Annotated in this window: 17 protein-coding genes (2 of these 17 cut by a window edge); all 17 read right to left on the reverse strand. The window is 67.1% G+C overall.

What is annotated here, in order from left to right; genetic code table 11:
* Positions 1 to 1,911, reverse strand: partial view of a YhgE/Pip domain-containing protein gene (locus C811_RS07760; protein WP_016308992.1) — the 5' portion only. 282 nt of this gene lie to the left of the window's left edge; 1,911 of the gene's 2,193 nt are visible here — the first part of the coding sequence; the start codon lies at positions 1,909 to 1,911; its stop codon lies off the left edge, out of view.
* Positions 1,904 to 4,519 (reverse strand): YhgE/Pip domain-containing protein, encoded by a 2,616-nt coding sequence (locus C811_RS07765; protein WP_016308993.1) that lies wholly within the window; start codon positions 4,517 to 4,519, stop codon positions 1,904 to 1,906. Before C811_RS07765 ends, C811_RS07760 begins: the two co-directional genes overlap by 8 nt.
* A gap of 194 nt (positions 4,520 to 4,713) precedes the next feature.
* Complete coding sequence (locus tag C811_RS07770) at positions 4,714 to 5,400, reverse strand: cytochrome b/b6 domain-containing protein (RefSeq protein WP_016308994.1); 687 nt, start codon at positions 5,398 to 5,400, stop codon at positions 4,714 to 4,716.
* A gap of 1 nt (position 5,401) precedes the next feature.
* Positions 5,402 to 7,075: a nickel-dependent hydrogenase large subunit gene (locus tag C811_RS07775; RefSeq protein ID WP_016308995.1), complete on the reverse strand. Its 1,674-nt coding sequence runs from the start codon at positions 7,073 to 7,075 to the stop codon at positions 5,402 to 5,404.
* Between the two features lie 16 nt (positions 7,076 to 7,091).
* Positions 7,092 to 8,369, reverse strand: coding sequence for a hydrogenase small subunit (locus C811_RS07780; RefSeq protein WP_016308996.1), 1,278 nt, complete (start codon positions 8,367 to 8,369; stop codon positions 7,092 to 7,094).
* Positions 8,370 to 8,641: 272 nt separating this feature from the next.
* Positions 8,642 to 9,529: a prephenate dehydratase gene (pheA, locus tag C811_RS0103100; protein WP_022926446.1), complete on the reverse strand. Its 888-nt coding sequence runs from the start codon at positions 9,527 to 9,529 to the stop codon at positions 8,642 to 8,644.
* Positions 9,530 to 10,424: 895 nt separating this feature from the next.
* Positions 10,425 to 10,832, reverse strand: coding sequence for a hypothetical protein (locus C811_RS16510; protein ID WP_156997063.1), 408 nt, complete (start codon positions 10,830 to 10,832; stop codon positions 10,425 to 10,427).
* 1,418 nt (positions 10,833 to 12,250) lie between these two features.
* Positions 12,251 to 13,459 (reverse strand): IS3 family transposase, encoded by a 1,209-nt coding sequence (locus tag C811_RS07790; RefSeq protein ID WP_016308366.1) that lies wholly within the window; start codon positions 13,457 to 13,459, stop codon positions 12,251 to 12,253.
* A 510-nt stretch (positions 13,460 to 13,969) separates the two neighbouring features.
* Positions 13,970 to 14,614, reverse strand: coding sequence for a manganese efflux pump MntP (locus tag C811_RS07800; protein ID WP_016309001.1), 645 nt, complete (start codon positions 14,612 to 14,614; stop codon positions 13,970 to 13,972).
* Positions 14,615 to 14,800: 186 nt separating this feature from the next.
* Positions 14,801 to 15,685 (reverse strand): HhH-GPD family protein, encoded by an 885-nt coding sequence (locus C811_RS07805; RefSeq protein WP_016309002.1) that lies wholly within the window; start codon positions 15,683 to 15,685, stop codon positions 14,801 to 14,803.
* A gap of 23 nt (positions 15,686 to 15,708) precedes the next feature.
* Positions 15,709 to 17,145, reverse strand: coding sequence for a hypothetical protein (locus C811_RS07810; RefSeq protein WP_016309003.1), 1,437 nt, complete (start codon positions 17,143 to 17,145; stop codon positions 15,709 to 15,711).
* Positions 17,146 to 17,235: 90 nt separating this feature from the next.
* On the reverse strand, positions 17,236 to 18,054 hold the full coding sequence (locus tag C811_RS07815; protein WP_084811583.1) for an HAD family hydrolase: 819 nt from the start codon (positions 18,052 to 18,054) through the stop codon (positions 17,236 to 17,238).
* A gap of 253 nt (positions 18,055 to 18,307) precedes the next feature.
* Entirely contained in the window at positions 18,308 to 20,176 is a 1,869-nt protein-coding gene (locus tag C811_RS07820) for an ABC transporter ATP-binding protein (RefSeq protein WP_244874335.1), read from the reverse strand.
* Positions 20,177 to 20,307: 131 nt separating this feature from the next.
* A complete protein-coding gene (locus tag C811_RS0103115; RefSeq protein ID WP_016309006.1) occupies positions 20,308 to 22,404 on the reverse strand; it encodes an ABC transporter ATP-binding protein in 2,097 nt (698 codons plus the stop codon).
* Between the two features lie 105 nt (positions 22,405 to 22,509).
* The gene (locus C811_RS07825) at positions 22,510 to 22,839 is read right to left on the reverse strand and encodes an AzlD domain-containing protein (RefSeq protein WP_016309007.1); all 330 of its coding nucleotides are present in this window, start codon (positions 22,837 to 22,839) and stop codon (positions 22,510 to 22,512) included.
* Positions 22,836 to 23,642 (reverse strand): AzlC family ABC transporter permease, encoded by an 807-nt coding sequence (locus C811_RS0103120; RefSeq protein ID WP_022926449.1) that lies wholly within the window; start codon positions 23,640 to 23,642, stop codon positions 22,836 to 22,838. Before C811_RS0103120 ends, C811_RS07825 begins: the two co-directional genes overlap by 4 nt.
* A gap of 355 nt (positions 23,643 to 23,997) precedes the next feature.
* A protein-coding gene (locus C811_RS07830; protein WP_022926450.1) for a PASTA domain-containing protein crosses the window boundary here: on the reverse strand, positions 23,998 to 57,671 show its final stretch. Its footprint extends 41,059 nt past the window's final position; only the last 33,674 of its 74,733 coding nucleotides appear in the window; the start codon falls outside the window, past its right edge; it ends in the stop codon at positions 23,998 to 24,000.

A 57,671-nucleotide genomic window follows, 5' to 3' on the forward strand; every position in this document is an offset into this window, starting at 1 on the left:
CAGCACCGCGATGGCCTTCCCCAGATTGGCGAACGAGAACACGAGCGCGTAGATGAGGAAGGTGAACACGAGCCCCGCCAGCCAGAAGCACAGGAAGAACTCGAGTGGGGAGGTAACCTGCACCTTGAGGAAGAACATGTTGCCCGCGGCCATGAGCGTTGACTGGGCCAGCGAGATGAGCGCCATCACGCCGAATCGGCCGCAGAACAGCTGACGCGGCTTGGCCGCCACCAGGTTCGCGTCGCGCACCTCGCGCCGGGACACCGTGGGCTTGACCACCACGAGGATGAGCAGCGAGCCGATGAACAGGGCGAGCGTGGTGTACAGGGGCGCCATGGCGCTGCCGAAGTTCTCCACGGGAAAGACCGGGATGCGCTCGAGTCCCACCGGCGCGGCGATGGCCCGCGACAGCAGCGACACGTCGGCCGACAGCACGTCGGACAGGGCGCTGCGATCCCCCGAGGCCAGCGCGGCATCGATCTGCTCGGCCATGGAGGTGAGCCCGTCCGAGACGCTCTTGAGCTTGGCGGTGGCCTCGTCGATCTTCCCGGCCGTAGATCCCATCACCTCGCCGGCCGAGGTGGCCGATCCGGAAAGCTCCGAGCCGATGTCTCGCAGCGTGCCCGACAGCGACCCGGCGCGGCTCGCCACGTCCGCCGCCTCGTCCACGAGCTTCTCAAGGCCCGGTTTCACGTTGTCCTCGTAGTCATTGCGGATCGTCTGGATGGCGGCCTGAGCCTCCGCGGCGCGCTTGTCGGCCTCCTTGCGGTCGGAACTGATATCGGCATCGCCCGCATCCAGCTTGTCGGCGGCCGAGCGCAAATTGCCCGCCATGCCGTCCAGCAGATCGGCCGTGGAGTTCATCTGCTTGACGAGCGCCGTGACGTTCGGCCGCACGAGCTCGGGCATCGCGGCGGCCAGCGCCTCCACGCTCTTCGCCAGATCGCGATAGCGGGTGCCGTGCTTCGCGAGGGCGTCGGCCTGGGTGCGCAGGTCGGAGGTGGTGGCGGCCACATCGGAGGAGGCGGTGTCGAACAGCGCGTCCATCTTCTCGGCCACCTTGTCGAAGCCCTCCGCCGAGGTCTTCAGCGCATCGGTAAGCCCCGCTCGCGCATCCTTCAGCGCGCTTACCGTGGCAGGCACCGCGCCGGCGTCCTTTGTGGCCGCATCGAGCGTGCCGTCGGCCGCCGAGACGGCCTTGGCAGTGAGCGCCGCGGAGTCATCGGCCAGGTTCTCGCAGGCGCGGGCGAGCGAGGCGTACAGCCCGAGCACTGAGGTGGCCTCTTCCACCGAGGAGGCCATGTCGCGCACATGGTCGGCCAGAAGCGCGATGCGGCCGTCCCAGTCGCTGTCCTCGGCATAGGACGACAGCGCCTCGGCCAGCGACAGCGACACCTCCGAGAGCGTTTCGGCGAACACCGAGTTCACCTGGTAGGATACCGAATCGGCTCCCTTGTCGGTGATCTTGGGGGCGATGGCGCTCTTCTTCTCGTTGGTGTAGTAGATGATATCGGCGTGCTCCATGTCCTTCGAGTAGAACGTGAGCATGTCGCGACTGAAGTCCTTCGGGATGACCACGGCGGCGTAGTAACGGCCCGAGCGCGCGCCGTCCACCGCGTCCTCCTCGTCGGTGAACACCCAGTCAATCTGGTCGTTGGCCCGCAGCGCGCTGATCACCTGGTCGCCCACGTTCACGCGCAGGGGCACCAGATCGCTCTGGTAGCCCTCGTCGGTGTTGGCCACGGCCACCTTCAAATTGCCGGTGTTGTCGAACACGCTCCAGCACGCGATGATGTTGTACCAGGCGAAGATGGACGGCATGACCACGAGGCCCACCGTGATGATAATGCTCATGACGTTGGCGACGAGCCGGCGCACATCGACGCGGAAGAGCTTGGCGATATTACCCATGGTCATAGTACCTCGCAGCCGCCCGGTCGGCCTCGTCCCCGGCTCCCTCGCCCTCCCCCGCCACCGCGGCCTGCACCGTGCGCGTGGCCTCGGCGAGCTTCATGAGGTGCGCATCCGACATATCCCCCAGCTTCAGCTGGCGCTCGAAGCTGTAGCGCAGGCTCTCCACCACCACAAGCGCCACGAAGACGAGGATGAGCCACAGAAGGGCGCCAGTTAAGACCCACACCTTCTCGGCCGGCGTGAGCGCGAACACCACGGCCAGCGCCACCGGCACCACCACCCCCAGCACGATGGCGCCGCGCATGATACGCGGGTACCAGCGGCTGAAACGGGCGTAGCGGCGGGCCAGGTCGGTCTCATAGGAGCTCTTGTCCGACAGCACCCGCATGATCTGCGAGAGGCGGTAGGGCCGCATGGGTACCTCCACGTTCTCGCCGTTGAACAGGCCGCCCTCGCGCACCTGGCGCGCCACCATGCGGTTCACGTTCGCCATGAGCGGCCGCACGAGCAGCCCGAAGGCCATGCCGATGACGAAGAACAGCCCGAGGGTGGCAAGGGCCGTCTCGTACTGGGTGCCGTAGAAGCCGCAGATGGCCTCGCGCATGGCGCCGATGCCGTAGGTGAAGGGGAACAGCGGGTAGATGGCCTGGAAGAAACCCGAGGTCATCTCGATGGGGTACAGGCCCGTGGCCCCGGGAATCTGGGCGAACACGAGCACGATGCAGATGCCCTTGCCGATGTGCTGCAAGACCACCGAAAGCGAGAAGATGATGCTGAGGTAGGCCAGCGACGCGCAGGCCGCGGCGATGAAGAGGGCCGGCGCGCTCGCCGTCTGCACGCCGATGGCCAGAACGCCGGCGCAGCAGATGAGCGCCTGGGCCACGGCCAGCACCCCGAGGAACAGAAAGCGCCCCCAGTAGCGCTGCCCCAAGGTGAGGTTCGGGATGCCCTCGTCGTCCACCTCCTGGCGCAGGATGACCACGAGCATGAAGGCGCCGATCCAGAAGGTGAGATTCATGAACAGCGGCGCCATGGCACTGCCGTAGGCGTTCAGGGGGTAGAGCTGCTCGGTGACCACCTCGGTGGGCGAGGCCATGAACGCGGCGATCTTGTCGGCGTCGAGCGAGCTGTTCAGCAGCTTGCCGAGCACGCCGGACTGGCCGAACACGAGCACGTCGTCGTGAACGCGGCCGAGCTCCTCCTCCAGGCCGGCGAACAGGTCATCAGTCTGGGCCACGGTCTCCTTGGCGGTGGACAAGGTGGCGTCCAGCTGGTCGATGATGAGCGAGGTCTGGTCGACGAGGAGCTTCTGGGTATCGAGTGTGCCCTCAAGCGCCGTGGCCGTGGAGGCCAGCGTGCCGAGCGCCTCGTTCAGCGTCGGGATGGTGGTGCCGTACAAGGTGGTGGACCACTCGGATGCCGAGCCCGTGGCGGCCTGGACGGCCTCGTCGAGGGTCGTGGCGGCGTCGCCCACCTGGTTGACCGTGGCCACGGTGCGGTCGTTGGCGCCCGAGAGCGCGTCCAAGGTGGCCTGGGCGGCCTGGGTCCGCTCCTCGGCGGTGGCCGCGGCGTCCTCGATGCCCTTGCGCACCTCGCTGCCCTCGGGCAACTGGGCGGCCAGGGCGCGCAGCGACGACGCGGTGGCCGCGCCCTCGTTCACCGCCGCCTGGCCCTGGCTGAGCGCCGCCTGGATGGCACCCTGGGCCTGGCCCGTCGTGCGAATGAGGCCCGCGGCGGCCTGGGCGGCCTTGGCCGACGAGTCGTTCACCGCCTGCAGGCTCGTGTTCATCAGGGGCATGGTGAGCGCCGAGAACTGGTTAAGCGACGACTGCATGGCCTCGCTCTGGTCCGCCACCTCGGTCAGGCCCTTCTGGGCCGCGTCCACGCCGCTTCTAGCCTTGGCCAGCGACTCGCGCGCCTCACGCGACTTGGCGGCGGCCGCGTCCGTCCCCTCGTCGAGCTTCCCAAGCGACGAGCGCACCTCTCCGAGGGTGGAAAGCGCCCCGGCGATCTTCTCGGCGGCAGCGGAGCGCGTGTCAGTCAGCGCCTCCTTTGAATCGCCGAGGGCCTCGTCGATGGCCTTCACCGCCACGTCGCTTACGGTGGACACGAAGGTGGAGTTGATGGTCTCGTCCAGCGTGGAGGCGCCCGTGTCGGTGATCTTCGGCGAGACGGGACCGGCCTTCTCGTTCACATAGTACTGCAGCTTCGGCTGGGTGAAGTCGCCGGTGGTCAGGGTGAGCAGATCGGCGGTGAAGTTCTCGGGGATCACGAACGCCGCGTAGGCAGTGCCCGTATGCACCTGCTCCATGGCGCTGTCGTAGTCGGTGAACTCCCATTTCAGCTGGGTGTTCTCATGGAGCTGGTCCACGATGCGGTCGCCGACGTTCAGCTCGCCGGTCAGCTCGGAGGAGCCGCCCGCATCCTGGTTCACCACGCAGACGGTGAGGTTGCCGGTGTTGTCGTAGGGGTTCCAAAAGCCGATGACGTTGTACCAGGTGTACACCGACGGCAGCACCATAAGCGCCACGATGACCACGAGCGCCGGCGGCGTCTTCAGCAGGCGCAGTAGATCGCGCCTCAGTATCTTCAACACGTTCCGCACGGAAACGGGTCCTTTCCGCTTTCATCGACCGAGCACAGAGATTCAGATCATCATAGCGCAACCCTGACGAGTTTGCCCATCCTTGTTGACGGATCGGAACCATCAGTCAACTAACGCGCGCCCCTCGACTCCGGCAACGAAAAGGGCGACCTCCGCAGAGATCGCCCTTGCCAAGCGCGTTTGTGTCCGACACCTTAGTGCAGGTCGTTGTCCTCGCCAACGATGTTGTGCAGGTCGGGGTCGTACACCAGGCCGCCATGTTCCTTGTGGATGAACATGAGCTTGGTCGGCGCGAAGCCCTCCACGTTCGCCAGGTACACATGGATGAACATGAAGATGATGAACACGTACATGCCGAAGTAGTGGATGATGCGCATGGACATGAGACCGCCCACGAGGTTCGTCGTCGCGGCGAACACGGGCACGTTCATGGTCACGCCCCACAGGCAGAGCCCGGTCCAGAACATCAGCAGGATGAGGATCGGGATCAACAGGTAGCTGATCTTCTGCGGCACGCCGAGCTTGGCGCCCAGGGGATGGTCCTTCTTCAGGAACAGGTAGTACTTGATCCACTCCAGGGCCTGATGGCGGTTGTCCTTCTGGGGCAGCCAGGTCTTGAAGTCGGTCACCTGCTGGCGGGTGCCGCCGGTGGGCGAGGTCTTCACGAAGAAGGCCATGATCACGCGGGCCACGCAGTTGATGAACAGCACGAAGCCGAAGAAGAGGTGGCAGCCGCGGGAGATGCCCGTGAGGTAGGGCAGCACCGGGAAGTGAATGATGATGCCCGACAGGATGAGCATGATCATGGCGATCAGGTTGATCCAGTGAGTCACCACGAACACGAGCGGATGGGCCTCTTTGTAGTGTGCGAGATGAGCCATCTTACTTCACCCCCCAAGGGCTGGTGACGGTCTCGAAGGACTTGCCGGTCGCGCGATCGGTCACATGCACGGCGCAGGCGGTGCAGGGATCGAAGGAGTGGACCGTGCGCAGGGCGTTGATCGGCTTCTCGATGTCGGCCACCGGCACGCCGATGAGCGCCTGCTCGAGCGGGCCGTGCTCGCCCTCGGAGTTGATGGGAGCGAGGTTCCACGTGGACGGGATGATGATCTGGTAGCCCTCGATCTTGCCGTCCTTGACCTTCTCGGAGTGGTAGAGCGCGCCGCGCGGGGCCTCCCAGAAGCCGGAGCCCTCGCCGGTGGTGCGCTCGGGAGCGCGGAAGTACTCGGAGTCGCCGCCCTTGATGGCCTCCATGAGCTCGTTGACCCACTCCACCATGAGGTCGGCCACGTACATGGTCTCGACCTGGCGGATAGCGGTACGGCCGAGCGTGGACTGGAAGGCCGACAGGTCGCCGGGCTGGGCGCCCAGGATGCCGAGCACCGCGTCGACGTTCTCTTTGATGAAGGGCACGCCGCGCACGTAGGCCGCGAAGATACGGGACATGGAGCCCGCCTCCATCGGCTTGCCGTCGTAGGTGGGGCACTTCACCCAGGTGTAGCGGTCGTCCACGTTGTAGTCGGTGTAGTCCGGATCGGTGGTGAAGTAGGGCGAGGTGTAGGTGTCGTCGCCCTTGTACCAGGAGTGACCCATGTACTCCTGGATCTTGCTCTCCTCCACGTCGGTGACGCCGAAGTTCTCGTCCAGCACGCCCATGGGCAGGTAGCGGTTCTTCATCTGCTCGATGTAGTTGTCGCCGTAGGGCCAGCCATTGCCCTCGAACACGCCCCAGGCGATGTAGCGGCCGCAGCCTTTGCCGAAGGTCAGCGCCTCGGCGTAGGGGCCCGCCAGCGCCACGGTGTCGGCGAGCACGGTGTCGTTCACCCAGTCGCGCACCTCGATGGCCATGGCCAGAAGGTCGTCCAGCTTGGACTCGGTGGGCACCCACATGTTGCCGCCGGGGATGGAGGTCATCACGTGGGGCATCTTGCCGCCGAGCAGCGCCGCCATCTCGGAGGCGCGGGCCTGCATCTTCAAGGCCTCCAGGTAGTGGGAGGTGAGGATGAGGTCCAGCTCGGGGGTGAGCTTGTAGGCCTCGCCATTGTCGGCGTCGAACCAGTTGCCCGAGAAGATGGACAGCTGGCCGTTGGCCGCGAAGGCGCCCAGCTTATCGTAGAGCTGGTTCAGGTCGGAGTGCAGCGCCAGGCCGTTCTCCAGGGCCACCGCGTAGGCGTTGTCGACGTTGGCCTGCAGCGCGTTCAGCGGGTTCACGTAGTCGAGAGCCGCCAGGTTGTACAGCCACAGGATGTGGCTGTGAAGGAACTGCGCGCCCTCCAGCAGGTTGCGGATGATGCGGGCGTTGTTCGAGATCGTGATGCCGTAGGCCTTGTCGCCGGCGATGGACGACGCATGGGCGTGGGACACGGGGCACACGCCGCAGATGCGCTCGACGATCTGGGCGGCGTCCTCGGGAGTACGGTTCTGCACGACGAGCTCCATGCCGCGGAAGCAACCGCCGGAAACCCACGCGTCGGCAACGACGCCGTTCTCCACTTCCATCTCGACGCGGAGATGGCCCTCGATACGGGTAATCGGATCAATAACGGAACGTGTCAAGTCAGCTCACCTCCTTCTAGTCGTTGTTGCGGGGATCGGCGTTCTTGTGGACGAGCTCCTCGTCGAGAACCGGGCCGCCGGTGACCGGGTCGGCGTAGGTGCCGACCTCCTGGTCGGGATGCTTGGCGTCCCACTTGCGGATCTTCTCGAAGGGCGCGCCGCCGTCCATGCGGCCGGAGGCCTTCATGCCGAAGCCGTGCACCACGAGAGCGGCTGCCACCAGACCCGTGACGGCCACGCCGATGGTGGTCGGCTGCAGGTTCAGCGGGCCCACGCGCAGATCGCGCATGCGCTTGTAGAACGGGGTGTTCACCTCCACCCAGTTGTCGCCGGGGTTCATCGGGTTGGACTCGCAGCAACCCACGCAGGGGGCACCGGCCTGGACGCACCAGCTGCGGCGGTTGTTCCACAGGGTGACACCGCACAGGGCGCGGGTCTGCGGGCCCTTGCAGCCCACGGGATACAGGCAATAGCCGAGCGCTTCCTCTTCGGAACCGAACTCGTAGACGAACTCGCCGTTCTCGAAGTGGCCGCGACGCTCGCAATTGTCATGGATGGTCTGGTTGAACAAGTCGCCCGGCATGTTGAAATCGTTCAGGCGATTGAGCAGCAGATCCATGTCCTTCATGACCACGACGTCCACGAGCACCGACATGACCCACTCGGGGTTCACCGGGCAGCCGGGCACGTTCACGACCGGGGTTGCCACGCCGACCTTCTCCAGGTACTGCTGGACACCCAGGGCCTGGGCCGGGTTGGGGGCCGCGGCCATCCAGCCGCCGTTGACGGCGCAGGAGCCCACAGCCACGACGGCATTGGCGCTCTCGGCGGCCTCCACCAGCGCGGTGATGCCCGTCTCGCCGGCCACGCGCAGGGCGTTGCCGTCGAAGGCCTCCAGCACGGCACCCTCGTAGATGAGGATGTAGTTGCCTGCCGCGATGGTCTGGGCCTTGGCCTCCTCCACGGAATGGCCCGCAGCGGCCGACAGGGTCTCCGAGTAGTTCAGGGAGATCAAGTCGAGCACCACGGAAGCCACATCCGGAGTCTCCACCTGGGCGAAGGACTCCGTGCAGCCCGTGCAGGACGCGCCCTCGATCCAGATGACCGGATACAGGTCACCGGACGTTGCGCCGATAACAGACTCCTCGAGCGCACTTGCCACGCGCGGGACCGCGAGCTGGGACAAACCGGCTGCGGCGGCGATGCCGGCGCACAGCTTCATGAAGCTGCGGCGGGACACACCACGCGAGGCAAGGATGCTGTCGAACTCTGACATCGTTGCCTGATTTTCCATGCGTACACCTCCTTATAGGTGTTCTCGTCTCGCTTACATGCAGTGGTAGAGTATCCTTATTGGCATCACATTTGCTCCATGGAATATGGATAGATGCGAAAACAATCTACCAACGGCCTGAAAATGTTACGCAGCATCACGCGGGTAACAAAGGAGGCAAAAGCCCATGCCGCTCGCAGATTTTTCCGACCGCTTCTGATAACGGGATTCAGCTATTTGTGCAGCGACGAAGCCAAGGTGCCGACGGTGAACAAGCGGGGCGACCCGCTTCCCTACTCCACCGGATAGCTGCCGAGCACCTTCACCTCGCGCAGCTTCAGACGCAGGCAGTCGAGGGCCGTCTGCACGTCGAAATCGTGGATGGAGCCGTCCAGCTCCACGAAGAACATGTAGTCGCCGAGCTGCTTTTTGGTCGGACGCGACTGCAGCATGGTGAGGTTGATGTCGGCATAGGTGAACTCCGACAGGATCATCTGGAGCGCACCGGGCTTGTCGGCCCGCAAAAACAGCGCAAGCGAGGTCTTGTGGCGGTCGCCGGAGATGAGCTCGGCATCGGGCAGGCGTCCCACGAGGGCGAACGCCGTTTGGTTTTCGGGGTTGTCCTGGATGTTCCGACACAGCACCTTCGCGCCGTGCAGCTCGGCGGCAAGCGCGTTGGAGATGCCGGCGCAGGTGGGATCGGCCGCAGCCAAACGCGCGCTTTCCGCCGTGGAGGACACGGCCAGCGTGGTGCGTCCGGGCAGCTCGGTGGCCAGGAAGCGCCGGCACTGGGCAATGCCCTGGGGATGCGATGCCACGCGCACGATGGTGTCCAGCTCGGCGTCGGGGTGCGCCACCAAACAGTGGCTCACGTTGATGACCTCCTCGGCCAAAATGACGGCATCGGTGCGGAAGGCGAAGTTGTCCAAGGTGGCCGTGACCGGCCCCTCGAGCGAGTTCTCCTTGCCCACCACGCCGAAGCGGGTAACGCCGTCATCCACGCAGTCGAACACCTCGTCGAAGGAGGTGCACTCCACCAACCGGGGCTCCTCGATGCCGAGCCGCGCCGCGAAGCGCAGGGCGGCCTCGTTGGAATAGGTGCCGGCCGGGCCGAGGAAGGCGATGGAGTTATCGTAGCTCATGGGATGCCAATCTGTCGCGCCGAATCTGTCGTCGATCATGATAAACGTTTTGACAGCAGACGCCAGCGCCGTCCGGGACGGATGGAGCAGACGCCCCGGGCGGAGGAAGCGAGCCGACGAGCGCGCCAAGCCGACGGCAACAGGGAGCGCGGCATGTTTAGAAGCAGCCTCCCAGAGGCCGAGGCGGCTCACCTCCGCAGCCGCCACCCATGCAGCAACACCATGCAGCAACACCATGCAGCAACACCATGCAGCAACACCTTGTACATATCGACGCATTTCGAGCATCAATGCATCCTTTTGCCTGATATGTATAGATCTCACCCCTTGTGAACGCGAGAAACTATGCATATCGGTCGCTTTCAGGCACCTAACCTATGCATATCGTGCAAATTTCAGCAGAACAGCCAACAAGCTCATAGAGGCCCAGTTGTCAGGGAGCCAGCAACGCGCATCGCACGGGGCAATGCCCCGGACAGCAAGCCGAAAGCGCCGGAGCAAAGGCGCTGGACAAGAGGCGTTAGGGCCGGAGAGCCAAGTGGTCGGACAAGAGGCGTTAGGGCCACCGCGGTATCGAGTCCAAAGGAGCCAGATCCGAAGGAGTGCCAGGATCCGAGAGCGCCGGATCCTCGCACCGCCACGATGTCGACTCCGAGAGCGCCGGATCCTCGCGCCGCCACGGTGTCGACTCCGAGAGCGAGGGGCCGCCGAGCGGCCGCAGCGACGGATCCGGGGGGCCGGGGCCGCCGTTGCCTCCGCAGCGCCGGGCCCGAAAGTGCCGGGGTATCGAGCCCACACGACGAGTGATGCAGAGCAGACGGACGTAGTGGCAGCCCGCATCTCCCCGCATCCAGTCGCAAGGCGCGCCTAAACCACCCCTTTTTCGCACGGGAACCGCCCCAGATTCCCACTTGCTTCCCACGTTTCATAATGCCTACATGAACAGGTAATTCTTGAAAAATTTTCCTTCCATTTCATCCTGCGCCATGTTACTTTCATCGCCATGACGCTGTGTCTCGCAAAATACTCCGCACTGGAATCGCTCGCCGCGGCAGCGCAGCCAGCTCATGGGCTTTTGGCGCTCCCGCGAACCGAACCGTTCGATTACGATGCCCCCAGCAGCAAAGCTGTAGCCGACGCTCAGAGGAGCCTCCCGTTTCTCACGCAGCCCGCAACCTTCGTGTTGCCCGATGCAAGCTATCGCCGAAATTTGCGCGGCGCCTCCTTTCTCATTTGCAAGCACGCCGCCGTTCCAGGTGCCCTTTGGAATCTGCGCGCTCCGGCAGACAAGCCGAGACAGCGGAACCGCAACCCGATTCCAGCGGCATCCGAAGCCGTGCAAGGGCTACCAGGCACCTCGTCGCCGGCGTTTTGCCTAGCACAGCTGGGCGTCGAGCTCCCCCTCGTTCAACTTGCGGAGCTCGCCTGTTCCCTGACCGGCCTGTATCGATTTGCGCCATCGCGTACCGGCTCTATCCTCGATGCCGTCCCTATCGCAACCCTTTCGGAGATGCGAGGATTTCTCGAGCGCCACAGCAGCATCGCCGGCAGCAGGAACGCTCGACGGGCGCTGGGCCACGCAATCGAACGGCTCGGCTCTCCCGCCGAGACCGCTCTGTGTTTGATGCTATGCCTACCACGAAGGATGGGCGGCTTCGGATTTCCCCACCCCGTTGCGAACGGAACGATCACTCCGTCGTCCTCTCGGCGGGCGCGCGTATCGCAGAGCGAATTTCACCCCGACCTCCTCTGGCCCAAAGCGCGACTGATCCTGGAATATGACAGCGACGAGCACCATCGCTTGCCCCAGCAGGCCGCCCGAGACGCAAAGCGCCGAAACGATTTGGAGATTCTCGGGTTCGATGTCATTGTGGCTACAAGAGCTATTCTGCGAAACGTCAGCCTGTTCGACAAGATGGCCGACCAGATACGACTTCGCTTAGGACTTCGCGCGACAATCCGCACGGAGAAATGGTTGCAACAGCGCGCCGAACTACGACAGCTACTGCTAAGCCCCTCGCCGAACAGCCATTACTGGCGCTAAGGCAAAACAGGGGCAATCTGGGAACCTGCGGCGACCGCCTGAGCGGATAGCGTCTCATCGTTTCCTTGTGACGTTGTGCGCAGAAGGCCCGGGCAGTCGCCGTGCAATCAGCATGCTAGCCAGATCCCCGGCGTATCCTGCCCGCCGTAGCCACTCCCAACCCTGCTTCCCGCTCCTTCCGCTGACATTATAGGACACCCCATTGCCGCCCGTAATCCCCGCACCCCGCGGCCGCCCGCGGCCCCACGTTTTCGCGTCCGTCTGCGGCCACGCGCTTTCGCGGCCGTCTGCGGCTCCGCGCTTTCGCGACCGCCCGCGGCCCCGCGCTTTCGTGGCCGCCCGTGGCGCTATGCTCTCGCAGCCGTCTGCGATCCTCCATGCCCGTACCCATCCGCAACCTCAAGCTCCTGCAACCGCCCGCGTTCCTCCGCTCCCTCGCGGCCGCCCGCAGCTCCGCGCTCTCGCAGCTGTCTGCAACCCCGTGCTTTCGAGGCTGCCTGCTGCCTCGCGGTCCGACAAACGCTCGCAGCCCCCCGGGGGGCCTCCTGCACCGTACCCTGAGGCCGTTGCCCCTTCGTCGCTTCTTGGCAGAATCGCCGCCCTATCGCCGTCTCCTCGCAGAACCCCTCCCATCCTCCCCTCGCAGCGTTTCGGACAAACTGCATCTTTTTGCGAGATATGCATAGATTGGGGGTGCGGACGTTTTTCCGTACCGCCTAGGCGGCGTACCCAAGCGAGGCGCGGTACTCGTCGGGGCTCAGCCACCCCAGCGAGCGCTTGATGCGCCCCGAGCAATAGTAGCGCAGGTAGGCGTCCAGACGCCCGGAGAACTCCGCCAGGGAGACGCCCTCCCAGTCCCTGTAGTGGAAGAACTCGTTCTTGAGCCGGCCGAAGAACCCCTCGCACGCCGCGTTGTCCGGGCTGCACCCCTTGGCCGACATGGAGCGGACCAGGCCGGCCCCCTCGCACAGGGCGATCCAGCCGGGCCAGCGGTAGTGGCCGCCGCGGTCGCTGTGCACCACGGTGCGCGCCCCCGGGCGCCTGCCGGCGAGCGCGTCCTCGAGCGACCCGTTGGCCAGGTCGGCCGTGGGCGACGCCCCTATCCTCCAGCCGGCGGGGCGCCCGTCGAAGCAGTCCACCACGGCGCTCAGGTAGGCCTTGCCGGCCGGGATGCGGAACTCGGTTATGTCGGTGACCCACAGCTCGTCCGGGGCGGCCGCCGAGAAGTCCCTGGCGACCAGGTTGGGCGGGGCGGCGGACACCTCGCCCTCGTAGGAGCTCCACCCCCTGCGCCGGCGCCTGTTGTAGGCCGCGGACAGGCCCTCCTCCCGCATCAGCCGGCGCACCACCTTCTCCGACACGCGCACGTCCTCGCGGCGCAGGCGGGCCCATATGGTGCGGTAGCCCCACGCGCGGGAGCCCTCGTCGAACAGCTCGCGCACGCGCGCCCGCAGCCCGGCGTACTTGTCGGGCCGCCCCAGGCGCGCCCGGTGGTACTCATAGGAGCTCCTCGAGATCCTCAAGAAAGCGGTGATCTCTCGGAGGGGCAGGCCTGTCGCCGCGCGCAATCTCTCGCCCAGCTCGCACTTTCTCCTGTTCGATATCGAACCCGGGTGCGAGCCTGCCCCTTTTAGGTCGTCCAACACCGCCCTGAGCAGCATGTTCTCGTTCATGGCGGCCTCGTAGGCCGCCCTCTCCGCCTCGTTCAACGGGTCCTCCTCCGCATCGGGAGGGGCCATCCTAGCAGCTCCCCGTGGAGGTCTTGCGGCGGAGCCGGACGCCCGCCATCGCGCGTGGGGCAGCAGGCCCCGCCCCCAGCGCTGGACCGCGCCCCTGGACGCGCCGCAGAGCTCGGCGGCCTCCACCTGGGTCATCCCCTCCTCCAGCGCGAGCAGCGCCAGCTCGATCGTGTCCCTGTCGTACATGCGGACTCCTTCCCGGACCGACGCCGGTCCAAGTTTTTGTCCGCACCTCCATTTGAATCCCGCTCCTAAGCAAATCTATGCATATCGATCGAAAATGCGCAGCTAATCTATGCAAATCGAGACTTTTTGCACAACGATGCACATTTTTTACTGATTTGCACAGCTCGTTGAACGGAAAGAGCGAGGAAGCTCGAAGGGGCTGAGGGGGGCCGAAGGGCTGAAAGAGAAAGGGATCGGTTGGCCCTGGCGGCAGTGCGAAGGGGCCGAGGGGCCGAGGGGCCGAGGGGTCGAGGGGATCGAAGGGGCGAGGGGGCCGAGGGGCCGAGGGAATCAAAGGGGCCGAGGGGCTGAAAGAGAAAAGGGTCGGTTGGCCCTGGCGGCAGTGCGAAGGGGCAGGAAGTAGCTGGGATGGCGGCAGCGATGCGGACATGGCGGCGGGGCGGAGGCAAACCGCCGGAGGCGGAGAAGCTCCCGGCGGCCGTCGGACGGAGGGCGCCGAAAAGGCTCTGACTAGCCGCAGAGGTGCTCGATGAGGATCTTCACGCCCAGGAAGATAAGGACGACGCCTCCGGCAATGGTGGCGGGCCTCTCGAAGCGGGCGCCGAAATGGTTGCCGACAGCCACGCCGACGAACGACAGCGCAAAGGTGGTGACGCCGATGACCGCCGCGGCAAGCCAGATGTTCACCCCCAAGAAGGCGAAGGTGACGCCGACCGCCAGGGCGTCGATACTCGTGGCCACGGCGAGCATGACAAGCTCGCGATAGTCGAGGGCCTCCCGCGCCTGAGGGACAGCCGCATCGGGGCGCTCGCAGGCCGATGTGCGGTACTTGGGACAACTCGCGCAGTTGCGGCCGCAAGCGCACACGTCTCCCTCGGCGTCCTCGTGGAAGGCATCCCACAGCATCTTGCCGCCGATGAAGACGAGCAGCCCGAAGGCGATCCAATGGTCCACTGCAGCGATAGAGGAGGCGAACAAGCTGCCGACCGTCCATCCGATCAGCGGCATGAGCGCCTGGAAGCCGCCGAAGAACAGCGCGATGACGAGGACATGGCGCCAGTTCACATGCCGCATGCCCAGGCCTTTGCACACAGCCACGGCGAACGCGTCCATGGAAAGCCCCGCGCCGATGAGGAACAGCTCGATGACGCCCACAACAACTCCCTTCGACCGTAAAAAAGCGCCGGCTTCGCGCCGACGCTGAAAACGGTGCGGCGCGAAAGCTGCACCGCACGTCTTGCCATTGAAGATCGCGCCAGCCCTTGCGGGCAGTCTGTTGACGCGGCCACGCCCCGTAAGACGCCGGCTACTCCCCTGCGGATACCGCCTAGTGTAGCACAGCTAGGGAACGAGCAGAGCGCCCTCGCGGCGAAAGAAGCCCTCGCCGACAAGGTCCCCCGCAATGGACTCGAACAGATCGGCCCCCACCGCCTCCCGCCCCGCCGCGACCTCGGCGGCGGACAGCTCGCGGGCCACCACGGCGGCCTCCACCCCCTCGGGGGCGGCCAGCACGCGACGCACGATCCAAGCGCGCTTCTGACGACGCGATCCCTCGAAGGCGGACTGGCGGCTGTAGGAGGCACTACGCCGGGTGGGATTCACGCCCGTAGCCTTCAGATGCGCACCGTAGTCGAGCAGCCCGTAGTACCACCGGCGCGGGTCGGCGGCAGCCGACGGGTGGAAGGCCGCGGCGGCCACTGCGGGCTCGAGTTCGCGATCGGGCACGCCCTCCCGCCCGGGAAACAGCTCGTGCAGGAAGACGGCCCGAACATTGGTCTCGACATACACGGCTGGCTTCTGGTAGGCAAACGCCATGACCCCGGCCGCCGTGGCCGGGCCGATGCCCGGAAGGGCGAGCAGTCCCTCGTAGCTGCCGGGCAGACGCCCTTCCCCCGCAACCGCGCATTCGTCGGCCGTGCGCTTCAGCGCCAGAGCGCGCCGGTTATAGCCGAGCCCCTGCCAGAGCTCCAGCACATCGGGAACGGCCGCCGCCGCAAGCGCATCTAAGGTGGGAAAAGCCGCGAGGAACCGTTCCCAGAAACGCCCGACGCGCGCCACCTGGGTCTGCTGCAGCATGATCTCGGAGACGAGCACCGCATAGGGGTCGTCCACGTGGCGCCAAGGCAGCTCGCGGTAAAGCCCGTCGCCCACCTCGAGCATGCGCGCCGTAAACTCGTCCAAAGGCGCAGCTCCTCGCGGCCAGGCCGGCTCGATTCTCTTTCCCATACTACGCTCTCCTGCCGCAATCGCTACAGGAGGCTCTCCAGATCGTCCAGGCCGGCGGCGAAATCGGAGATGACGGCGTTTTCCAGCGCAGCGTACTCGGCCGAGTCGAGCGGCTGGTAGGCGGCCAGCTTGTCGAAGAGGTTCTCGCGCGTGACCGGCTGGTAGCGCCGCTCAACCAAGCCCTGCTTATAGGCCTCTTCGAGCGCCTCGCGCACGGCCATGTACAAATCGTAGCGCGGCATGTTGGCCGACAGGCGCACCAGCTCCTCGCGGTTGAGCGCGCGCAGCGACGGGTGGGCGCGGGCCAGGTCCATCCAGATGTCGTCGCGCTCGGCGGCCGTGGGATAGTCGATGTCGATGCAGGTCATGGGATAGAGCAGCTCGCCGAAGAACGGGTCGACGGCATCGAGGGCCGACGCCGAGGCGAGTACGTACACATCGGGGTTCTCCACAGCCTGGCGGATAAGGCCCACGGCCTCGCGCGCGCCCCGAGACAGGGCGGCCATGAAGAAACCCGCCATATCGTCGGCGGCATCGATCATGGGAGCGCCCCACAAATCGATATCCTCCAGCACGAGCACCCCTCCGCCCTCGAAGCCGCGGCGCAGCGCCGCCAGGTGCTCCGAGTCGGAGGCCTGAGCGCTCACCGACAGCATGGGCACGCCCTGGAAGCTCTCCTCCATGCGCATGCGCACAGCCGGCAGCCCCAGCTCGCCCACGGTAGCCATCATGAAGCGGCTCGCATCCTCGCGGGCATCGGAGCAGAACAGCAGGCAGTCGACCATCGGCATGGCGTCGAAGCCGTGGCGGGTGTTCAGCATGGACACGAACGACTCGAAATCGGGATCGCCCGCCATGCCGATGCCGAGGGAGCGCATACGCTCGATAACCGTGCCGTAGCCCGGCGCGGTGTCGTAGGTGAAGATATCGACCGGCTGGGGCGCAGGGCCGGCATCCGGCTCTGGCGACGGACCGGAAGCTGCCGGAGCCTCCAGGGACGCGGCGGAGGCGGCCGGCTGCGGCGCGTTCACCACCAGGGGCGGTGCCATGAGCATGTCCATCGCTCCCTGGCCGAGAGCCTCGGACATCTCCTCCAAGTCGTCGCGGGAGAAGCCGAACTCAGCCAGGCGGTCGAACGCGAGCCCCTGCAGCTGGGCCGTGCAGGCCTCCACCTCGTCGCGGGACAGGTAGGGCTCCAGCCGCTCGAAGATATACTCGGCCAGGGAGCGCTCCTTAATGGAGCATGCCACCCGCCAAGCCTGCTTGAGCCCCATGATGGCGTCTTCCGAGGGCACCTCGCTCGCCTCGACGGCCTGCTCGAACGCAGCCAGGTACAGGTGCAGCCCGAGCTTCGCGTCACCCGCCTCGCAGGCGGCCGTGGCGCGGGCCAGGTAATCGTTGGTCAGACCGGATGGGTTGTCATCGCGGGCAGGCTTGCCGGCGTCGTTTCTCTCAAACATGGCGCTACCTCTCATAAGCTGCGGGCCCCGGGCCCGTTTCGTGTGTCGATGCCATTTTATCGAACAAAAGTGCGCTTGTACAGATGGAAATTACCATTCCAGAATATCGTAGCCCTCGGCGTTGGCCGTGCGGGCAAGCGGACGGTCGGGTGTGACCGCGCACGGGTGGGCGGCGGCGGCCAAGAGGGCGCGGTCAGAATGATGATCGCCGTAGGCCCAGGCCAGTTCCCACGCTCCCGCGCCGAACCGCTCATCGCAGAACCGGGTGAGCGCCTCCACCTTCTCGGGACCCTCGATGGGCAGCCCCTCCACCCTGTCGGTGTAGTTGCCCTGGAAGTCCGCCTTCATGCGCGTGGCGATGGCGTACTGAATGGGGCGACGCTCCATAGCGGCGGCCACGATGGGCTCGAAGGTGGCCGACACGCACACCACCGCATGGCCCGCTTCCTCGTGGGCGCGCATGGCCGCCTCAGCGTCGGGTCGGAAGCGCTCGTCGATGAAGCGATCGTAGAAATCGCGCAGGAACTCGTTCGTCTCGCCGACCGAACGGCCCGCGAAAGCGCGGAATACCAGCCCGCGCACCCAGCTCTCGTTCTGGGGAAGGCGCGCCTTGTAGCAGGCCGCCCAGCCCAGAATGCGCGCCACCACCGACGGCTTCAGCATGCGGCGCCGGGCCAGATGGCGCACGAGCAGCACCGGGGAGTTGCCGCGGATGCAGGTGCCGTCGAAATCGAAGGCCGCCACCTGCACCTTCCCCGCCTCGTTGCGCGCGGGCTCGGGCGGAATGAGCCGCTCGGCGCCGAGAGCCGCAGGAGCGACACGGCACACGCCCTCGGGCAGATGGGCGAACGGGCCGCAGCCGCATTCCCCATCGGGCACGAGCACGGAGGGTTTCGACGCTATGGGCATGATCACTCGGCGATCCTTCGGTCTGTCGGCGCCAACAACGGGCGATCGGCCCGCCGTGTGCCGCCGACGAGAATACATGAGACCCTATCATAGCCCAACGCTGGCGCCGACGCCGCCGCGGGATGTCCAACAACAGAGAACCTTTACCAACCTGATGCCTTCGCAAGAAACGGGAGTGGCACGCCCGCCGCACCCGAGCGCGGCTGCTGCGGAGCCGCACCCGAGCGCGGCCGCCGCGGAATCGAGCCGCCCCCTACTCGCCGAACCGGTCGTTGCAGGCGGCGAACTGGGAGGCGTGCAGCTCGGCGTAGAAACCGCTGGCGGCAATCAGCTCGTTGTGGGTTCCCTGCTCCACGATATCGCCGTCGCGCAGCACCAAGATAAGGTCGGCGCGGCGGATGGTGGACAGCCGATGCGCGATGACGAAGGAGGTGCGGCCCTCCATGAGGCGATCCATGGCCTGCTGGATGCGCAGCTCGGTGCGCGTGTCCACCGAGGAGGTGGCCTCGTCCAAAATGAGCATGGGCCGGTCGGCCAGAAGGGCGCGGGCGATGGTGATGAGCTGGCGCTGACCGGCCGAGATGTTCGTGCCGTCCTCGTTGATCGCGAAATCATAGCCGCCGGGCAGCGTGGCGATGAAGTGGTCGGCGCAGGCCTCGCGGGCGGCGGCCCGAACCTCGGCGTCGGTAGCGTCAAGGCGCCCGTAGCGGATGTTGTCGCGGATGGTGCCCGCGAACAACCACGTGTCCTGCAGCACCATGGCGAACTGCTCGCGCACCGCAGCACGCGGCATGTCGCGGATGTCGGTGCCGCCGATGCGGATGGCGCCGGCGTCCACGTCGTAGAAGCGCATGAGCAGCTTCACGAGGGTGGTCTTGCCCGCGCCCGTGGGTCCCACGATGGCCACGGTGCGCCCGGCGGCGGCCCGTGCCGAGAAATCGCGGATGACCGGCGCATCGGGGGTGTAGCCGAAGCGCACGTGATCGAAGACGACATCGCCGGCCTCGGCGCCCCCACTGGCCGCGGCTCCCTCCGCGCCCTCGGCGTCCCCGGCGGCCGCGGCGCCACCCGCGCCTTCGCCGGCCTCGGCGGCCCCGGAAGCCTCCTCCATCTCGGGCAGATCGAGGAAGGCGAAGATGCGCTCGGCTGCCGCGGCCAGCGACTGGAGCACGTTGGAAACCTGGGCCAGCTGGGTGATGGGCTGGGTGAAGTTCTTCACATACTGGATGAAGGCCTGGATGTCGCCGACGGTGATGGCCCCGGTCACGGCGAAGAACGCCCCCGACACCGCCACGGCCACGTACCCCAGATTCCCCACGAAGCCGAGCACCGGCATCATGAGGCCGGAGAGGAACTGCGCCTTCCAGCCGGCGGCGTACAGCGCCTCGTTGTCGCGCTCGTAGGCCTCCGCCGTGGCGCCTTCGCGTCCGAAGGCGCGCACCACCGCGTGGCCCGAGCACGTCTCCTCCACCTGACCGTTCAGCGCGCCGAGCAGGCGCTGCTGGGCCACGAAGTGCTTCTGGGACAGGCGCACCACCACCATGACGAGGGCCATGGACACCGGGATCATCACGAGGGCCACCAGCGTCATGACGGCGTTGATGGACAGCATCATGGCGAGCACGCCCACCACGGTGACCGTCGAGGTGATCATCTGGGTGACGCCCTGGTTCAGACTCTGGCCGAGGGTGTCCACGTCGTTGGTGATGCGCGAGAGCGTGTCGCCGGTGGAGTTCCTCTCAAAATATCCGAAGGGCACGCGCTCGATCTTGCGAGCGATGGCGTCGCGCAGACGGTAGCAGGTCTGCTGGGAGATATAGCTCATCACCCACGACTGCACCCACGAGCACGCCGCCGAGGCCAGATACAGCGCCAGCGTGGCGAGCAGAATACGCCCGATGGCGTCGAAATCGATGGAACCGGCGCCCGCCGCCTGGGCCACGGCGCCGTCGAAAAGCACGGTGGTGGCCTCGGAGAGCACCTTCGGGCCCACCACGGAGAAGACCGTGGAGCCGATGGCGAAGATGAGCACGAGGGCGAGCCGGCCCTTGAACTGCCCCATGAAGGACAGCATGCGGCGCATGGTGGGACCGAAGGCCAGCGGCTTCTCGCCGCCCATCATGCGGCCGGCAGGCCCGTGGCCGTGGGCGCCTCCCGGGCCGCGGCGCGGGCCGCCCGGCCCGACGGAGGCTCCGTGGGGGCCATGGGGGCCGGCGGCTGCGGGGCCTTTGGGAATGAAGGAGGGGTGTCCGCTCATCGCGCACCCCCTTCCCCGCCCTCGGCAGCGGCAGCCGCTTCGGTCGCGTCGGAACCGGTCCCAGCAGTGGCAGCCATCTCAGCAGATGCGACCGTCTCGGTAGCGGCAGCCGCTCCGGCGTCGGCCGCGGTCGCGCTCGCGCAACCGGCGGCGAGCTCCTCCTCGGAAAGCTGCGACAGGGCGATCTCGCGGTAGGCCGCGCAGCCCGCCATAAGCTCGCCGTGGGTGCCGACCCCGGCCACCCGGCCCTCGTCGAGCACGACGATGCGGTCGGCGGAAAGCACCGTGGAGATGCGCTGGGCCACAATGATCTGGGTAGCGTCGGCCGCATAGGAGGCAAGGGCCGCGCGCACCCGGGCGTCGGTGGCGTAATCGAGGGCCGAGAAGGAATCGTCGAACAGGTACGCCCGCGGCCGCCGCACGAGGGCGCGGGCCATGGCCAGACGCTGGCGCTGGCCGCCCGAGACGTTGGCGCCGCCTTGGGAGATGGGAGCATCGAGCCCCTCGTCGCGCTCTTCCACGAAGGAAAGCGCCTCGGCGGCCGCCAGCGCCGCGCGGACGGCCTCCTCGCCGGCGGCCTCGTCGCCGTAGGCGATGTTGCTTCTCACGGTGCCCGAGAAGAGGAAGGCCTTCTGGGGCACGTAGCCGAAGTTCGCACGCAAATCGGCCTGGCGCCAGGCGCGCACGTCCACCCCGTCTACCAGCACGGCGCCCTCGCACACGTCGTAGAAGCGCTCGGCGAGCTTCACCACCGTGGACTTGCCCGACCCGGTGGAGCCCACGATGGCCACCACCTGGCCCGGCTCGGCGGTAAACGACACGTCGTGCAGCACGTCGGCCGTGTCATCCTCGTAGCGGAACGACACGTGCCGAAACTCGATGCGAGCGCCGCCCGTCCCTCCGGCGTCGGGGTGCGGGGCACCCACGTGCTCAGGCAAGTCCTCGCTCGGCGGAACAGCCCACCGGGCTGTTCCGTTCGCTGCGGAATCTGCGCGCGAGGGCACCCCGCACCCCGGCGCCTGCCTGTCGGAGTTTGCAGCCCCTTTCGCAGCCGCCCCTTCCGCAGCCGCATCCTCCGGGTCGCGCACGGCGATCTCGCAGGCGAGCACCTCGCGGATGCGCTGGGCGGCCACGTCGGCGCGGGGCAGCATGATGGAGATCATCCCCATCATAAGGCACCCCATGATGATGACCATGGCGTAGGTGATGAACGCGATGAGGTCGCCGGTCTGCAGCGTGCCGCCCCCGACGGCGCCGGCGCCGAACCACACGATGGCCACCGAGGTGAGGTTCATCACCAGCATCATGGAAGGCATCATGAAGGCCATGGCGCGGTTGGTGAACAGCTGGGTGCGCATGAGACGGCGCGAGGCATCGTCGAAGCGGGCCTCCTCGTAACCGTCGCGGTTGAAGGCGCGCACCACGGAAAGGCCGGTGAGCATCTCGCGGGCCACCAGGTTCACGCGGTCGATGAGCTTCTGCATGATCTTGAAGCGAGGCAGCGTGAGGCGGAAGAGCACGGCGATGACCGCGAACACGGCTGCCACCGCCACCACGACGATCCAGCCCAGCTGCGGGTTGGTGGCCATCACCATGACCACGCCGCCGATGGCGAGAATAGGCGCGTAGAGCACCATGCGCAGCATCATGGTGCACACGTTCTGGATGAGCACCACGTCGTTGGTGCCGCGGGTGATAAGCGAGGCGGCCGAGAACCGGTTGATCTCGGCATCGGAGAAGGCCACGATGCGGCCGAACAGCTGGCTGCGCAGATCGCGTCCGATGGCAGCGCCGGTGCGCGAGGCCACGAAACTCACCGCCACGTCGAGCACCATGGCGGCGGCGGCCACCGCGAGCATGGCAAGGCCCGTGCGCGCAAGGTAGGCCATCTGAATGGGAAGCAAATCGACGCCTGCCGCACGATAGCCCTCAAGCACCCCGACGTCCTCGACGCCCGACTGGGCAATGCCCACGTCCACGATCTGCGAGGTAAATACCGGCAGCGCCAGATCGCACACGGCCTTCAGGGCGAGCAGCACCACGACGAGGGCCACCGCCCCCTTGTGCTGGCCGAGGAAGCGGATCACGCCCATGGCGCACCCGCCTTTGAACCTCGAGCGCCCCGCGCGTCCCGGACGGCGAGGCGGCCGTTTCGGACAGCGCCATCGGCGAAGCGGGCGTCCTCCACAACTGGCCCCTTATCCCGCGAAGAAGGCGAGCGCGGCGTACACGCCCACCCCGGCTACAGCGGTCCACAGAAGCGACCGGCTCTTCACGGCCACGAGCGCGGCGGCCACGGCGGCCACAAGCGGAATGGCGGCCGGCCACACACCCGCATCGAACATGCCGGGGTTCAGCAGGTCGTTGGCCACAAGCGCCGCGAAGGCCGCGGGCGGGATGAAACCGAGGGCCTGGGCGAGGCGCGGGGGCAGCTCGCGGCCCTTCAGCAAAAACAGCGGAATGACACGGCAGGCCCACATGGCCGCCACGCACCCGACGAGCACGAACCAGAACTCGCTCCAGCTCATCGGCCCTCGCCCCCTTCGGACGCGCCGGCGGGCACCCCCGCGTTCGCAGCGCCTTCGGATGGGGATGCGCCCGCAGCGCCCTCGACGCCCTCGGGCGGGAAGCCGGCCGGTCGCGACCCTCCCTTCCCCACCGCAACGGCGAAGGCCATGGCGCACACCACGCCGGCCACAGCCCCGATGAGGATGGCGGGCCCCGTCAGCCCCAACGCCTTGCACAGGTACACGCCGGCCATGGCCACCACCATGGCGACGATATTGGCCGAGGTGAACTTCTGGGTGACGAGCAGGCAGATGAAGATGGCCGTCATGGCGAAGGCTGCGATGCTCACGGGAATGTCCACCGCCGCGCCCACGGCGCATCCCACGATGTTCGAGATCGTCCAGGAGCTCTGGGAGAACAGGTTCACCATGAGCGCCCGGTCCACCGACCAGTTGCCCTCGGTGAAGCGCGCGGTGTTAACGCCGTAGGACTCGTCGGTCACCGATGCGGCGAACAGGGCAGAAAGCCAGCGAGGGCTGTCGGCGCACTGGGGCGCGAACGAGGCGGCGTAGAGCATCTGGCGCGTGTTCACGAGCGACACCGAGGCCGTGATGGCCGCCACCCCGGAGCCGGCGAGGAACATGTTGGGAATCATGAACTGGCCGGCGCCCGAGTACAGGAGAATGGACAGCAGCGCCACCTGCAAGGGGTTGAGCCCGATGGTGTTTCCCAGAATACCGCAGGGCAGGCCTATGGCCACGTAGCCCAGCATAATGGGCACCGCCGCGGAAAAAGCCGACAATATGTGCTCGCGAGAAAACATAGCACCCCATTATAGCCGAGCTGTCCCCTTTGCGCCCGCCGTTTCGCGGGCGGAAGCGAAATTCGCGCAAATGCACGATTCCGCCCCACGCCCCCCGGCGGCAAGCCGGGCGCCGACGACCCACCGCACCCCTCCCCCGGCGGCGGGCCGGGCGCCGCCGCCCAACCTCGCTTCTCCCCCGGCGGCAAGCCGGGCGCCGCCGCCCCACCGCGCCCCTCCCCCGGCGGCGGGCTGGGCGCCGCCCAACTAAAAGCGGGACGCCCTTGCCAGGCAAGGGCGTCCCGCCGAACGGGCGAGGCGCGGGGGCGCCCTCCTTGGCAGGGCGCCCCCGCTTCTATCGGGAAGGAGGCCTCTCCTAGGCCTGGGCGGCTTCCTCCTCCTCTTCCTCCCGGCGGCGGGCCAGAAGGGCCAAAAGCAGGGCCGCGGCGCCCACGAGGGCCAGGCCGAACATCCACAGCATCAGCTCGTCGCCGGTCTGCGGGAGCTTCACGTAGAAGACCTTGGTGCCCCACGGCGTCTCGAACACCAGCGTCTTCCAGCTGTCGCTGGGCGGCCCGAACGGGTTGTTCGGATCGACGCCGGTCATGCCCAGATCCACCGAGCGGCCCACCTCGGGCGTCCAGTCGTAGGCCGCCAGCAGGTTGAACTTGTGGCCGTAGGCGTTGGGCGTGGTGCGCACGGCGGTGAAGTTGCCGAGCACCGCCATGGCCGGGGTGATGCCCACGGTGCCCGTGCCGAGCACCTGGCCGGCCGCCTCGCCCCAGTCGGAGTCGTTGTTGTCGTCGCGGCCCGCGTTGATGGGCACGAACTCGCCGGCCTGGGGCATGGTGGAGCGCACCCGGTAGATATAGGGCTGCAGCGACTCGTCCACCATGGGCAGGCCCTCGAAGCGGTAGGCGCCGTTCACGTCAGTCTCCTGCGAGGCGACCTCGGTCCACGTGCCCTCGGACTTCACCTTCTGGCCGGAGATGGCCGCCAGGGCCGTGGGCGTGTAGGAGGCGCCGTTGAAGCCGATGGCCGCGCTGGCGAGCACCTGGCGCTCCAGGTACACCGTCATGCCCGCAATGGGCTGGGCCGTCTCGTCCTTCAGGCCATCGGCCTCCGGATCGTTGAAGGCCACGCCGGCGATGGTGGCGGTGCGGTAGGGCACCAGGCCCGTGTCGTTGTAGTCGGAGTCGACGCCCATGGAGATGACCCACGTGGTGCCGTTCGGGCCGGCCAGGTACGCCGCGCCGTTGCCCACCAGATCGGAGCGATCGGAGGGATGGGCCAGCACGATGAGGCCGCCGTGGGGATCGGCCGGATCGAGGAGCTTGGTATCCTCGTTCAGGTCGGAGTCCACATCGTGGGCGCCCTTGTTCATATGGGTCACGCCGTAGCCGGCCGGCAGGTCGTCCACGGTCACCTCGAAGCCGTAGAGCACCGTGGTCTCCTTGCCGTTGACCACGCGCTTGCCGGCCACATCCAGATCGTCGAAGATCCACGAGCCGTCGGCGGCGGACCTCACCGTCTTGGTGAACGTCTCGTCCAGCTTCCAGCCGTCGGCAGAGTACCAGTAGCGCTTCAGGCTCACGGGCACGTTCGCGATCCGCCCGGTCTCGCCGGCATCCTGGACGCCGTCGTAGTTGTCGTCCTGCCACACGATGCCGGCGATGTGCGCCTGGGCGATGCGGAACAGGCCGTAGTTGTGGTGCAGCGAGCTGAACCAGTTGATGTCGGACCACATGTTGTCGCCCTCCAGCTCCGCTACGCGGTTCTGGTAGGCGTCGTAGAGCTCGGGGACGCCCGAACCGTCGTAGATCGGCGCGTTCGGGTTCTCCTCGGTGCCCGGATCGGTGGTCTCCTGGGTGACGGGCACGCCGTTGGCATCCTCGCCCACCACCTTGTTGTACAGCTTCTCGCCGGCGGCGTTGGTCACCTGCTTGCCGAAGATGGCGTCGTGGTAGGTCTCGCTCATGGACTCCAGGTCCTCGGCCGTGGCCGTCTCCAGCCAGGCGAGGATCTCGGACACCGTGGATTCGCTCCAGTCGGAGGGAGAGGCCACGGCGAAGGTCACCGGCATGCCGTTCTTGAAGATCTGGGTGGTCTCCTCGTCGGTGGCCTCCTGGCGCTTGCACTCGCCCACGTGGGTGCACGCGGGCTCCACGCAGTAGCCGTTCTCCTTCTTGTGCAGGCACATCGCGCAGGTATCGCAGATGCCGTCGCCGTCGTCGTCTACGCCGTGGGCCATGCATCCGCCGCACTCGTCGCAGAACCCGTCGGCACCGGCGTTGCCCAGCTTGTCGACGTCGTCGATGTGCTCGCAGTCGGGATCCACGGCCTTCGCGCAGCAGTCGGACGTATGGTCGCAGTCGGGATCGGTGCAGAAGCCGTCCGTCTTCACGTGCATGCACTCCTCGCACGCATCGCAGAAGCCGTCGCCATCGCCGTCCTCGTGGGTACAGGCCTCCGGATCGCGGTTGACCTGCGAATCGAAGGTGGCGTAGGCGCCCACGGTCTTCGAAGAGTCGGACTCGGTCTCATCGGCGAGCGTGGTCAGCACCAAGAGGTCGCCGGCCTTGCGCCCGGCCTCCTCCAGGTAGGACGGCAGGGTGTAGTCGCCCTTATGGCCGGCCGCGTCGGCGATGTTGGGACGCAGGGCGTCGGTCTCATCGTCGAAGTCGGAGTTGACGGTGTCGTCGATGGTATCCTCCACATGCTGGAGCGTCGGCGCGTAGGCCTCGGGCTCCGGATAGCTCACCACCTCGGCACGGTAGGCGAACAGCACCTTGAAGGCCGCCGAATCGGACGTGGCCTGATGCACGCCGGTACCGTAGGCCATGAACTCCCAGTGGCCGTCGGCATCGGTGGTGGCAAAGCCGGCGCCGGGGATGTACTCGTAGCCGTTCTGGTCGAAGTACTTCTCGTCCTCATCGGCCACAGCCAGAGCATCGGTGGGCGACAGGGGCAGGTAGGTGTGCTCGCCCAGCCCGTCCTTGGACAGGTCGTGCTTGCCCATCAGATCGTAGAGATCCTTCTGGGTGAAGGTGTAGTCGCGCCTCCACACGCCCTTCTCCTCTTCCGGCGTCTCGGCATCCAGCATGAGCGACAGGTCGCGCTGGACATCGCTGTAGGCCGTGAAGATCACGAGCTCGTCGGCGGCATCGTCGCCGGTGCCCGTCGACTCGGCGTAGCTGGTGACGAAGGTCTTGTGGTTCTGGTACAGCACATTCAGCTTGGTCAGGGCCAGGCGCACCGCCGTCGTCTGCTCGTCGCCCTCGGGCAGGGCCTTCACGTCGTCGAGCAGCTGGCGAATCCAGGCGATCATCTCGTCGGCAGCCGCCTTCACCTCGGCATCGGTCATGTCCGGAGCATTGTCGGGCACCTTGAACGGATCGGCCATGGCCACGATCTTGTCGTAGGTCTCCTTATCGAGGCCCGAGGTCTCGAAGCTGCCGTCGCCGGAGGTGTCGCCGGGCTTCGGCTCCCAGTAGCCCATGCCCGAATCGTCGTACCAGTAGCGCACCAGGCGGATGACCGCGCCCTCGATGCCCTCTTCGGCCTCGCCCATCTTGCCGTCGGAATCCACGTCGTTCCACACGTCGCCGTCGATGAGCACCGGCAGGCTCTTGGTCAGGCCGGCGTCGAAGGCGCGCTTGTAGTACATGCGGTTGGCCAGGTCGTAGTTGGTCTTCAGGTAGCGTACCGCGTAGGCGCTCGACAGGATGCCGCCGTCCAGATCGGCGTCGGCATCCACCTTCTCGGCCACCACGGCGTACACCTCGTTGGCCTTGTCGTCGTCGTTCACGTTGTCGGTCAGCGACGACTCGAAGGAGGTGAGGTCGGAGTTGTCGCCCGTCTCGGCGCCGGCCACGTGGAAGCGGCTGGCCACGTACTCGCCGGAGTCGTCCACCACCTTGATGGAGTAGCCGGTCAGATACGGGGTAGCCATGGTGAAGTCGGGCGCGGCCAGATCCAGGGCGGCCTTGCGCTCCTCCAGGGCCCGGGTCAGGGCCTCGTCGGCGGCGATGGCGTCCTTCTGGGCCTGGGACAGCGACATGATGTCCTCGGCGCTCAGGGACTGGATCATCTTCACCGACACGGTGCGGTTCCACAGCACCTTCAGATCGGAGGTGGACAGGGCCGTGCCCGCGGCGTTGGCCACGCCGTAGGGCTGGTAGACGTACTTGATGTTCTCGCCCGGGCGGGCCGGCGTGGTCTCGTTGCCTGCCGAGTCCTTGCCGTTCACCTTGTCGCCCACCAGCACGTAGCCGGGCAGGTTGTCGAACTCGTAGATGCCCTCGTCGTTGGTGAGGGTCCACAGCTGGTGGCCGTCGATGACGATGCCGCCGCACAGGTCGCACTTGCCGTCGGTGCGGCCGTTGTCCTCCTTCTTCACATCCACATGGGCCTCGGCGGCGGACAGCTCCTCCTTGCACACCTTGCACACCTTCTTGTGGGTGTTGTCGAAGTTGTCGGTGTACTCGACGTCGGCGTGCTTGCACACATCGGCGCCGCAGCCGTCGCACTTGCCGTCGGCGTTGGTGTCGATATGGGCCTCGGAGGCCACGGTCTCGGCGCCGCAGCCGTCGCAGGTGCGCTTGTGGGTGCCGTCGCCGTTGTCGGTGGCGGTGGTGGCCACGTGCAGGCAGTCGCCGCAGAGATCGCAGCGGCTGTCGCCGTCGGCGTCGGCGCATTCCTCGTTGGTCACCTCGTAGCCGCAGTCGGAGCACACGGCGTTGTGGGTGCCGTCGCCGTTGCCCGTCGCGACGAGCGCCGTGTGATCGGCGGTGCAGGAGCCGTCGCCGGGATTCACCACGGTGGTGGTGTCGGCCAGAGCCGTCGGCTGGGCCGTCGGGGCGGCGAAGGCACGCGCCTCGCCGTAGGCGGCACGGGCCACCTCAGAAGCGCCCTCGGCCTCCTCGCCGCCGTTGCCGGCGCCGTCGCCCTCGCCCGTACCGGGTTCGGTGCCGTCGCCCTCGCCCGTACCGGGTTCGGTGCCGTCGCCCGAGCCGTCGCCCGTGTCGGGCTCGGTGGCGTCGTCATCCTCGCTGTAGGTGCGGCCGCCGGCGAAGTTGGTGTTCTCCACCCAGTAGCCGGAGTCCTTCAGCTCGCGCACGCCGGCGGCGTACAAGGCGTCGTAGTCGTAGGTGCGGCCGGAGCGCACCAGGTACACCTTATCGCCGGCGCCCACCACGATGTTGCCGCCGCGGGCATCCACCAGGCGCAGCTCGCCCTGGGGATGATCGGCGCTGATCTTGTTGCGGTCGAGGTAGAAGACGTTGCCGTCCTCGTCCTCCAGAAGCTGGTGGCCGAAGTTGTCGTAGGTGGGCACGAAGTAGTACTGGGTCAGGATGACGCGCAGGTCCTCCACGCCCTCCTCGGTCTCGTCGCGGTCCTCGGTATCGAAGCGGTCGTCGGTGGTGCCGGAGTTGTTCACGCCGTCGTAGTCCTCGTCGTACCAAGCCTGGCCCACCAAGCTGGAGCGGTCGGGCGGCACGAAGCCGGCGTTCATGGCGTTCTGATCCTGGCCGATGGCGAAGTCGTAGGCAGCCTCGACATCCACCTCAACCTCGTCCACTGTGGCCTTGAAGCCGGGCACCTTCGCACCCTGGCGGCCGATGGTGGCCTCATCGGCCACGCCGGCCAGCACCACCCGGTAGGCGGCGTTGTTCTTGGAAACCTCGCCCTCCACGGCCGTGCACTCGTAATCGGTGATGCCGCAGCCGTCGCCGTGGTGCTCCTCGGTGCCGGTCTGGATGTTCTCCTCATCGAGGAAGACCGGGTAGAAGTTGGTCTCGTAGCGGTTCCAGACCTCCTCCATCTTGTCGTCGGGGTTGCTGGCGGCCTTGTCCTCGTCGGTCACCATGGGCTGCACGCGGGAGTTCACGGCGTCGTGGGCCGTGGACTGGGCCTCGAAGCTGGTCACCAGCAGCGAGCTCATGCCCTCGTCGGTCTTCTCGCCGTTCACCTCAACGGTGTAGGACACCAGCTGGTAGTCGTACTTCTTCGTCGCGGCGTTCCACATACGGTAGGCCGTGGGCAGCTTGTCGAAGACGTAGTAGCCCGAGACCTCATGACCGCCCAGGTTGCCCTCGGCGACGAGGTCGTCGTTGTCGCCGGTCAGCACGGCCACCTTTCCCGCACCCAGGTAGGTGGAGTTCGGGATGGTGTGGGTGAGGCTGGCGGTCTCGCCGGGTTTGAGCGTAGAGGCCTGGGCATCGGCGATGCCGTCGGCCTTGCCCGCGGCCATGACGTTCTGGTCGTTGCCGAAGGACTTGTTCTGGATCCAGGTCTTCGTGGCGGCGTTGTACAGCCACTGCTTCAGCACGACCTGCTTGCCGTTGTAACCGCGCTCGATGAAGTCCTCGGTGACCTTCTTGCCGTCCTTGGTGAGCGTGGTGCGCACCTCGGTGTTGTAGTTGTACAGGCCGTCGTAGTCGGCGTCCTCCCACACGAAGCCGTCGATGGCGTAGGTGGGCGGCGTGATGATGCCGCCGTCGTTGTGGTCGCGGCTGGCGCCCATCATGAGGTCGTAGGCCACCAGGCCCGCGCCGTTGGTCATCACCGGCACGGTCTTGGGCTCGCCGGTGGCCTCGTCCACCACGATGTTGCCGTCCTCGTCGCGCTCGTAGTTCGGCGTCTGGTCGGCGTTGTGGGAGACTGGCGCGTACACGATGTTGGAGGGATGCGAGGTCAGCCCGTCGGGGGTGTTGCCGTTCACGTCCACCGTCTCCAGCAGCACGATCATCTCGCTGGCCGCGTTGTCGGTCAGGTAGTTGTCGGCGGCCAGGTCGGAGTCGTGCTCGTAGTCGACCGGGTTCTCCACGGTGCCCTTCACGTGCAGCTTGGCCTTGAAGTCGGCTTCCTCGGTCACGGACGGCTCGGTCACGCGCACCTTGTAGCCGTAGACCACCCACACGTTCTTGCCGTTCACGGTGCGCAGGGCCGAGGTCTCGAGGTTATCGAAGCGGTAGGTGCCCGCACGGTACAGGTTGTCGGAGCCGGCCTCGTTCTCCACCGTCTCGCCGAGCTCGCACTCGAGCACGGACTTGTCGGTGCCGCGCTCCATGAGGGTGCGGCCCGTGGTGGTCACGGCCGCATCGGCGGTGCCGCCCTCAGCCCACTTCTCGGTGTCGCGTACCCACTGGGTGCCGTCGAAGTAGTAGCGGTCCAGCGCCACCTCGTAGCCGTCCACCGGCGCCTCGTCGCGCTGCTGGATGCCGTCGTTGTTCACGTCGTTCCACAGAAGGCCGCTGATTGACTGGCGCGTGGGATGCACCGCACCCACATGTCCGCCGGCCAGCGGGATATTGTAGGGAGCGAACTCCTTGATGATGTTGCCGTTCTCGGCGGTCCACTGGTTCACGAGCTTCTCGCCCGTATCCACCGTCAGCCAGTCGTAGGCCGCCTCGCCGGCCTGGCCGGCCAGCAGCTGGGCCATGGGCACCGTGGCGTAGTCGGAGCTGTAGGCGAGCTTGGTCTTGCCCTCGCCCTCGTTCACGCCCTCGCTGGCCACCACGATGCGGCCGCCGTTGGCGTTGCCCACGTTGCCCGTAGCCGTGCGGGTGCCCTCCACGATGGAGCCGTCGGTGGCCACCACGCTCGTGCGGTCGGTCACGATACGGCCCGCGCCGCCGGCGAGCTGCGCGGCGCCGTTGCGGTCGAGGTTCTCGGCATCGGAGTCCACCGTGATGTCGGTGCCCACATGGTAGCGGGTAAGCATCCAGCTGTCGCCGTTGCCGTCGGAATCGGTGGCGCCGCCGCCCAGACCGTCGATCTCGACCTGATAGCTGGCCAGCGCGTAGGAGTCGCTGAACAGCTTCTGGCCGGCCACGGCGGCAATGGACACGTCGGTCGCCTGGATCGCGCCGGCATCCACCACGGCACTCGGCAGGTTGTCGAAGCCGTAGGTGCCCTTGTTCAGGTTCGTCACCACCGCGCCGAGCTCGTCATAGCCCACCGAGCCGGTGATGGCGGTGCGCATCTGCTTGCCATTGGGGGTGATCGTCTGCTTCCAGCTCTTGGCGCCGGTCTCCTCGTCGGTCTCCTCCGTCCAGCGAATGTCGCCGTCGAAGGTGGAGACGCGGTTCCACTGCTTGTTGTCGCGATCGTAGGCCCACTGGGTCAGGCCCACGGTACGGCCGGGCAGACCCTCCTCGAAGGCGCTCTGGAAGATGCCGTCGTAGGAGCGCAGGTGCTCGGCGCGGTCGCGGATCGGGTCGGATTGGGGCTGATAAGAATCGTCCCACATCAAGCCCGTGATGGAGGTGCGGGGCACGAATACGAGGCCCGCGTCGCCGCCGCGCTGCACCTGGACGTTGATGTCGATGTCGTAGGTCACGCCGTCATAGACCTTGAGCGTCTTCTCGTTGGTCGAGGAGGCGCGCTTCTCGCGGGCAATGATGACCATGCCGTCGGCACGGGTGGCCGGCACGCCGGTCGCGGCGCCGTCCACCGGATCCTTCGGATCGATGAAGCGGTTCACGAGCGGGAAGGAACCGGACTGGGAACCATCGCCGGTGCCGAAGTGGCTGCCGCGATAGATGTCGGACTCGGTGTCGTAACCGGCCTGGTCGTCGAGCGTTGCCACGTGCGGACGGGTCAGCGTCGCGTTATCGGGCAGGCCGACCACCTCCACGGTGTAGCCGCACAGGTACTCGGTGTCGGAGTTGGCGTCGGGCTGGAAGCTCGTGGGAACCTCCTCGCTCTTGTACTGGCCCTTCTCCAGACCACTTCCATCCTGGCCGTTGGAGGTGACGCACTCGGTAACCGGCGCCAGCGTCGTGGTGCCGTCGGCGGCGGTGACGAAGGTGCGCTTCCAGGTGCCATCGGCATCGAGGTAGTACTGGGTGATGCGGATGCGCACGCCGGCGATGCCCTCTTCGCCCTTCGAGACGACCTTGCCGTTCTCATCGGTCACATCGGTCTGGCGGATACCGTCGTAGTTGGCATCGTTCCAGATGTAGCCCATGACCGGCGCCGCGGGCGGCATGATGTAGCCGCCGTTGATGCGCGTCTCGTTCTTGCCGAAGGTCAGGTCGAAGGACACCTTGGTGCTCGCGGCATCGCTCGGGAGGTTCTTGCCCTCGGAGCCCACCTGGTACTGGGTACCGCTCGTGCGCTTGCCGGCCACGTCGTCGGTCGACGAGCCCGCGAGCACGAGGATGGAGTCAAGGGTATGCACATCGCCGTTGGAGGAGTAGGCGTCCTCGCGCTTCAGCGGGAAGGTGTTCAGGCCGTAGCGGTACTCGTTCGGGTCGCCCGCGTTCACGTTGGACAGGCCCTTGGAGTTCCACACGTCGGTAATCTTCTTCGCCTCGGCATCCGAGGTGCCCGTCGGCACGTGGGACGTATCGTAGGTGGTGTGCATCTCGTACTTGCCCGGCTTGAAGGCCAGGTTACCCTTGATGGCCACGGTGTAGCCGGCCAGGTACTCCTTGCCATTCACGAACACGCGCACGGGCAGCTCGTCGAACTCATAGTAGCCGTTCTCGTGCTTGTCGTTCTTGGCCTGGGTTTGGGTCTTGCGGAAGACGAAGTCGTCCTCGTTGTTGCGATCCGTGTCGTATTCCTTCGTCGGCCACCAGTTGGTGTTGTTCGCCGGGTTCAGGTTGTCCGGATCGAAGTACCACTGGCGCAGATACATGTTCGTACCCACGCGACCCTCTTCGGGACCGTCCAGCTCGAGCATCTCGGTGGGCGAGTCGGGATCGGGGTAGGTGCCCTTGGTCAGGGAGTACACGCCGTCCTTGTAGGCGTTGTCCTTCCAGACATAGCCTCCGATGGCGCGGTAGGCCGGGGCCACCTCGCCCACGTCGCCGGCCACCTCGGTCGCAAGCGGGTGGGTCCACTGGTAGGTAGTACCGGCGGCGGTGTCCATGGCGTTGGCCACCGGCACCTCGGAGAAGCTGGCGGCCAGGCCGGCGGAGTCGGCGGTGCGGACCTCGGCCAGGATGACCTGGCCGTCGTTGGCGCGCACGGAACCGTCCGCGTTGTAGCGGTTGATGATCGGGTAGCTGTGGTAGAGCGCCTTCACGGCCGCATCGGTGATGGCCAGCTCGTCGGCGTTGCCGGCAACACCCGCGTTGGCAGCCTTGAAGTCGTCGGTCTCGCCAGCCACGGCGTTGGAGTCAACGGTCAGGTCGTCGCCCTCGTTGTCGCTCGTGAGATGCCACGGGTCCTGGACGTCCTTCTCGTAGCCGTCGCGCAGGTAGTTCTTCGTGGCGGCCAGCTCCACACGGTAGGCGGCCAGGAAGTACTCGTCGGTACCGGTGGCGGTGTTGTACTTCACCACGGCGGTGGGCAGGTTGTCGAAGACGTACTCGCCGTCTTCGACGGGCACCTCGGTGCCGTCGGCGGCCAGCTTCACGGCCGCGCCGGCCGCGTAGGTCTTCACAGCCACCACGGCGGGCTTGTCGTGCTTGTCGGCACGGTTCTCGCTTCCGGTCACCACCGGCACGCGCACCGGGGGCAGCGGGTCGGCGCCCAAATCGGGCGTGGGAATGACCAGCTTGGTGGTCACCCAGTCGGAACCGAAGCCGATGTTCTGCACCCAAGCGCCCACACAACCTGCGGGAGCGGAGCTGCTCTCGGCGGCCACGGTCTTCGTGCCGTCGGCGGCCACCCACTCGACCACGCCGGCACCCTTGGAGGTGTCAATCTGGGCGAAGGCGGCGGAGCTGGCCGGGACGTAATACCACTGAGTGGCCAGCACCGTCTGACCGGCGATGCCCTTCTCGTCCTCGTCGCGCACGCCGTTGGGCGCGGTGTTGTCGTCGTTCTCGGTGTCGTCCCACACGATACCCGTGATCTGGGAGGTGGGCACGCGGAACAGGCCGGTGTTCACATGCTGGCGCTTCTCAACCTGGTAGGCCACGTCGTAGTCCACCCCGCTCACGACCGTGCGGTACGGCGTGTTGGCGAAGGCGGTGCCGTCGTCGCGGGTGGAGGCGTCGGCCGTCAGGATGAAGCCCCTGTCGGTCGCAAAGCCCTTGTCGTCCTGCTCGCCGGCAGCGGTGAACTGCGGGTAGCTGGTGACGATGGGCGTGTCGTAGCCGTCCACCATCGCCGAGCGCTTCACGTCGCGCTTGGCATCGGAGTCGGCATCGGTGGCCCACACCGGCGAGGAGGCAGCGTCGCCGTTGTGGTACACGGTGAGCACGCAGCCCGCCGGCAGGCTCGGCTCGGTCACGCGATAGGACGCGATGGCCAGCATGTCGTCGGTGGCGGCGGGGTCGCCGGCCGAAAGCGGGTTGCCCTCGGCGTCGAACTGCACGAAGGGCAGCAGACCGGCGGTGTTGGCCTCGTTGAAGGCAAAGGCGCCGTCGGCATCGGTCTTCATCGTGTAGAAGCCGGTGCGGCCGGCCACAGCCCCGCTCTCCTCGTCGACAACCGCGTCGCCGAAGGCCGGGTTCTTGATCCAGGCACCGCCGTCCACGATCTCGATCTCGTAGTCCTTCTCGCCCGTGAACACCTTCTGGGCACGCAGGACCTGGCCCTTGTTGTTCTTCTTCGCGTTCGCGGTGAAGGTCACCTTCTCGTAGGTGCGCGTATCGTCGCCCTCGCCCTCGGTAACCGTCTCCACGGTGCTCGTGCCGTCGAGGTAGAACCACTGGGTCAGCTCCACGTCCTGGCCCTCGATGGCGTAGTCGCCGTCGGTGGCCGCAGCGGCCGCCTCGTTCACGCCGTCGAAGTCGGCGTCGAACCACACGGTGCCGGACACCTCGGTCACGCCGAAGTAGCCGAAGCCGCCGGAGAGGCGCTCCTCGTCGCGGCCGGTGGCCATGTCGAAGGACACGGTCACGCCGTCGCGCACCTGATCGACCTTATAGTTGTCGTCCTGGGTGTAGCTCGTGGTGTTGCCCGCCAGCACGATCATGCCGTCGAGCGTGGAGTTGGACACGTTCGTGGCCGTCGTCTCGTCGTTCTCGAACATGGTCGGCGCCTGGCCGGTCAGGCCCTGCCAGCCGAGCGGGTAGTTCTCGTTGGCGTAGGTATCCACCGCGGTGTGGGTGGCCGCGTCGTCGGTGTAGGTCACCGCGTCGGTGGCCAGCAGCTGGTCGCCCACGATGTGGGACACCGACTCATGGGGCATCTTCTCGCGGTCGCTCTCGCTCGTCGCGGGCGTGATCTGGCCGGTGACGGAGAGCTCCTCCACCTTGGTCACAGGCACGTTCAGCTCGTCGGCCGCGGCGCCGCCGGCAACCTCCACGGTGTAGCCGGCCAGGTACTCCACGCCATCCACCGCCACGTACACCGGCAGGTTGTCGAAGCAGTACCAGCCGTCGTAGTGGCCGTCGTCGGTGCCGGGGGCATCAGCGGCCTCGGTGAGGGTGGAGCACTCCACCTCGCCGGTCGCGGCGTCGCGGGCCACGGCCAGCACACGGGCCACGAGCGCCGCCACGGTGCCGTCGCCGGTGCCAGAGCCGGTGTTGTCGCCGTCGCCGTCACCGGCGCCGTCGCCGCCGGCCGGCAGGTCCACGTTGGTGAAGTTCTTCACCTGGACCCACTCGCCGCCGTTGCCGGTGGGCTTGCCGTCGGCGGTCTCGGGCACGAAGTACCACTGCTTCAGCACGACCTTCTTGCCCACGATGCCGCGCTCGGTGTAGTCGGCGCCGCCCACGGTGAAGGAGGCGTCGTTGCCGTCGAAGTTGTACACGCCGTCGTAGTTGGCGTCGTGCCACAGGTAACCGGAGATGTGGTGCTTCGGGATGTCCATGACGCCCGCGTCGTTGAAGGCGCGGTCGGCGCCCTTGGCCAAATCGTAGCGCAGGGTGGCCGGCGCGTCGGTGGCAACCGGGGTCGGGATGCGGTCGTAGCGGTCGCGGGTGTTCTGGTTGGGGTTCTGCGAGTTCGCCGCGGACACCACGTTGGAGGGCTGCGAGGCCACCGACACCTCGACGTTGCGCGTGGCGTTGTCGGCGTTCTCGTCGCCGCTCACGTAGTCGTCGGCATCCTCCACATTCAGGAGCACCGCGTACTCGTCGTCCTCCATGAGGTAGCCGTCGGCGTAGTTCAGGTCGGAGTCGATGGTGTAGTCGTCGCCCTCGTGCCAGTTGGCGGCCAGCATGTGGCGGGCGCGGAACTCGTCGTCGGTCAAGCGCACCTTGTAGCCGTAGATGACGATCTCGTCGGTGCCATCGCCGTCCACGTCGCGGCGGTCGGAGCTCTTCAGGTTGTCGAAGACGTAGGTGCCGTCCACGCCGTTCACCGCGGCCGTCTGCACGTTAGCATAGGGCATCGCGTCGTAGGTCCAGGTGCCGTCGGCGCCCTTGGCCCAGTTCTTGGCCACAGCCGGGGTCATGGGCGAGGTGGTCGCCTGCACCTTGTCGGTGTAGTCGGCGGGGCGCTTCTCGGCCCACTGGGTATCCCATGTCCAAGCGGCGCCGGCCTCGTCGGCCACCATATAGTAGCGCTCCAGCGACACGCGCACGTCGTTCACGCCGGGCTCGGCCTGGACGGCGCCGGTGACGGCATCGGTGTAGTCGCCCTGCAGGCCGTCGTTGTTCTCGTCCTTCCACACCCGGCCCGTGATGGTCTGGTACGGCGGGCGCACCTCGCCCACGTCACCGCCGTGGTGCATGGCGGTGCCGTCGGGAAGCTCCAGCATCCAGTCGTACTCGACCTTGTTGCCCCACATGTTGTTGTCCTGGTCGACGTCCTCGGTGGTGTTGTCGTTACCGGGGTTGTCATCGGTCACCAGGGTGGCCAGAATCACCTGGCCCTTGTTCTGGCGCTCCAGGGGCTCGTTCTTCGTCGTGTCCATCTCGTCGTTCTGCTGGGACACGATGTAGCCGCCGGCGATGCCGATGGAGCCCTGCTCCTTCTCGTAGGCGCCGTCCTTGTAGCCGTCGCGGCCGTCCAGATCGCGCACGTCGGAGTCGAGCTTCGAGGAGGCCAGATCGGCGTTGCCGATCTCCTGGGTGGCGCGGTGGCGGGTGAGCAGCCAGGTGTCGGCAGCCGAGCCGTCCACGGTATCCAGGGCCTCGGTGTTCTCCATAGCCGGAATCTCCACGCGGTAGGCGGCCAGGTAGAACTCATCGGAGCGCACGTTCTGCACCACGGCCACGGTGGGCAGCTTATCGAACAGGTACACGCCCTGCTCGATCACTTCGCCCGAAGCGGTCTTGGTGCCGTCGCTCGTATCCACGGCAACGACGCCGTTGCCGAGGTAGCGGGAATCGGTCATATAAGGTTTATGTACCTTGTTGCCGTCCTCGTCGGTGGTGGTCAGCGCCGTGTAGCGCTCCTCGCCGAACAGGGTGTTGCGGATCCATACGCCCTGGGTGATGGCCGTGACCGGGTTGCCGTCGGCGTCGACGATCTCTTCCTTATCGAGCTTGCCGTTGCCGTTGGCATCGGTGCCGATGCCCTCGGTCAGACCGAAGGAGGCCGCCACAAGATCGGTGTGATCCCGGGCGAAGCTGGCCCACTTGTTGGTCGGCACGTACATCCACTGGGTCAGGCGCAGCTCCTCGTTCGGGATGCCGGGCTCGGCCGCGGTATCCACCACGGTGGTCTCCTTGCCGTCCACCACCTCGGTCTTGGTGGCCTGCAGGCCGTCGTAGTTGCGGTCGTCCCACACACGGCCGGAGATGTTGGCCTTCAGCAGCTCCACGAGGCCCGCGTCGCCACCGCGCTTGGGCTCGTCGGCGCAGCGGGGCACGTCGTAGAACTTGCCGTTGTAGAACACCACGGCGCCGTTGTCCTTACCGGCCACGTCACCGGTCTGGTACTGGCCGCCGGCCGCGGTACCGCGCTTGTCGGTCAACTCGGCCGCCACGATGACATAGCCGTCGGTGCGCACCTCGGAGGTGGTGCCGTCGGCGTTGTTCACCGTCACCTTCTTCAGCTTGTCGTTGGCCTCGCCGCGCACTTCCTCGAACAGCTCCACGACGTTGCCGTCGGTGCGCAGGGCATCCGAGTCGTTGTCGATGCCCATATCGTGGGCCACGTTCTCGGCCACGTTGTTCAGGGCCTCCTGCGGGAAGGTGAGCGCGTAGTCGGGCTCCACCTCGTCCAGGGAGACGCGGTAGGCGGTCATGTAGATATGGTCGCGCGTGACCTGGGCCGCGGCCAGGGCCAGCGGGTCGGCGTCGGTATCCACCGCGTCCATGGTCACGCCCTCGCCCGTCTCGGGCTCGGGGACCTCGGGGGTATCGGGGTCGGTCGGCTGCTCGGTCTCGCCCTCGCCGTCGCCGCCCTCGACGCCCTCGCCATCGGTCTCGCCTTCGCCCTCGCCGGTCTCGTCGGCCGTCGCGGCGCCGCCCACGGTCACCTCGCCCACCGGCAGGTTCACGTGCTTGCGGTTCGGGAAGTAGGGCTGCACGTCGGAGAGCACCAACGCATCGCCCTCGCCGGCCAGCTCGTCCACGTAGACGTAGCTCACCAGCTCGTCGAAGAGGTAGGTGCCATCGGCGCCGGACACCGCGCCCTCGAAGTAACCGGCTGCATCCACGGCGATGCGCGGATCCAGCGTGACGGTCTGGGAGGTGGTGTTGCCCTCGCTATCGGTCTCGTCCACCTTCGGCAGATCGCCCACATGGGTGCGGTAGCTGAAGTTCTTCGACTTGAACCAGGTGCCGTCATCGGTGGCCGACTCGTCGAAGTCGTAGCCGGCGGCCTTCAGGGCCTGGGCCGTATCGCGGCCGTCGGCCAGCGTATCGCCGGCGGGCACGAAGAACCACTGGGCCAGCTGCAGGGTCTCCCCTGCCACGGGCTTGTCCTGGGTCAGGCGGTCGTAGATGTCCTTCTCGCTGTAGAAGCCGTCCACGTTCTTGTCCTGGAACACGGTGCCGGTGATCTTGCCGGTCTCGTAGGCGCCGAAGCCGCCGTCGAGGTTCAGCTCGTCACGGCCGATGTTCCAGTCGAAGGCCACGGCCTTGCCCGGCTCGGCGGCGTTGTCGGAGGTGGTGGCGGTCACCGTGGAGGCAGCGGGGCTGTTGGCCTCGGCCACGCCGGCCAGTACGATCTTGCCCTCCATGGTGTGCTTGGTGAAGGGCAGCGTGCCGCCCTCGGCAGCCTCGCCGTAGGCGGACTGCTCGGTCTGCTCGCCCCACACGAGGCGGTAGTTGCCGTTGGCGTCGCCGTTCTTATCCACGGTGGCCGAGACCGTCTGGGACAGCGCCTGGCTGTTCAGAACGTCGTCGTCGCGGGTGTCCGCGTCGGTGCGCTGCTGGACGAGCGTGGCCGGCAGACCGGTCACAGCCTGGGCCCGCTGATCGGGCTGCTTCACCGAGGCGCCGTTCACATTGCCCAGCACCTCCACGGTGTAGCCGGCCAAGTACTCGGTGCCCAGCTCGTTGCCCTTATGGGCGCGCACGTAGCGGGTCGGCAGCTTGTCGAACAGGTACTGGCCCACCTTGGCGGCGTCCACCGTCTCGGTGGTGGTGCCGTCGCCGTTGTCGGTCACGGTCTTGCCGTCGGAGGTGAGCACCCAGATGCCGCCCTCGGTGACATCCCAGGTGGAGCCGGGGATGGTTGCCAGGGTGTCGGTGGCCACGCCCTCGTTGGCCGCGGCGTCGGAGCCGTGCTCGGCCTGGGTGTACAGGTCGTTGCCGAACTTCTTGTTCTGCTTCCACTCGTAGTGGTCGGCATCGGCGGCGTCCACCTCGGCACCGGCGGCGTCCACCGGGGCCCAGTACCACTGCTTCAGGATGACGCGCTTGCCGGCCAGACCCGGCTCGCCCTCGTCGCGCAGGCCGTTGTAGTCGGTGGTTGCGGCCGGCGCCGTGAAGGCGTCGTCGGAGTCGCGCCACAGAAGACCGGCGATCTTCTGGGTGATGGGCACGCGCAGGCCGCCGTCGTTGTGGACGCGGGTGATGCCCCAGGCCAGGTCGTACATGCGGCCGGCGCTCGTCACGTCGGAGGCGGCAGCGGCCTCGTCCTCGCCGTTGTTCGGGTTCTTGGAGTTGGGGGCCACGCGCCCGTTGGAGATCGGCGAGTTGGCGTTGTTCTCGGCGCCGTTGGACACCTGAAGCAGCACGTCGTACTCGTCGTCGCCCATGAGGTAGCCCGTCTTCACGTTCAGATCGGAGTCGTGGTCGTAGTCGGTGCCGTTAAAGCCGGACACCTGCAACTTCGCGGTGCCGAAGTAGCGGTCCCACCAACGCTGGTCGGTGATGCGCACCCGGTAGGCGTAGATGACCAGGTGGCTCACGCCGTGCTCGTCGGTGTAGCGGCCGTGGGTCTTCAGCTTCGGGAAGTGGTACACGCCGTTCTCGTCGGTCGCCACGGTGCGGCCCACGCCGTCGGTATGGTCGCCGGTGCCGCCCAGGCCCACGGTCGGGTCGGCGTCGTAGGCCTTCCACTGGTCCTCGGAGGCCCAGGTGGTCTTGCCGGGAATGGCGTTCAGGTAGTCGTCGCGCACCCAGCCACCGGCCACGGCGTCGGGATCCTTCTGCTCCTCGTCCACGATATGGTAGTAGCGCTCGAGGGTCACCTGGATGCCGGCGGCCGGGGTGTCGGCGCCCGCACCGGGCTTAGCGTCGGTGGTCTCGGACAGGAGACCGTCGTTGTCGTCGTCGTACCAGATGCGGCCCTGGAGCTCCTCGACCGGGGCCTTCACCTCGCCCACGTCGCCGCCGGCCACGCGGGTCGTGCCGGTGGCCTCGTCCACGCTGGCGGCCGGGGTGTCGCTCGGGCGAGCGGTGCGCGCCCAGTCGTAGGCCACGGCCTCGGTGGTGTCCATGGCCTCGCCCGCGGGCACGGTGACCACGGACTTGGCGGCCGAGGTGGCACCGCCGGTAATGAGGCTCGCGCCGCCGGCGCGGGTGCCGGCCAGAATGACCTGGCCGTCGTTGGCGCGCTGGGTCCACGTAAGGCCCGCGCCGTCGTCGTAGGTGTTGGCGCCGTCGTTGGCGTAGCTGCCGAGGATCTTCGTGCCGCCGGCGATGCCGGTATCCAGGGTATCCAGCGCGTCGGAGTCGGCCAGGCGGTCGGTGCCCTGGTAATAGCGGGTCAGCAGCCACTGGTTGTCGGTCTTATCGTCGTTCTCGGTGTGCTCCACATCGGCCAGCTCCACGCGGTAGGCCGCGAGGAAGTACTCGTCGTCGTCGGTCACGTAGGCCGTGGGGAGGTTGGCGAAGTGGTACAGGCCCAGCTGCTCGGCATCTTCCACTGCCTCGCCGTTCTCGTCGGTCGCCGTGCGCACGGCGCCGGTGAAGGTGGCCAGCACGCCCTCGGCCTGCGTCACCGCCTCGCCGTGGGCCACTTCGCCCGCCGTGTACAGGCGGCCCTTGGCGTCCACGGGGCTGCCGGCCTTGTCGAAGTACACGTAGCTCAGAGGCTCGTTGGTGTTGCCGTTGAACAGGATGGGGGTGAGCTGCTGGACCGTGCCGTCGGCGTTCTTCTCCCCCATCTTGGCGATGGCGTCGGCGCCGGCGTACTGGTAGGCACCGTCGCGGTTGGAGGTGTAGCGGTCCAGGCCGAACTGCTTGTTCTGGAACCAGTGGCTGCCGCCGTCCTCGTCGTTCACGCGGGCGGGGTCGTAGTACCACTGGGTCACGAGCACGGCCTCGTCGGCCAAGCCCAGCTCGCCCTCGTCCTGGATGCCGTTGTAGGTCTCGGGAGCGCCCGCGCCGTAGGCGGTGGCGTCGTCCCAAATGCGGCCGGTGATGTCGGCCCGGGGCACGGCGAACAGGCCGGCGTCGCCGCCGCGCTGGGTGCCCATGGGATCGGGCACATCGTAGGCGACCGAGCCGGTGGCGCCGGAGCCGTAGCTCTGCTCGTACTGGTGGCCGTCGTCGCCGGCGACACCGCGGTTGGCGTGATCGCTCACGAGCACGTAGCCGTCGGTGCGCCAAGCGGCCAGCACGCCGTCGAAGAACTCCTCGCGCAGCTCGATGCCGTCATCGCCGCGGATGGCATCGGAGTCGATATCCTCGCGGCCGTCGGTGCCCGTGCCGTTTCCGTCGGTGGCACCGGGATGATCGGCCGGCTTGGAGGTGGTGGTCAGATTGCCCGTGCCGTCCACGGTATCGGTCTCGATGTTCACGCCCACGTGCGCCTTGGTGAGGCTGAAGGAGGGCGCGATCTCGGAGAGCACCAAGCGGTAGCTCACCAGGTAGAGCTTGTCGGTCTTCACGGCGTGCGCGTTCTCCAGGGGACGATTCTCCTGGGCCAGCTCGCCGGGCTGGTGGATGGCGTCGTCCTGGGCGTACACGAAGCTCGGCAGGCCCGTGAAGGCGTAGTCGCCCAAGGTGGCGGCGTCGGCGGAGGTCACCGCGGTGACCGAGCCGGTGCCGTTGAAGCTGTCCACGCGCACCCAGGCGCCCGTGCACGCATCGGCGTTCGCGCCGTCGCCCTTCACGGGGCGCACGGTGGCGCCCTCGGGCACCACTTCGCCGGCTGCCGGCACGAAGCGGGCGCCATCGCCCTCCCCTTCCAGGGTGCCGCGCACGTAGTACCACTGGGTCAGCGTCAGGCTCTTGTCGGCCAGACCCTGCTCGTCGCCTTCCATGATGCCGTTGAAGTCCTCGTCCTGCCACACCGTGCCGGTAACGGCGGTGGTGCCGAACAGGCCGAAGCCGGCGTTCAGGGCCGTCTCATCGCGGCCCACGGAGAAGTCGAAGCTCACCGTGGCGTCCTGGGCGCCCTCGGCGGCAGTGGCCTTGCCCGTGGCGGTCACCACGTACTGGCCCTGGGTGGCGCCGGAGGGCTGCACCGGGGCGCCCTCGCCCTCGGCGTTGGCCGTGGTGGGGGCGGCCAGCACGATGCGGCCGTTCAGGGTGGCCTTGGTGAAGGTGGTCACCGCGCCGTCGGCATCCGTCACATCGGCCGCGCCCTGGGCGGTGTAGTCGTTCCAGCGCAGCGGGTAGTTGCCCTCGCCGTAGATGGACGCCAGCTCGGCGTCGGCCTTGGCCGTCTCGGCGGAGATGGCCTGGGAGTTCACCGGATCGGTGGCGCCGTCCAGGGTGAAGCTCTCCTGGCCGGTCGCGCCCACCTGCAGGCGGGTGGCCGGCATGCCGTTCATGGACTCGGCGTTATCGGTGCTGCCGAGCACCTCCACGGTGTAGCCGGCCAGGTACTCGCGGGCCGGCATCTTCACGCCGTCAACCTCGGCGCGCTCGGCCACGTAGCGGGCCGGCAGGCGGTCGAACAGGTAGTCGCCGGCGCGGGTGAGCTGCACGGTCGGGTCGGCCTTATCGAAGGTATCGTCGGCGGTCAAGGTCCAGATGCCCTTCAGCAGCGGATCGAAGGTGGTATTCGGCATGGTGAACAGCTGATCGGCCGGAGCCGTGACGGGGACCACGGCGCCGTTGGCGGCGCGGGTGTAGTAGTCGTTGCCGAAGTTCTCGTTCAGCTTCCACTCGTAGCGCTCGGCCGCCGCGGCGTCCACCACGTTGCCGTCGGCGTCCACCGGCGCCCAGAACCACTGGCGCAGGATGACGCGCTTGCCGGCAAAGCCGGGCTCGGCCACCGTGGCGTCGGTGGTGGTGCCGTCCTCGTTCTCCACCGTCTCGATGCGGTTCACGGTGCCGTCGTAGTCGGTGTCGTTGAACACCGCGCCGGCGATCTTGTTGGAGGTCGGGGTGCGCAGGCCCGCATCGCGGGAGGTGCGGTCGGCACCCAGGCCCAAATCGTAGGTATAGAAGTTGTTCTCGGACACGGTGTAGCCGGACGTATCGGCCACGGTGCCCGCCACCGGCTCGCCGGTGCGCTCGGCCACGGCCACGGGCAGCTTCAGGGCAGCCGTGGTGTCGCCGGCGGCCACGAGCTTGTCGTAGAGCGCGGCGGCGTTGCGGTCGGCGGAGTTCTGGCTGGCAGCCAGGGACGCGGGCGCCTTCACGTGGTTCACGCGCGGCGACTCGTCGGTCACCACGTTCAGCAGCACGTCGTACTCGCCCGGCGCGCACAGGTAGCCGTCGGCGTAGACGAGGTCGGAATCAAGCGCGTAGTCGTCGCCCTGGCGGTACTTGGCCGCGCCGATGGTGCGCTCCCAGAAGGGAACGTCGATGAGGCGGGCCCGGTAACCGTAGATGGTCACCGAGGCGGGCTCGACGACGGTCGCGCCGTCCTCCCCTTCCACCGTGCGGGCCGGATGGAACAGGTGGCTCGGCAGCTCGCCGAAGCTGTAGCGGCCGTCCGTGCCAGTCTCGGTGGTGCGGCTCGCGTTCTGGGCCGCGTCGGGGGCCGCAAGGCCCTGGGTCGGGTCGGCGTCGTAGGCGGCCCAGTTGGCAGCCCAGGTCTCGTCGCGCGTCCAGGCGGCGTCCTCGGCCACGGCAAAGGAGCCGTCGGCCTGCTGGGTGGCGGTGATGGTGAAGCGCTCCAGGGCCAGCTTGCGGCCGGCCTCGGGGGCCTCGCCCGCATCCTGGATGCCGTCGTTGTCGGCGTCGTTCCACAGATAGCCGGCCACGGCCTGGCGCGGGGCCTCTACCTGGCCCACGTCGCCGGCCTCAACCGGACGCACGACCTCGGCGGTCTCGCCGGTGGCCTCGTCGGTCACGGTCATGGTCTCGGGGTCGGCGATCCAGTCGTAGATCTCCATGCCCTCGCCCATGCCCTCGCCGGCCGGCAGCTCCACGAAGGCGTTGGCGTCCTTATGGGTGTAGTTGCCGTGCTCGTCCTTCGCGGTGTCCTGGGCAGCCCAGGCCAGGATGATCTGGCCGTCGTGGCTGCGGGTGGTGCGGGTGGCGGCGGTGCCGTCCACGGCCGCGCCATCGGAGGCCACGCCGGTCGTGTCGGCAGCCACGCGGCCGCCGATGACCATGCCGCCGACGGTGCCACGATGGGCCTCGTCGAAGGCGGTGGCGGCCACATCCGAGTCGTCGGTGACCGACTTGCTGCCGTTGATGGTGGCGCAGTTGGCGTCATCCTCGGCCACGCCGTCGTGGTGGTAGCGGGTGAGCACCCACTGGTTCACCGTGCCGTCCACCCCGTTGGAGGGCTCGCGGTACAGATCGGCCAGCTCCACGCGGTAGGAGGCCAGGTAGTACTTGTCCTCGTCGCTCACGTACACCGTGGGCAGGTTCTCTACGAGCCACTGGCCGTCGGCATCGGTGGCCACGCGCAGGGCGCCGGGCACGCGGGTCGCGTCGGCGTCGGCGGCGGTATAGGGGGTGCCGTCGGCCTTCAGGGTGTTGCCCGAGGCATCGGCGTACACGGCCTCAAGCGGGGTGCGCTCGGCGGCGGCGTTGCCGTCGTAGATGATGGGGGCCACCGCCTCGCCATCGGCGCGGCTGTACTTGTTGGAGGTGTAGGTGTCCTCGCCGAAGGCGGTGTTCTGCACCCACTCGCCCTCGCCGGTCACCGTGTTGCCGGTCTCCACGGCGGGCTTCCAGTACCACTGGGTGAGGTAGACGATCTGGCCAGCAAGACCGCGCTCGCCCTCGTCCTGCACGCCGTTGTAGCCGCAGGACAGATCGTAGGTGCCGTCGGCGTTGTAGGCGCCGGTGTCGTCCCACACGCGGCCGGTCAGGCTCGTGCGCGGAATCTTCACGAGGCCGGCCTGGCCGCCGGACTGGGCGAACATCGGGCGCGGCACATCGTAGCGCACGCCGTTGTAGATCTGCTCGTACTGGTAGCTGGCCGCATCGCGGGCGGTGCCGGCGTCGTTGTAGCGGTTGCCGTCGGCGCTTCGGGCGGCCACGATCACATAGCCGTCGGTGCGCCAGAAGCTGGCGTTGTTCTTGTTCTCGTTCGCCTCGTCGCGCTTATCGTCGCCGTAGTTCTTATCGGTGTTCTGCTCGTACTCCTCGAAGGTGCCCTCGCCGTTCCAAGAATTGTCGAAGAACTCCTCGACCACCTGGATGACGCGGTCGCCCGAGGGGTTCGGACGGAAGGCGTCGTTATCGGCGGACTCGCCGGGCAGCGGATTGCCGTCGGCGCCCGGGGCGGTGATGGTGGACAGGCTGCCCAAGGTCTTGTCGCCGATGTTCACGCCCACATGAAGGCCCGTGAGCGCGTAGTCGGGGGCCACCTCGGCCAGGGTGATGCGATAGGAGGCCAGGTACAGCTTGTCCAGATCCACCTGGTTGGCCTCCAGGGTGTCGGTGGTGTCGTTGGGCTGAATGACCTCGATGTCGTTGGAGGCATCGGTGGCCGGGGTGTCCTCGTCGCCCTCGTCGGCGGCGGTGAAGGAGCCGCCCAGGTACACGAAGGAGGGCAGCTTCTCGAACTTGTACACGCCGGTGGCACCGTCGGTGACGGCCACGGGGCGCTCGAAGGTGGAGCGGGACACCGTCGGATCGATGGTGCTCACGGAGCCGTCGGCCTCGGCAGCGGCCTTGTCGGCGGCCTTCTCGGCCTTGGTCTTGGCATGCACCCAGGCGGCCTTCACGGTCTCGGCCGGCGTCTTGTCGGCGTTGCGGCTGATCACGTTGTCGATCTCGTCCACCGCGAAGTTCTCGGGATCGGCCGCAAGCGCCGCGATGAGCGCCGGGTCGTCCACGTAGAACCACTGGGTGACGGACAGCTGGCGTCCGGCGATGACCTCCTCGCCGGGGTTCAGGATGCCGTCGAAGTTGTGGTCGCGCCACACCTTGCCGGAGATGGTGGTGTGCCCGTACTCGCCGAAGCCGGCGTGCATGCGGGTCTCGTCGCGGCCCACGGACCAGTCGTAGAACACGGTCTGGTCGGCCGGCTCGCCGGCCTCGTCGCGGGCAGCCACGGCGGCGCCGGCGGCAGAGCCGGCGGCCTGGGCGGCGCGGGTCTCGTTCACGTAGTACTGGCGCTGGGTGCCGCGGGACGCGGCCTGGGCGGCGTCCTTGCGGGCGCCGGTGGCGGCGTTGCGCGTGGCTTCCTCGCCCTCGGCGGCCGGCTGGGCGGCGGCCCGGGCGGCCAGGATGATCTTGCCGTCCAGGGTGGCCTTCACCGGATTACCCTGGGCATCCACCGTCTGCACCGTCAGCTCGTTCATGCGCACCGGGTAGTTGCCGTCGGCGTAGTCGGCGAAGTTCTGCTCATGGGAGCCCTTGGCCGCAATGGCGCTCACGGCCTTGGAGTTCAGGGTATCGTCCGCGTCATCGGTCTGCAGCAGCGTGGCGGGCAGGCCCGGGATGGCCTCGGTGTCGCCGGTGTCAATGGCACCGCCCAGCACCTCCACGGTGTAGCCGGCCAGGTACTCGGGAGCCGGCGCGCCCAGGGTGCTCGGGGCCGTGAGGATAGGATCGTCGTTGTCGAACTCGGGCTCGGTGTAGATGTCGTCGTGGCGGGCCTCCACGTAGCGGGCCGGCAGGCGGTCGAACAGGTAGTCGCCGGCGGTCTTCACCTGCTGCTCCGTTTCAGCGCCATCGGCGCCGGTCACGGTGTCGAACTCGTCCTTGTCGGTAAGCAGCCACACGCCGCCCGCCTTCTCGTCGTAGGTGGCGTTCGGGATGATGGTGGTGAGCCCGTCGGCGTAGGCCGCGTCGGTGGAGCTTTCCACCGCGCCGTCGCCGTCGTAGGTCACCGAGGCCTCGGCTACGGTGTAGGCGTCGTTGCCGAAGGCCTTGTTCTGGACCCACTGCCACACCGTCTCCTGCTCGGCGGTCACGCCGTCGGCCAGGGTGGTCTTGTCCTCGTCGGCGAAGGCGTCCTTCTCGTCGATGACGACGCCGTCCTTCTTGTACACGGTCTGCTCCACCGGGGCCCAGTACCACTGCTTCAGGATGACGCGCTTGCCGGCCATGCCGATATCGCCGGCGGTCTCGGCGGGCGCGTCCTCGCCCGCATCAGCGTCGTCGCCGTCAAGCGGCTTGTCCGCCGTGGGCAGGGTGTTCATCTGACGGGTGCGGTTCAGGGTGCCGTCGTAGTCGGCGTCGTGGAACACGCGGCCGCCGATCTTCTGCTGCACGGGCACGCGCAGGCCGGCGTCGTTGCCGGCGCGGTCGGCGCCGCGGGCCAGATCGTAGGTGAGCACCGGGCGGAAGGCCACCCGATCGGCCGCGTCGTCGGCCTTGTCTGCGTTGGCGGCGTCCACGGCGTTGGTGGTAAGCACCTCTTCCACGGCATCGCCTTCGTAGCGGTCGTTCTCACCGTAGCGGTCGATAGTGTTCTGGTTCGGGTTGTTCGGGTTCAGGGCCTTGTGCAGGTTCACCGACGGGGAGTCGCCGGCACGCACGTTCAGAAGCACGGTGTACTCGGACGGATCGCCCTCGGCGGCGGTGCCGCTCATCAGGTAGCCGTCGGTGTGCACCAGATCGGAGTCGGCCATCCAGTCGGTGGCATCGGCGGCGTAGGAGGAACCCTGCAGGTACTTCGCGGTACCCCAGTAGCGGTTCCACCAATCCTCCTCGGTCACGCGCACGCGGTAGCCGAACACCACGAGCTTCTTCTCGGCGCCCTCGGTGCCGTCGGGCACGGCCACGCCGTCCTTGAACGGCAGCCAGCCCTGGGTCTTCAAGTTGGTGAACTCGTAGGAGCCGTCGGCCAGGGTAAGGGCGTTGTGGGTGCCGTCGACCTCGCTTGTCACGGGCTCGGGCAGGCCGTACTCGTTCAGCACCAGGGTCACCGGCGCGTACACGGCGGGCTTGATCTCCACATCGCCGTCCATCTCGGCCTCGGACACCAGGGCGAAGGCCTCCACCTCGGTCGTCTTGTCGGTGAACAGGGCAAGAAGCTCGTCCTCGGCGTAGGCCGTGTAGATGGCGTCGGCACCGTCGGCGCCGGCCTGCTGCTTGTAGTAGGTCTCGGTCTCGATGCGCGGGCAGATGACGCCGTTGGGATACTTCACCAGATCGATCTCGGTGTAGTGGCCTGCAACGCCCACGGCCGGGGCCACATCCTGGCGGTACACCTTGGCCACGGAAGTGCCCTCGGGGAACAGCGCCTCGATCTCGGCGTCGGTGTAGGCCACATAGCTTACGGCGCCGTCAACGGTCACCTGGCGGTACCACGTGTCGTCCTCCCCTTCCTCGGGGGCTTCCCAGGCGCCGTAGTGGTTGTCGCCGGCCAGGCCCCGGGTGCGGTCGGCCTCGTAGGCCTTGGTGCTGGCATCCGAGGACCAGGTCGGATCGGCGTGCCAGCCGCCCGCGGCCACGGCCGCGTCCTCGGCGTCATTGCTCTCGGCCAGGGTGTAGTAGCGCTCCAGGGTCAGCTGGACGCCCTTCACCGGGTGGTCGACCACGGTGTCGGTCTCGCCGGCGGCCACGGTGCCGTTCATGCCGTCGTTGTCGGCATCGTTGAACACCACGCCGGTGATCTTCTGGGTCGGCGGCTTGATCTCGCCGGCATCGCCGCCGGGCACCACCGCGGGCAGCGGGCGGCGGGTGTCCTCGTCCACCACGACATCGCCGTTCTCGTCGCGCAGCGGGCGGCAGCCCAGCCAGTCGTAGGTGATGTAGCGGTCGGTGGGCACGAGCACCTCGGTGCCGTCGGCCGTGGTGTGGCTGGCGGCGCTCTCGTCGCCCTCGATGGTCTTGCTCACCACATCGGCCAGGGGAATGGTCACCTTGGAGGCCTGCAGGTCGCGGGCCAGGGTGTCCGGGTCGATGTTGGAGTGCTTCACATTGTCGGCCGTGTCGGCCAGCACGATGTGACCGGAGTGCGCGCGCACGCCGTCATGGTCGTTGCCGTCCAAGGTCAGCACCGTGTCCTGAGCGGTGATGGCGATGCCGCCGTTCTTGCCCAGACCGCCTTCGGCGTCGGAATCGCGCTCGGTGGCGTCCTCGCCGTCGGCGGCCGTCTTGTGGTAGCGGGTGAGCAGCCACTGCTCGTCGTCGGCCGTGGTGGCGTCGTCCTCGGAGGTGAACAGGCGCTCGCCCACTTCCACGCGGTAGCTGGCCAGGTAGTGGCCGCCATCGGGAGCGGTGTAGGCCGCGGGCAGGTTGTCGAAGGTGTACACGCCCAGCTTGCTGTCGTCCTCGCGCACCTCCTCGGTCACGGTGCCGTCGTCGCCGGTCACCTCGTCGGTGTAACGGCGCACGTCGCCGGTCTTCACGGCGATGACGCCGGTGGCGTTGCCGTCGCCGTCCAGCACGTTCCAACCGTCGGTGGAACGGGGCACGTACTTCACCTCGATCTTCTGCGTGCCGGTCACCTCGTCGATCACCGGGTCGCCGTTGGCGTCGAAGACGGGCTCCTCCACCTTGCGGCTCGTCATGCGGTCGGTGCCGAAGGCGAGGTTGCGCACCCAGAAGCCGCTCGCATCGGAGGCCAGCTCAAAGTCGCCGGCCTCGACGGCCGCTTCGGGCACGCCGGCGGCAACCGCCTCGGCGGCCAGCTCGGCCGCGCCCATGGTCAGCAGCTCGGGACGACGCTTGAACTGGAAGGCCGCCAGCGTGGCGTCTTCATCGTCCGTGCCGCCCTGGTTGCCGTTCAGATCGGCGAAGGGCAGGTAGTACCACTGGGTCAGGTACACGGCCTGGTTGGCCAGGCCCGGCTCGCCGTCGTCCTGGATGCCGTTGTAGGCCTTGTCGCGGGCCGCGGCATCGTCGGTGTTCTTCTCGGTCTCGTGGAACGAGTCGTCCCACACCTTGCCGGAGATGCTCGAGCGCGGCACGGGCACCAGGCCGGCGTCCCAGTTGTACAGACGGGCCGCATCGCCCAGGTCGTAGACGGTGTGCACATCGCCGAACAGCATCTTGCCGTTGCCGAAGTCCTCCTCGGACTCGTACTCCAGCTTCTCGGCCAGGTAGGTCTTGTACTTGCCCTTGTAGGTGGCGTACTCCTCGTTCAGCGTCTCGTAGATGGCCAGCGCCTCCAAATAACGGTTGCGCTTGGCGTCGTAGTCGGCCTTCAGCGTGTCGTAGATGGCCTTGAAGCCGGAGAAGTCCTCGGGATCCGGGTTCTTGTCGACTACGGGCTTGCCGTCCTTGTCCGTGGTCGTGCTGATGATGGCGCCGTCGAACTTCCGCAGCTCCACGGTGCCGGTCTTATCGTTGTAGATCGAGTAGGTGTACGTGAGATCGCCGTTGTAGGCGGCCTTGTAGGCCAGCCACTCGCCCGTCTCGGTCTTCAGGGAGCCGGCGCCCTCGTCGTCGGTGGTGTCGGCCAGCACGATGCCGTGCTTCACGTAGGGCTGCTTCACCGGATCGGCCTCGCCGTTCAGGCTGCCTATCACGATCTCGCCGTTGGCGTCGGCGTAGCCGAAGCCGAGCACCTGGTGCCAGGTGACCAGGAAGCTCTCCCAATCGGCCGACCAGGCCTTGTCGGCGGCCTCCTGCGCGCGCTTGCGCTCGGCCTCGGTGGGATTGTTCGGATCCTGCACCTTCACCTCGGCGTAGAAGTTCTCCTCGTTGTACTTCTCGTTCTGGCGCGACAGCTCATCCGGCGTCGGGGGCACCTTCGGCTCGGCGGGAATCTGGCGCTTCAGGGTGGTGGCGGCGGTCCACAGGTCGTTCAGAGCCTCCTCCAGCTCCTCGGTGGACCCGTAGCGGCTCGCGTCCATGCCCGCCAAGGTGGCCAGGGGCACGTAGCGGCCCGTGGTGATGCCGTCCTCGTCGAACAGCTCCTTGCCGTAGGTAAAGCGGGTGTCGGAAGCGTCGCTGCTCGTCTTACCGGAGCTCTCCAGGCCCTTGGCGGCCCAGGTGGGAGCCAGATCCATCAGCGTGCCCTCGAACACCAGGTTCACCGAGCCGCCTGCATGCTTCACCATGCCGGGACCGGCGGCGGGCACCTGGGCCACCACGCGGCCGGCCGAGGAGCCGGGGGTCACGGCGTCGCGGAACAGCACGCGGCCCACGGTGAGGCCCTTCTTCTCCAGCGCCGCCTTGGCTTCGGCGTAGGTCATGCCCACGTAGTTCTCCACCTCGATGGTGGGGTCGATGTACTCCTTCACCGTGCCGTCGTCGTTGTAGACGGTCTTGCGCTCGTCCTTCAGCATGGAGCTCTGGCGCAGGGGCAGCACGGGCAGCAGGGCCTCCAGGTCGCGCTTGACCTTGTGGGCCACGGTGTTGGTCTCCACCTCGCCGTCCTCGGTGCCGCCGATGATGGCGTGGTGCGCCACGGTCTTCACGGTGCGGAAGCGATAGGTGGCCTTCACCACCACGCTGTCGCCGGGCACCAGCTTGATGCGGCCGGTGTAGTTGCCCGCACCGTCCACATCGTCGTTGCCGAACAGCACGCGGCGGTTGCCCTCGGCGTCGGTGGCATTCACGTTCACCGGCACGTTCAGGGCGTTGCCGTCCTCGTCGGTGACAGAGGTCTTGGCCGCCACGCACTCAACTTCGGTGTTGGCCTCCATGCCCTTGCCCTCGGGGTACGGGTCGGCAATGGTGATCTGCTGGGTGGCGTCGGTCTCGTTGCGGTACACCGTGGTGTAGGTGATCTCCACGCGCTCGTTCTCGTTGAGCGGGGTGAAGGGAACCAGCTCCGGCGAGCCCGCCTGGGGCGTGCCGTCGCGGTTCAGCTTCGTGCCGGTAGCCGAGTGCTGGCCGATGGAGGCGAGCACCACGTAGCCGTCGGCAAACGAGCCGGGCTCGGGTGTCCAGCCCTCGTCGCGCTGCTCGTTCAGATAGTAGGTCAGCGTCTTGGCGTCCTCGGAGTTGCCGCCGCCGGCGAACTGGGTGCCGGTAAAGCTATCGGCATCGGCGTCCGGATCGGGGACGGCAGCCGCGGGCGCCGTCGGCACGTCGGTCACGGCCACGAAGCCGGCGGAACCGTCGGGGCGGGCGCCGTTCACCTTCACGTAGCGCTGCTCGTCGGCGCCGGTGGAGGCGCTTGCGGGCGCGAAGTCGGCGTCGGTCCAGCCCGCGCCCACCTTCACGTAGTACTCGTTGGTATCCACGAAGCCGGCGGCGGCATCGTTGGCCTGGCGCAGTACCGTGGTGGCCTCCGGCTTGCTCATCAGGTCGGAGTCGGAGTCCACCGACTGGCCCAGATTGCCCTGGTTGTCGGTCATGAAGGCGTTGCGCACCGTGATGGCGTAGTCCTCGTCCAGGGTGCTCAGGTCCTCCTGGTCGATGCGCAGGCGATAACCGGCCAGACGCTTGGTCTTGTAGTCGTTGTCCAGGTTGCGGGTATCGCGCGGATCAACCACGTAAGAGGACACGTCGCGGAACAGGTAGGTGCCCGCCGCGGCCGCATCGCCCGTGTAGGCCTCGCGCAGCGCCTCGCCGGGGTACAGCTGCCAGGAGAACTCGCCGGAGTCCACCATGGTCCATTCCATGACCGGGACCTTCTGGCCCGAATCCGGATCCACCATAGGCACGCCCGCGGCGTTGGTCTTCCACAGCAGGTTGCCGTCGGCATCCTTCTTCTGCACGTAGGCCAGATGGGTCTCGGCCGGCCCGTAGTACCAGGTCTCCAGCTTCACCTTCACGCCGCCGTTGTCCTTGCCCTGGCCCACGCCGGGCTCCTCGGCCTGCTGGACGCCGTCGTAGTTGTCATCGCTCCACACGTTGTTGCCCAGGTAGCCCTTGGTGCCGTCCACGTAGCCCAAGGCCAGCTTGTCCTGGCGCTTGTAGCCCATCCACTCGTTGGCCGGGTCGTGGTAGATCACCTTGCCGTCCTCGTCCAGGGGCAGGGCGGCCACAAGCGGGTAGGTGCGGGCCGAGCCGGACACGTAGCGCAGGTCGTTGTCGGCCACCAGCACGTCGGAGTCGTGGTAGTAGAATCCCTCGCGCTGGTAGGCCGTCGCATCCTTGGACCATGTGCTCAACGTGGGCTTGATGAGGCGGTTGGCCACAGTCTCGGAGGTCTTGATGATGTAGGACTTGCCCGCCTTCAAGCGGAAGCGGAAGAAGCCCGTGTCGTCGGTCACGATGGTGGCGGCGTTGCCGTCGGCATCGGTGGCCAGGGTAGAGGAGATGGTGCCCTTGGCCTTGTCGTACTCGTACACGTTCACGCGGATGCCCTCGAGGCGCTTCTCGGGTACGGCGTCGGCGCCGGCCATCTGATCCTCGGCGGTGGTGCCGGTGCCCACGCCCACGGAATCCAGCAGCGAGTTGATCTGGATGTCCTCCTCGGGCGTGCCGTCGGCCAGGATGTCGTCGCGATAGGTCACGCCCTCGAAGGTGATGCCCTGGGCGATGCCCAGCTTCATGGAGGTGGCCTTCTTGTCGTAGGCGTCGTGGACGGCCTTGTTGTAGGCGTCGGTGCCGGCGTTGGCCTTGTCGTAGGCCACGGGCTCCACGTCGATGGTGGAGGTGGTCACCACGAGCGCCGCGTCCACGCCGTTGGCATGGTCGGCATCGATGCGCTCCACCGTGAGGTCCTTGTCCTCGGCGTTCACGTACATGTCCACATTACCGATGGACTTGGTCGTGGGCGAGAAGTTGTAGTATTTCTCGGGGAAGGTGTAGCGCAGGCGGTACTTGCCCGGCAGCAGGTTGCTGAACACGTAGTAGCCCGGGTTGCCGTAGTAGTCGGTCTCGGTGGTGAAGGTGTAGGGCTGGCCGCCGTCGGCGTTGATGTAGTTGCCGTAGGCGTCGAACTCCGGCTTGCCCGTGCGGGCATCGCAGCGCACCCAGCGGTCCTGACGGCCCGTCTTGTCGTTGTTCACGAGCATGGATACCTCGCCGTCGCGGTTGACGGGGTTGCCGTACTCGTTCAACAGCTCCACCTTCACCCCGTTGATGCCGGGGTCTTCCTTCTCCAGGTCGTAGTCGAGATCCTTCAGGTGGCTCTCCCCCGTGGCTTCGTCGACGGTGTTGTCGAAGCGGTCGAACACCTTCCGGTCGCGGTACACCTGGTTGCCGTCATCGTCGAGCACCGGCTCGTCGTTCTCGTCGTAGACGGGTTCCTTCACGGTCTTGTACAGCGGGTCGCCGTTCTCGTCCACCTTCACGCCGCGCAGCAGCTTGCGGCCGTTCAGCGAGGTCTGATAGGCGGAGTTCAGCACGTTGCCGTCGGCGTCCTTCTCGGCCTCGTTGCCGTTCAGATCGAGCACGTCGTCCTCCGGGGTGCCCGACCAGTCGGAATCGAGCCACACGTAGTCGCCGATGTAGCCGCGCTCGTCCGGCGCGTCGATGAACGTGCCGGCCATCTGGTCCTCCACGTGGTAGGCGCCGGAGATGTCGCCGGAGTCGTTGATGTTCACGCGGCAGTAGACGGTGTTCCACTGGATGACCGAGCGCATCTCCTGGGCGCGGGCGTACTGCTTGTAGTACAGGGCCTTATCGGCATCGGAGAGCTTGTCGATCTCGGCATTGGACAACAGGGGCTTCAGGTCGATGGCCGGGTCGCCGGTCTTGGTGCCCAGGAACTTGGGCAGGTTCAGCGGAGCGGCCAGCTCGTACATGAGGCGCACGTAGCCCTTGCGCGGAATGAAGGTGTCGGCCTTGGGCTGGGCCCAGATGGCGCGCAGGCCGCGGGTCAGCTCCTCCTCGGTCTCCGGGTACTCCTCCACGTACTCCTTCAAGTCGGCCAGCTTCACCATCTTGTAGCGGCGCTTCATGGTATCGGCATCCACTTCGGGCGCGCCGGTCTCCTCGTTCAAGCTGCCCAAACGCAAGTCCTCGAAGCGGTAGTAGGAACTGTCGGTGATGGTTTCCACGTCGTAGGGGTCGGTACCCGGAATCAACGGGTTGCCGTCGTCGTCGATCGGCGGGATGAGGGGCTCGCCCGTAGCCGGATCGCGCGGATAGTTGGGGCCGTACACTTCCTTGTCGCTGTAGGGGTACATCCAGAACAGATCCTGCTCGGTGCCCAGGGTGATGCGGCCGGTCGTCGGGTCTTCCTCGTAGGGACCCACCCAGATATTCATATCGGTGCCGTCCACCAGCTTCTGGCCGTCCTTGCCCAGGGTGGTGTCGGCGGCCGAGAAGCGGACCACCTGGATGGAGTCCAGGTCCTTCAACCAGCCGGACCACTGCGAGCCGCGCTCCGTGGGCTCGCCGTTGTCGCCCGACCAGATCTTGTAGTCGCTCTCGAAGGGCAGGATGTCGTAGAGGGCGATGTTGTTGAAGTTGCGGGCCTTCGACTCGTCGGCCTCGGGGTTCACGGCACTGGCGTAGTACTCGTAGGTCGTGCCCTCGGGAACGCCCGCGGCGCCGTTGGTGGCATAGGTGGCCAAGGCCTCCAGGTCGGTGGTCACGGTCTTGGTGTTGGACAGGTTCTGATCGCCGGTGAACTCCAGGGCCTTCAGCTGCATCATGACCATGGACTGGCTCGTCTTGCCATCCAGGTTCACGTCGCGGGTGTCGGACACCAAGCCGCGGGTGGAGCCGTCGTTGTCGGAGGTGGCCGGGGTGTAGCCGGTGAAGGTGCCAGGCTTGTAGCCGTAGCCGGCCGTGGTCAGCAGATCCTCGGACAAAAGGTCGGAGGCCTCCTTCTGCACCGGCACGATCAGCTCCACCACGATGCCCTGGCCGGGCGCCAGGATACCGCGGTCGTACTCGGTCACGTGGGTGACGTTGCCGTCCTCGCCGGTCACGTCCTTCTCGCTCTTCTGGCCGGTGAAGCGCCAGTTCATCATCTTGCGGTTGTAGTTGGAGCCCGCATCGACGCTGGCAGCCTTGTCGGCCATGAGGAAGGCGCTGCCGATCTCGGGATCGTTCATGCGCGGCATAGACGCGGCATTGGAGCGCACCACGTCCTCCACTTCCAGGAAGTCGGACATATCGGCCACGTAGTAGGTCCACAGAGGCGTCTTGTTGTCGATGTTGGAGTGGGGCTTGTTGCCCTTGCGGGTGGACACGTAGTCCCAGTTGAAGTAGTCGTAGGCCGGCGCGTACTCGGTCACCGTGGTGGTCTTGCCCGGATCGTTCGGGTCGGGCACCTCCTTGGTCACGAACAGATCGTCGTAGGCCACGTACTTCAGCTTGCTGGCGTTCATGTCCTGGGCGGCGCCGAAGCCCTCCACGTAGGGCAAGATCTGGGAGATCTGCGGGTTGGCGCAGTAGTCCTGCTCGCCTACGTAGTTCAAGGCGGCCATCTGCTGGTCGGACAGGTTGGACAGCACGATCTTGTAGCGCATCATGCGCGAGGAGCCCTTGTCGATGGTAGAGGCGCCGGTAACCCACTTGAAGCCCGTGGAGCCGGAACCGGAGAAGTAGCCCTGGATGATCTCCAAGGCGAGCACCGGGTTCTCGGGCGTGCGGATGAAGCCGGCGCGGTTGCGCTCGGTCTCCACGAACTTCGTATCGTCGTAGCGCGGCGTGGCGGAGACGAAGTGGTTCACGTGCACCGACGGGTCGGCCTCGGCCGAGGGTCCGTCGTTGTCCGGCGGGTTCTGCGACGCCTGGCCCA

The organism is Adlercreutzia caecimuris B7, from assembly GCF_000403355.2.
GTDB lineage: Bacteria > Actinomycetota > Coriobacteriia > Coriobacteriales > Eggerthellaceae > Adlercreutzia > Adlercreutzia caecimuris.

Excerpts from the sequence above, each read along its gene's own strand:
- C811_RS07770 (WP_016308994.1), bottom strand. The coding sequence starts at position 5,400 with ATGGCTCATCTCGCACACTACAAAGAGGCCCATCCGCTCGTGTTCGTG.
- C811_RS07780 (WP_016308996.1), bottom strand. The coding sequence starts at position 8,369 with ATGGAAAATCAGGCAACGATGTCAGAGTTCGACAGCATCCTTGCCTCG.
- pheA (WP_022926446.1), bottom strand. The coding sequence starts at position 9,529 with ATGATCGACGACAGATTCGGCGCGACAGATTGGCATCCCATGAGCTAC.
- C811_RS07790 (WP_016308366.1), bottom strand. The coding sequence starts at position 13,459 with ATGTACGACAGGGACACGATCGAGCTGGCGCTGCTCGCGCTGGAGGAG.
- C811_RS07805 (WP_016309002.1), bottom strand. The coding sequence starts at position 15,685 with ATGGGAAAGAGAATCGAGCCGGCCTGGCCGCGAGGAGCTGCGCCTTTG.
- C811_RS07810 (WP_016309003.1), bottom strand. The coding sequence starts at position 17,145 with ATGTTTGAGAGAAACGACGCCGGCAAGCCTGCCCGCGATGACAACCCA.
- C811_RS07815 (WP_084811583.1), bottom strand. The coding sequence starts at position 18,054 with ATGCCCATAGCGTCGAAACCCTCCGTGCTCGTGCCCGATGGGGAATGC.
- C811_RS07820 (WP_244874335.1), bottom strand. The coding sequence starts at position 20,176 with ATGATGGGCGGCGAGAAGCCGCTGGCCTTCGGTCCCACCATGCGCCGC.
- C811_RS0103115 (WP_016309006.1), bottom strand. The coding sequence starts at position 22,404 with ATGGGCGTGATCCGCTTCCTCGGCCAGCACAAGGGGGCGGTGGCCCTC.
- C811_RS07825 (WP_016309007.1), bottom strand. The coding sequence starts at position 22,839 with ATGAGCTGGAGCGAGTTCTGGTTCGTGCTCGTCGGGTGCGTGGCGGCC.
- C811_RS0103120 (WP_022926449.1), bottom strand. The coding sequence starts at position 23,642 with ATGTTTTCTCGCGAGCACATATTGTCGGCTTTTTCCGCGGCGGTGCCC.